Source organism: Rhodococcus sp. ACPA4, from assembly GCF_002300185.1.
GTDB classification, from domain to species: Bacteria; Actinomycetota; Actinomycetes; order Mycobacteriales; family Mycobacteriaceae; genus Rhodococcus_F; species Rhodococcus_F globerula.
Genome location: NZ_NSDY01000001.1, coordinates 3,460,715 through 3,517,242, shown reverse-complemented (window position 1 = coordinate 3,517,242; position 56,528 = coordinate 3,460,715). Strand labels below are relative to the sequence as shown.

Here is a 56,528-nt window from a genome sequence, read left to right as displayed (position 1 = left end):
ATGGCCTTGATCTCCACCTGCAAGGTCACCGTGGTGTTGTCGAGAGCTTCGTCGAAGGTCAGGACGCCGCGTCCGGAGTCCAATTCGATGTCTTTGATCTGGTCGAACGTGAGTTCCGCAACGGGTCCGAGCCCACGCCCGGAATCGTCGGCGGCGGTGCGATCGAGCGTCGCGTCGTGGAGCACGATCGCAACGCCGTCGGCGGTCAAGCGCACGTCGAGTTCGATCTCGTCGACGCCCATCTCCTCGGCGAGGCGAAATGACGCAATGCTGTTCTCGGGTGCGTGAGCCATGGCGCCGCGATGGCCTACCAAGGTGAATGATTCGGATCGCATGGTCAGGCCACCTTGCTTTCGTAGAGTTTGCGCACGGATTCCGTGTCTGCGCGCAGCTTGGTTGCCGTTGCCTTCAAAGTTGCGCCGGCGTCGGCATTTTCGGTGTACAGCTTCTGAATTGCGGTGCGCATTTCCGTGATGGTGCTCTGGACGTACCGTCGAACCGCGTCAGGCTGGCGGGCGAGCTCGAGTTGGTCGACGGCCAGTTTGTAGTTCGGATTGTCGGACATGACCTGACGCACCTTGGTGGAGTTTGCCGCGGAGATTGTCGAGGGCAGGTATCCCGTTCCGACGGTCCAGGTCGACGACGCTTCCTCACCGGACAGATACGCGAGTACCTGCGCGGCAGCTTCCTTGCGTTCCGGGCTGGCATTCTTCATGATTCCGAGTCCGGCACCACCGGTCGGCACGCCGTGTGTGGTCTGTTGGGGCAGGAAGCCGGCACCGACTTCGAACTGGGCGCCCTTGATCAGTCCGGTCAGCGATCCGGTGGAGTTGGTGATGGTTGCGACCTGGCCGTTGATGAAATCGTTGTTGATTTCCTGTGCGAGGTACGCGATCTTGTCGTCGTTGATCACGGCTCGGTCGAACTCTGCGGCGGCAATTGCAGCTGCGGAGTCCACGGTGACGTCGAGTCCGTCGGAGATCGATCCGCCGAAGTTCCAGAGCAGTCCCTGCATGTACCAGTCGTCGGCACCGGTGTATGCGCGCATCTTCAGAGAATTGCCATTGTAGTTCTGGCCGGTGATTTGTTTTCCCCACGAACGGAATTCATCCCAGGTGGCGGGGGCGCGATCCGGCAAACCTGCGGACGAGAAGATCTCTTTGTTGTAGTAGAACAGTGGTGTCGATCGGCCGAACGGGATCCAGTAGGACTCGCCGCGGACAACGCCCTCGGTGAACAAGCGCTCGTTGAACGTGCTCGGACCGAAGTTGCTGTCGAAGTATCCGCCGAGCGGTTCGAGTGTGTCGTTGAGGAAGAACTTGTTCCACGACACGTCGGAGAAGACGCCGATGTCGGGGATCTGCCTGGCCTGGAGTCCGGCGGCGATCTTCTCGGTGACGCCGTCATACCCGTTGAACTGCTGAACTTCTGCGTAGATATCGGATTGCGAGCGGTTGAATCCGTCGACCACTCCGGTGAAGACCTCGTGGTTGTTGCCCGACCACGGACTCCAGATGACGACGTTGGTCCTCCCGGAAAATTCGCTGGGGGCCTTGACGTCCGGTGCTGAGAACGAAGCCGTGCCGCCGGCGTTTCCGCACGCTGCGAGTACGGGGAGTGCGATCGCGGTCATACCGGCAGCAGTGAGAAAGCTGCGGCGAGAGATGTTCACAGGCTTCTGCGCGGAGCCAGATCGGGCAAATAACGACATGATGGGTATCTCCTGGAGGATGCTGAACTGGCAGGGGAAGGTCGGAAAACTGATCAGCGTCGAACGGACGCTCCGGCAAGCCCGGCAACGATGAACCGCTGGGCAAAGAGAAAGAGCAACAGCATGGGGAGGACAACCATGGTGGTTCCGGCCATGATCGCGCCCCAGTTGTCAACACCCTCACTCTCTTTGAGTGCCATCAAACCGATGGGAAGAGTGCGCATCTGAACGGAATTGGTGACGAGAAGAGGCCAGATGAAGTCGTTCCACTCGTCGATGACAGCGATCAGCGCAACGGTGACAACCGCCGGAACTGACATCGGTAATGCAAAGTAGAACAGCTTGCGGATGTGTCCGGCGCCGTCGAGTTCTGCAGCCTCCATGACTTCCTTCGGGAGACTCAGAAAGTGCTGGCGTAGAAGGAATGTTCCGAATGCGCTCGCGAGTCCAGGCAGGATTATTCCCGCGTAGGTGTTGATCATTCCGAGATTGCCGATGGTGATGTAGTTGAGCAACAGTGTCACGTGCCCCGGCACCATCAAGGCTCCCAGGACCGCGAGGAAGATCCACTTCTTGCCGGGAAAGGGAAGGAAGGCAAAGGCATAGGCGCTGAACACTGCCAAGGTGACCTTCGCAGTGGCACCGACGATCGTGACGATCAGTGAGTTGACGAAGAAGTCGCCGAACGGAACGGCATTCCACGCGTGGCTGAAGTTCTCCCACGCCAGACGGCTGGGGACGAATTGCAGTGGCCACTGGTAGATCTCGCTCTCCGGCTTGAACGCCGACGAGATCATCCAGTAGAACGGGATGGCAAAGACGAGGCCGACAACAACCAGTCCGATCCAGGACAGGCGAAATCTAATGCGCGTCTTGTTCGGGGTTGTCGTTCTGCTGGGTGCGGACATCAGTAGTGCACTTTCTTCTCGACGAATCGCATTTGGAACACTGTGACGCCCATCAGGACGACAAACATCACCATGGATCCGGCGGCGGCAGTGCCGGCACTGAAGGCCTTGAATCCTTCTTGGTAGATGAACCAGCTGAGAGTGGTTGTGGCGCCTGCGGGTCCGCCGCTGGTCATCATCGCGATGACGTCGAAGGACTGAAAGGCGCTGATGACCTGGGTGATCAGGAGGAAGAACGTTGTCGGTGAGAGTAGCGGCATGGTGATGTGGCGGAATGTCTGCCATGCCCCTGCCCCGTCGAGACGTGCCGCCTCGAGGACGTCTGCCGGCATCGACTGAAGCGCAGCTAGATAGACGATGGCTACAAAGCCGACACCTTTCCAGATCGAGACGATGATCAGCGCGGGCATCGCCCACGAACTCGAGGTTGTCCAGTGTGGTGAATCTGCTCCGAACAACCCGAACAGCGCTCGGGACAGTCCGTAGTTCGGATCGAAGATGAACAACCAAATCGCGGCCACCGCTGCGCCCGAGAGGATGTGCGGCGAAAATGCCAAAGCGGAAACCGCTGCGCGTCCTCGTGATTGGCGATTGAACAGGCACGCCAGGGCCAGTCCCACGCTCAGGCTGATGCCGACAATCGCAACAACCCATACCAAGGTCAGGCGTAACACCCGGAGAAACGCAGGATCGTGCAGCAACTTGGTGTAGTTGTCGACGCCGACGAACAGCGGCGTCGGCGCGATCATGTCCCATTCAGTGAGGCTGAGGTAGATGTTGCCGATAACGGGCCAATATGCGAAGACCGCTATCAGCAGCAGGTTCGGGAAGGTGAAGAGCACAAAGAGCTTGTAGCCCTTGCGTTCACGCCTTCGGGTAGGGCGACCCCGGGTTGATCCGCGACTCACAGGGGCGGAGACCGTCGGCGGTGCCGGGCGTTGAGTTGTCAACGACATGTCGAGACCATTTCTTCCGGGGGTGTCGCTTTCTTGATGCGAGACGGTGAAGATCACATCGACGGTGTTACGTCTTCGTTGATCGCAGTGATCGTTTCACTCGTGCGGATGGTCGTCAAATGGACAAAACGGGTAGATCTCGCGAGTGTGAAATGTCTACGTGACGTGTCAAATATGTTGTTAAACAGTGGATTTAGTCGATAGTGCGTCTGCGGTTCTGGCGGTGACCGAGCTGAAGTTTCAGTTTGTCATGCCTAAGCTTCTCGACTCGTTCATCGAGCATTCATATCAGGAAGAGTGATATAAATGACTCGTAATCACACCAGCTACAGCAAGGTCTTGGATGAGTCGACGATTGATCACCCACACCAGGCAAGAACGGCTGGACGGCATTCTCGAATGCTTGATGGCAGATGAATCGGCGTCCGCACAATCGCTGGCCGCTCACTTCGATATGTCGTTGATGACGGTCCACCGTGATCTCGACGAACTTCAACGCCGCGGAATAGTCCGAAAGTTCAGGGGCGGAGTCAGCATCGAACGAACCAGCAGTTACGAGATTGCAGCACCGCTGAGGCGTCGCATCGCCACCGAACAAAAGTTGGCGATCGGCGCTGCTGCTGCCACCGAGGTTGCTCCGGGGCAGGTGATAATGCTCGACGATTCCACCACCGCCTCCCACATGATCCGCCACTTGATCGAGATCGAAGAACTTCGGGTTGTGACGAACTATCTGCCCTCACTTCGTGAACTGTCCGAAGTGACCGGCATTTCGGTGACCGCTATCGGCGGCGACTTCGACTCCGGTCATGAATCGTTTGTCGGCGAGGGTGCAGCCAAGGCCGTGCGCGAACTGCGCGTCGACGCTCTGTACTTCTCGACGTCGAGTGCTGATCGCGACGGCATGTATCACCAGGAAGAGAAAGTCGTTCGGCTCAAATCGGAGATGATTCGGTGTGCCGGTCGGCGGGTTCTCCTGATGGACAGTTCCAAATTGGCGCACACCTCGCTACATCGAGTGTGTGGTTGGGACGTGATCGACGAGTTGATCACCGATGACGGTGCACCACTGGGGATTATCGAGGATATCCGTGCACAGGGTGTTGTGGTGCGCGTCGTTGGATCCGATCGTGTTGAGCTACAAGAGGAAGGAAAGTCCTGATGCTGCAAGCGGTCTTCTGGGACATGGACGGCACACTGGTGGACACCGAGCCGAGTTGGTTTGCGGCGGAGCGTGCCTTGATGTCGAGGTACGGGGTGGAGTGGTCTGACGAACAGGCAACAGCACTGGTGGGGAAGGCCTTGCCCGACTCTGCTGCGATCCTTCGCGCGGCGGGGGCGGATCTCACGATCCGCGAGATAGTCGATGAACTGGTGGCCGCCGTCGTGGCGGGTGTTCGGCAGTCCATCGAGTGGCGTCCGGGTGCCCGTGAGTTGTTGGCGCAGGTTCGCGACGCCGGAATACCCAGTGTGTTGGTGACGATGAGCGAGGCGCCGTTGGCGGAGGCTGTTGCGAGCGCGCTCCCACCGGGAACATTTCAGTTGATGGTTACCGGAGACATGGTCGAGCACGGTAAGCCGCACCCGGAGCCGTACTTGCGGGCCAGAACGGATCTCTCGGCGCTGACCGGCCCGATTTCCATGGATCGGGTTGTGGCGATCGAGGACTCGATTCCGGGATTGGCGTCGGCGATTGCCGCGGGCGCCGTCGCAGTGGGCGTGCCGAACATGGTGAGTCTGAGGGAAGATCCAGGCGTTGTCCTGTGGGCGACGTTGGCCGGAAAGTCAGTCACGGACCTCGAGGAGTTAGTCGCTGGGCGAGCAGCGTCGCTCGAATTGCAGTCGATCTGAAGACGTGAAGGTCCCGCCGCACACGAAACTGCGGCGGGACCTTCGAGAATCAGGGCTTACACGTGCACAGCGGTGTCATCGGTGGACAGGCGGGTGCCGGTGGTCGGGTCGAAGAGGTGCATGCTTTCGGCTACGGGAAGAACGTCGAATCGTGAGCCGATCGGCGGCGCACTATTTCCTTCCTCGCGAATCACCAACTCATGGCGCTTGCCGTTGATCATGGTGTGGCCGTAGACAAATGCGTCGGCGCCCAGTTCTTCGACAACGTCGACAACGACGGTAATTCCCTTGTCCACCCGCACAAACGACTCCGGCCGGATACCCACTGTGACGTGGGGAGTCAGTGAGGCATCGGCGACGGAACGTGGAACGCGGTACGCCGTCCCGCCGAGTGACATCTCACCGTCGTCGAGGTCGAGATCGATGAAGCTCATGGCGGGTGAGCCGATGAATCCGGCAACAAAGATGTTGGCGGGACTCGTGTACAGGCGGCGAGGCGTATCTACCTGCTGCAACACACCGTCTTTGAGTACCGCAACACGATCACCCATGGTCATCGCTTCGACCTGGTCGTGGGTGACGTACACGGTGGTGACACCGAGTCGGCGGGTCAGGGAGGCAATCTGCGTTCGAGTCTGCACTCGCAGTTTGGCGTCGAGATTGGACAGCGGCTCGTCCATAAGGAATACCTGGGGATTGCGAACAATGGCCCTACCCATGGCAACTCGTTGCCTTTGCCCACCCGAGAGTGCCTTCGGTTTGCGATCGAGGTACTGCTCGAGATCCAGCACTCGGGCGGCTTCGAGCACTCGAGCTTCCCGTTCCTGCTTCGGAACCCCGGCAATCTTGAGGGCAAAGCCCATGTTTGCTCCCACGCTCATGTGTGGATAGAGCGCGTAATTCTGGAAAACCATCGCGATATCGCGATGCTGCGGTTCCACATCGGTGACATCACGATCGCCGATCAGAATTCGGCCCGAATCAACGGGTTCGAGTCCGGCAAGCATCCGCAGAGACGTCGATTTCCCGCAGCCCGACGGCCCGACGAGTACAAGGAACTCTCCGTCTGCGATATCCAGCTCGAGTTGGTCGAGTGCGGGTCGATCGGTTCCCCCGTATGAACGAGTTGCGCGGTCGAAAGTAACGCTGGCCATGGTGATTCCCTTCACGGGCAGGAACGTGCCCGACGATCCGAGTGAATGAGTGAGCGAGAGTATCGCCTCTGCAACTGAACACGAGCCGGGTGAACGGAGTGTGGCGCACAGCAGAAATGCCGGGTATCGCACTTCCATTGAACTACAATGCAGCGCATGCTGATTCATCCGACACTTCGCGTACAGTCCTGGGGCTTCGTGATCGGATCGACGCTCTTTGCGCTTGGTTCAGCCCCCTACTTGTCGTCGCTTTTCGGAGCAACGCTCGTGAATCTTCTCTTCTTTGTCGGGTCGTGGTTCTTCACCGCAGCGGCGATTGTTCAATTGGCGCTCGCCGGTCCCGTCATCATCACTGATTCGGGTAGGCCTGCGGTACGCGTTGTGTGGTTGTCTGCAGCGGTGCAATTGCTCGGCACCATCATGTTCAATATCAGCACCGGATCAGCTATGCGCACGCTCAATGTTCGTGGAGAGATCAACCTCGTGTGGAATCCCGACGCCGAGGGGTCGATTGCGTTCTTGGCGTCAAGTTTTCTGGCGATACTCATGCTGTGGCGCTCGAATACGCGCTGGGCGTCTCGATCGGCGGAATGGCAAAGTGTGTGGCTCAACGCTCTCGGATCTATCGCATTTGGCGTGTCCGCAGTCGGTTCGTTCATTCTGAAAGACGGGAACACGCTTGATCCCAACGTGGCGAACATCGGCACCTTTGTCGGCGCACTGTTCTTCCTGTTCGCTTCTGCGGTATTCCTCGGAAGAAGTCGCCCCGGTGCGCTAGTGGCGGAACCGGCCTAGCAAGACTGTGATGCTCGGAAGAAGCCGCCTTGCGCGATCAGTTTTAGTCACTTAGACTAAAACTTATGAACACGGTGAAGAACGATCTCGAAACTGTCGAGGCGGCAACAACCTCGACCGAGCTGTTCGGAAGTGCCACCACTTATTCGGAATCGCGCCGGCGGGCGAAGCGTCAATTCCATTGCTTGGTTGCTGCGATCCATCCGGATCGGGCGCAGGCGAGTGATGTTGCGCGATACGCTGCCGCAACAACTCGGTTGAATGAGCTGTACCGCAGTTGGGTGGCGGAAGCCGAAGCAGTGCAATCATCCGCGACATATGTCGGGGACAACAACGAGTACGTGTTGGGTGATGTCCTCGCCCGAGGTTCGGTGGCAACTCTCTACCGTGCGCAGGACCGATCCGGGGCATCTGTTGTGGTGAAGATCCCTCGGAGTCGGCGAGCGAACCCGCTGATGGAGACTGAGAGGTCGGCGCTCACCGACATCCGCGGCGCGCCGTACCTCCCGACGCTGGTCGACCGCATTTCGGCGGCCGACCCAGCTTCGGGGGAAGTTCGCCGGATCAATGTGCTCGATGATCTGTCCACCGGCTTTGTCACCCTCGCCGATGTTCGCCGCGCTTACCCGAACGGCCTCGATCCACGAGACTGGGCCTGGATGCACCGACGCCTGTTGCGCGCACTTGCGGCAGCACACCAGGCGGATTGGGTCCATACAGCGATCGTCGAGGAAAATGTGCTGATACAGCCCGAATTACATGGCGTGGTGCTGGTGGGCTGGTCGTTTGCGACTCGTTCAGGAATGCGGCCGGCAGCAAAGATCAGTTCCTGCCGAAGTGCCTATCCGCCGGAACTTGGCGAAGCAGCTTCCCCGGGGTGGGACGTCTACATGGCGCATCAGTTGATGACGACTATGCTCGGCGACCGAATCCCCAGTCGTATGAAGACTTTTGCACTGGGGTGTATGCAAGACAATCCACGACTACGGCCCGACGCCACTGATCTCCTCGGCGAGTTCGACGAACTCCTAGAGCTTCTATACGGCGAACGCACCTTTCGGGCGTTTACCGTCCGCCCAATCTGAAAGGCAGTGATTCATCATGGGATACGGATATTGGGACGACAACACATACCTGGCGGGCAAGACATTCCGTGCCGCGCGCGGTGTCGACGATTTCGGGTACACCGACACGCTACGGTCGCGTCCGCGAAACAGTTGGAAAGCAGATCCGAGTCTCGATCCGTTCGGTGTAGACAAACGAGAATGCCGGGATTCGGATGGACACCCTGATTCTTTGCCTATTGCAGTGCTTTTCGACGTCACCGGTTCGATGGGTGCCGTTCCGCGCATCATGCAGGACAAGCTCGGGAAGCTGCACGGATTGCTGCAACGCAAAGGATATGCAGACGACCCGCAGATTCTGTTCGGTGGAATCGGAGACGCGGATTCCGATCGGGTTCCCCTGCAGGTAGGGCAATTCGAATCGGGTAACGCGATGGACGAGCAGTTGCGCACCATCTTCCTCGAAGGGAACGGTGGTGGCCAGAAATCGGAAAGCTACGAACTGGCAGCATATTTCATGGCTCGTCACACGAGCACCGACGCTTGGGAGAAGAGGGGCCGCAAAGGTTACCTGTTCATCATCGGCGACGAATTGAACAAGCCGCGACTGTCGGGTCGTCACATTCGCGACGTGATCGGCGACAAGGTTCGACGCGATATTTCCGTTCCCTCGGTGTATCGGGAACTGGAGCAAAAGTGGAACGTCTACTTCGTGTTGCCCAATCAGTCGTCGTACTACAACGATCCGGAGATCGCGGACCACTGGACGGATCTCCTGGGTGAACGCTTCCTCAAGCTCGACGATCCTGCCGCCGTGTGCGAACTCATCGCCCTGACCGTGGGGATCGGTGAAGACCGCATCGACTTGAGTGACGGATTGGCCGACCTTCGCGATGTGGGATCGACAGCCGAAGCCAAGACGGTGCACAAGGCACTGGCGAGAATCACGAGAAGGACGCCTGCACGGGTGGCTGCATTGCCGAAGGATCTCGGAACAGGCTCGGATGACGTCGATTTCGACTGAGTTAGGACACAGACTGAGGGAGGACACAATGGACGCTCGGAGTGACATTATTGTCGTCGACCTCGGCTTCGGCGACGCCGGAAAGGGTGCCACGGTCGACTGGCTCTGCTCACCGCAGGCGGATCTCGATGTTGCGGCAGTGGTTCGATTCAACGGAGGTGCGCAGGCCGCTCACAATGTCGTGAACGGAGAACGCCACCACACCTTCTCGCAATTCGGATCGGGGACGCTCAACGGTGTCCCCACGTTTCTCTCCCAATTCATGCTGGTCGAGCCGATCTCTTTGGCGAGGGAAGCGCGAGCGTTGGAAGCTGTTGGCGTGCAAGATCCATTCGACCTGTTGACCATCGACGGGCGGGCACTGTTGACCACGCCGATTCACGTTGCGGCCAATCGAGCTCGTGAGGATGCGCGAGGTGACAATCGACATGGCTCGTGTGGCAAGGGAATCGGTGAGACGGCGGCGTATGCGCTCGAGCGCCCTGATGCGCCGACTGTCGGGGACTGCCAACGGCCGGATGTGCTCGCTCGCAAGCTCGAGAACATGGCGGCGTACTACGGACCGTTGATCACCGACAGTCGTCATGGGTTTCCAGAGATAGTGGACATGGCCGACATGTACGCGGAATGTGCTGCAGTAGTGGATATTGTCGGCCTTGGGGCGCTGGAGTCCATCGGTGCACGTGGCCGATTGGTCTTCGAAGGCGCACAGGGTGTGCTCCTCGACGAGTGGCGTGGATTTCACCCGCACACCACGTGGTCGACGGTGGAACCGTCCAATGCCCGCGCAATGGTCTCCGAAATAGGCAGGGAGAGTTATGTGCTCGGCGTGACCCGCACGTACACCACGCGTCACGGTGCCGGGCCCCTTCCGACGGAGGACAGCGCGCTCGGGGCGGTCCTGCCGGAACCGCACAACGGCGTCGGCGAGTACCAGGGGTCATTTCGGGTAGGGCACCTCGACACACTGCTGCTGCGGTACGCGATCGAGGTCTGCGGCGGCGTCGACGGGTTGGCCCTCACGCACCTCGACGCGCTGGAGCGTGCGACAACGGCGGGAACCCCGATCCAGGGTGTGGACAGGTACGACGGGTGCGCGGGTACACCTGTCGGACTGATCCCCGTCGGAGAGTGGAAGGATCTCGAACACCAGGCGGCGTTGACGGAAGCGCTGTGGGCCATGTCGGCTGTGAGACGGGACGTTCCGGCAGAAGCCGAGCCGTTTATCGATTACCTGGGTAGCGAGGCCGGCGTTCCGGTAGTGCTTACTTCGGACGGACCGGACCGGGCCGACCGTCGGCTTCGCGCCGGCGTGCCTGCATGATGGACGGCGTGGAACAGTCACTTGTCTCGATCGACGTTATCGCTCTGCGTTTCGGCAATCCGGAACCGGGCCAGTTGCGTTTTGCCGTCGCGGAGCGGCAGGCAGAGCCGTACACCGGGCAGCGTGCGTTGCCCGGTGTACTGCTCGGTGCGGGTGAACGGCTCCAGGATGCGGCTCGGCGAGCGGTGACAACCAAGCTCGGGCTACCCGACGACGCAATTCTGGCGAGCGGACAGTTGGCGGTGTTCGACGAACCTCATCGAGACCCGCGTGGTCCGACACTGTCGGTAACCATGTGGGCCGTTATCACCTCCGAAGATGTGCCTATGGGTGACATCACTCCGGAATGGGTGAGCTGGGACAACCCGGGTGATCTTGCATTCGATCACAACCGAATAGTGGCGGATACCCGGCCGATCCTTGCGGACTCTCTGTTGTGGCGCGATGAGGTCTTCACTCGGGCACTGACCGGTGCGTCGTTTCCGGCGTCCTATGCGTTGGCCGTCGCCGAGGAACTTTCCGGCGCCCGTCCGGACCCTGGCAATCTCAACCGCACACTCAAATCCTTACCCGGACTGGAACGTACCGACGAGCGGGTGCGGGTCAGTACAACGGGTCGCCCGTCTGTTGTGTGGCAGTGGAGCGCAGACACCTAGAAGTTTCCGCGCATCGCCTGCTCACGCTCGATCGCCTCGAACAGTGCCTTGAAGTTGCCCAAGCCGAAACCGAGTGAGCCGTGGCGTTCGATGAGTTCGAAGAACACGGTGGGTCGGTCGCCGATCGGTTTGGTGAAAATCTGCAAGAGGTAGCCGTCCTCGTCTCGATCGACGAGGATGCCTCGTTTCTGTAGTTCGTCGATGGGGACCCGCACCTTCCCGATTCGGGCCCGCAGCTCGGGATCTTCGTAGTACGACGCCGGTGTCGACAGGAACTCGATTCCTTCGGCAACAAGTGCGTCGACGGCGGCCAGGATGTCGGCAGTGGCGAGTGCCAGATGTTGGGCGCCCGGGCCTTGGTAGAACTCCAGGTACTCGTCGATCTGTGATCGCTTCTTCGCGATGGCGGGTTCGTTGAGCGGAAACTTGACGCGGTGGTCGCCGCTGGAGACCACTTTGCTCATCAGCGCGGAGTAGTCGGTTGCGATGTCCCCACCGACGAACTCCGCCATGTTGGTGAAGCCCATGACGCGGCGGTAGAAGTCGACCCACTCGTCCATCTTCCCGAGTTCCACATTCCCGACCACGTGATCGAGAGCTTGGAAGATGTGCTCGGGAGCGCTGTGGCGGGCCACGAATGACGATGTGCGACTGACATATCCGGGCAGATACGGTCCGTGGTATCCGGACCTGTCGACAAGTGTGTGGCGCGTGTCGCCGTACGTCGCGATGGTGGCGAGGCGGACGCTGCCGTGATCATCGGCAATGTCGTGCGGTTCGGCAATGACCCGCGCGCCCTGCGTAATTGCGTGCGCTATGGCTTTGTCGACATCGGGGACGTTCAAGGTGATGTCGCGGATACCGTCGCCGTGTACGCGATGGTGCTCGATCAATTCGCTCGCCGGGTCCACAGCTCCCTTGACGATGAATCGCACTGCGCCGCTTTCGAGTACAAACGCGTGGTGGTCGCGGTTACCGGTGGATGGACCCGAGTAGGCCACCAATGTCATGCCGAAGGCGGACTGATAGAAGTGGGAAGTCTGGGTGGCGTTGCCGACGATCCACTCGAGTCCGTCCCATCCGTGGACCGGAAAGGGATCCGAAGCGTCGTCGTATTCGACCAGTCCCACCAGTTGGCGTAGTTGTTCGAGATCGAGTCCGGCCAGTCGTTCCTCGTCGGTGATGCTGTGTTCGATGGTCATCTCGTGTCCTCCCAGCGGTGTCGATGCATGTAGCTAAGTCCGGCGCGATGCAGCTAGTCAACGGGCGTGCTTTCTGCTAGCCGTTTCGACGGAATACCGCTAGATGGGTGTGGTTTTCCAGTCGCTGTGTATAGGTTGGAAGCCATGGTGGAATCGGTACGCAGTGCAGTGTCGATCGACGGTCTGGACCTGGCGCTGCTCGAAGCGATGCACACGCATCCGCGGGCGGGGGCACTCGAACTGTCGAGGGTGACCAGGGTAGCTCGGGCCACTGTGCAGGCCAGACTGCGCCGGCTCGAGGACGGCGGAATCATCGCCGGCTACGAGCCCCATATCGACCTGGCTGCAGCAGGTTTCGGCGTGCAGGCATTTGTGACCCTGGAGATTGCCCAAGGTGCGCTCGACACCGTCACGGTCAAACTCGAAGCCATACCCGGTGTGATCGAAGCGTTTGCGACCACGGGAGCCGGTGACGTTCTGTGTCGAGTCGCCGCAGCGTCGCATCAAGGTTTGCAGCAGACCCTGCTCGACCTCAATCGTTCGGGAGTGGCCACGCGCTCCACCAGCGTGATGGTTCTGTCGGTGGTTGTGCCGTTCCGGGCGTTGCCGTTGCTCGAGACCCTGGAGACTCGCAGCTCTGCCAAGGCGCCCGCGTATCGGGCGTGACTATTTACCTGGTCAGCGCAGGTGCTCGCGGCGGGCCATCGTGCTGCGCAACCCTTCGGCGGCTGCACGCAGGACGGTTACCTGGCTTTCGGGCTTGAACCGAGTGGTGGGGCCGGTGACGCTGATGGCTGCCACCAGTTTGTCGTTGCTTCCGAATACCGGCGCGGCCACACACGTGAGGCCCGGCGCTGATTCTTCGCGTTCGAAGGCCACTCCGGTTTCGAAGACCCGGTCCAGCTGATTGCTCAGGATGCCGGGTGCGACGATCGTGTGCGGGGTGCGTCGGGTCATCGGTGCCGCGAGCACTTCGCGGCGAAACTCCGGATCCGAGTACGCCAGCAAAGCCTTGCCGATTGCCGTGCAGTACAGCGGAATTCGTCCGCCGGTGCGCGAGGGGGAGTTGGCTTGGCGATGCCCACCGATCTTGGCGATGTACACGACGTCATGACCGTCGCGCACACCGAGATGCACAGTTTCATGGGTTCGCTCGTACAGGTCTTGCAGGAACGGCATCGCCATTTCCAGGAGGCTGCGCTCGAGCGAGGCGAGCATGCCGAGTTCGAACAGGCCGCCGCTCAGGCGGTAGCCACCCTCGACGCGGTCGAGTAGCCGGTTCGCGACCAGTTCACCGGCGAGGCGGTGCACTGTCGCCTTGTGCAATCCGGTCCGCGCGACAAGCGTCGCGAGGGGCACGGCGTGGTCGTCGGGGCGGAAGGCGCGCAAGATCGTCACGGCTTTACCGAGCACGGTGTCGAGGTTTGCGGCACCAGTCATTCGTCAATCGTATCGGTGAGTGAGACATCAGCCTGGCGTAGTGGGGTGCAAGCCTGGAAAGTAGGGGTCATGAGCCAGCCCTCGAATTCCAGTACAGCGAGCGAGACCGACATCGCCGCTGCCGCGGATCGCCTCGCGACCGCCGCCGCAACCGGCGTGCCCTGCGCACCCGTGCGGGATCTGATCGGAAGTGAAGACCTCGTTGCCGCATACGCCGTGCAGCGCCGCGTCGACGAAATCCGTCGCAATGCCGGTGCCGTCGTTGTGGGCCGCAAGATCGGCCTGACCTCGGTGGCAGTCCAGCAGCAACTCGGCGTTGATCAGCCCGACCTCGGTGTTCTGTACGCCGATATGGACTTCACCGGCAGCGAGTCGATCCCGATGGACCGCCTGATCCAGCCCAAGGTCGAGGCCGAGGTTGCTTTCGTACTCGGTGCTGACCTCGTCGACGGACCGCTGGACAACGCTCAGGTTCGCGACGCGATCGAATACTCCGTCGCGGCGATCGAGATCTGCGACAGCCGCATCGAGTCCTGGGACATCAAGTTCGGTGACACCGTGGCCGATAACGCGTCGTCCGGCGTGTACGTCCTCGGCACCGAGCGTCACACCCTCGCCGAGGTTGAACCTGCTGACGTTGTCATGTCGATGAGCGTCGACGGCACCGAGGTGTCCACCGGCGTCGGAACCGCCTGCTTGGGCGATCCCATCGAGGCAGTTGTCTGGCTCGCCCGCACGGCCCGCGAACTCGGTCAGCCGTTGACTGCAGGTCAGGTCATTCTCTCCGGCGCTCTCGGCCCCATGGCGCCGGTTGTAGCGGGAAATGTCGTCACCGTGAACGTATCCGGACTCGGTTCGGTCACCACAAGTTTTTCCACTAAAGGGGACATCGCATGAGCAAGGTCAAGGTCGCGATCATCGGATCGGGCAACATCGGCACCGATCTGATGATCAAGGTGCTGCGTAATTCCGACTACCTGGAGATGGGTGCCATGGTCGGCATCGATCCCGCGTCGGACGGTTTGGCTCGCGCGGCGCGCCTGAACGTGCCGATCACCGCCGAAGGCGTCGAGGGCCTCGTCGGTCTGCCGAACTTCGACGAGATCGAGATCGTCTTCGACGCAACGTCGGCAAAGGCGCACGTCGCCAACAACGCACGCCTGGCACCGCTCGGCAAGCGCATGATCGACCTGACACCTGCCGCGATCGGCCCGTACGTCGTGCCGGCCGTCAACGCGGACGAGCACCTGGACGCACCTAACGTCAACATGGTGACGTGTGGTGGCCAGGCCACGATCCCGATGGTTGCCGCTGTTTCTCGGGTCGTCCCGGTGGCGTACGCGGAGATCGTCGCGTCCATTGCCTCCAAGTCGGCCGGTCCCGGAACGCGCGCCAACATCGACGAGTTCACCGAGACCACATCCGAGGCGATCGTGGCAGTCGGCGGCGCTCGCCGCGGCAAGGCCATCATCATCCTCAATCCGGCTGAGCCGCCGCTGATCATGCGCGACACCGTCTTCTGCCTCGTCGACGCCCCGGACCCGGCTGTTCACGAGGAGATCCGTGCGTCGATCGAGAAGATGGTCGGCGACGTCTCCGCCTACGTCCCGGGCTACCGCCTCAAGCAGGAAGTCCAGATCACCGAGATCCCGGCCGACCAGCCGGTCGAGACGTTGCTCGTCGACGGCAATCGCCCCACCCACCAGGTGTCGGTATTCCTCGAGGTCGAGGGTGCTGCACACTACCTGCCCGCGTACGCCGGCAACCTCGACATCATGACGTCCGCCGGAATGCAGATCGCGGAGCGCATCGCCCAGCAGAAGGAAGCAACCAAGTGAGCAACCGCAAGATCTTCGTCCAGGACGTCACCCTTCGTGACGGCATGCACGCTGTCCGCCACCGCATTTCGCCCACCGACGTCAAGCGGATCGTCACCGCTCTCGACGCTGCCGGCGTCGACGCGATCGAAGTTGCACACGGCGACGGTCTCGCCGGCGGCTCGCTCAACTACGGTCCCGGCTCGAACACCGACTGGGAATGGATCGAAGCAGCGGCCGAGGTGCTCGAGCACGCTCGCCTCACCACGCTGCTGCTTCCGGGTGTCGGCACGATCAGTGAACTCAAGCATGCCTACGACCTGGGCGTTCGCTCGGTTCGCGTTGCCACACACTGCACCGAGGCCGACGTCTCCGCGCAGCACATCGAGACCGCCCGCGAGATCGGCATGGACGTCTCCGGCTTCCTGATGATGAGCCACATGGCGCCTGCCGAAGAACTGGCGAAGCAGGCCAAGTTGATGGAGTCGTACGGCGCGCACTGCGTCTACGTCACCGACTCGGGTGGACGTCTGGTGATGAACGACGTCGCCGACCGTGTTCGCGCGTACCGCGACATCCTCGACGAGGGCACCGAAATCGGTATCCACGCGCATGAGAACCTGTCGCTCTCGGTTGCCAATTCCGTTGTGGCAGTGCAGAACGGCGTCACCCGCGTCGATGCATCGCTCGCCGGTCACGGTGCCGGTGCCGGTAACTGCCCCCTCGAGGCATTCATCGCCGTCGCCAACATCGAGGAGTGGGAGCACGGCTGCGACCTGTTCGCTCTGCAGGATGCTGCCGACGACATCGTCCGTCCGCTGCAGGACCGGCCCGTTCGTGTCGACCGTGAAACCCTCACGCTCGGCTACGCAGGTGTCTACTCGAGCTTCCTGCGCCACGCGGAGACCGCGTCGGAGCGCTACGGCATCGATGTCCGCACGTTGCTGCTCGAAGCCGGCCAGCGTCGTCTGGTGGGCGGTCAGGAAGACATGATCGTCGACATCGCGCTCACCCTCGCTGCAGAACGTGACCGCGCATCCGCCTGACACTCACTAGCTGTCAAGCCAAAGGCGCTGCTGTCGATTCCGACGGCAGCGCCTTTGCGGTTTTCTGCCGTCCGGGTGCCCAGAATCCGAGGATGACTGCAGAGACCCAGATGATCACGGCCAAGGTCAGTGCAGCTTGGTTCATGCCTTCGATGAAGGCTTCACGGGCGAAGTCCGCCAGTTGATCGCCTTGTGAGCCCGCGCTTTCCGCGATGTGCAGGGCCGCGGCCAAGGAACCCGAGACCGGTTCCTTGGCCGGCTCGGGCAGCATATCCACAGCAGGTTGAACATGCCGAGCGTACGTCGTGGCCAGGATGCTACCCGCAAGCGCAACGCCTATCGCAGAACCGATTTCACGGGTGACGTCATTGATCGCCGACGCGACGCCCTGTTTGGCATCCGGTGTATTGGACACGATTGCAGCGGTAGCGGGTGTGGTGCACAGTCCCAACCCGATGGCCGCGACGATCAGGGGAATGCACACGTCGACGTAGCTCGATCCCAACTCCAACCGGGTCACGAGTGCGATTCCTGTGCCGAGAAGCGCAATTCCCACCGAGGTGAGAATTCGGAGTCCGACGAGCGGGATCAGCAGCGGCGACACGACGGACAGAGCCATGACGGGGACGGCCATCGGAAGAAGTGCGAGTGCTGATTGAAGTGGCGAGTAATCGAGCACGAGTTGCAGGTACTGCACAAGCATGAAGAACATTCCGAATGTGGCGAGGAACTGAAGTACGAGTGATGTTGCGCTACTACCGAATGCGCGGTTGGCAAACAGTCCGACATCGAGAAGTGGATGGGCCGAACGCAATTCCACGAAGCTGAATACAACTCCCGTGGCGATTCCGCCGATCAGAAGCGCAAGAACCACAGGGTTCAGCCACCCGCGGACGGGTGCTTCGATCATGCCGAGGACAAAAAGGCCGATCGCCGTGGCAATCAGTGCAGTGCCCAGAAAATCGAGTGGAGTTGTCTCCTCGTCCTTCGAGGACGCGATGGTGAACGAGGCCACCAGGATTAGTCCCGATACGACGGCGAGGCTGATGAATATCGAATGCCACGACCACTTTTCGATCAGGAAACCGGATATGACAAGTCCGGCGATGGCGCCCGAGCCGGCCACGCCGGACCACACGCCGACGGCTCGACTGCGTTGGGTAGCCGGAAAACCGGCCGTGAGCAGTGAGAGTGTCGCAGGCATGACAAATGCGGCACCCACTCCCGAGACGACGCGGGAGGCGATGATCCACGACGGTTCGTCGATGAAGACGGGGATCGCGCTGCCTGCTGCAAAGACGACCAACCCGAACATCAGCAGTTCGCGTCGGCCGTAGCGGTCACCGAGTGCTCCGGCGGCCAGCAGCAGGCAGGCGAGCACGAGTGTGTAGCCGTCGACGATCCAGGTGAGCTGAGTTTGGGTGGCGCCGGTGTCCCGGGCGATGTCGGGGAGTGCGGTGTTGAGTGCAGCCATGGCTGCGACCACCAATGCCACCGCGCAGCACGAGACGGTCAGCATCCAGATCTGCCGCGGCGTCCAGGTGCTCTGTTCGATCTCCGTCTTACTGGTCACGAAGCCTCCCATAGAAACGAGACCATCAGTATCGTTGGGAGAATGCTAGTTCCACAACCCCAGGTTGGGTATAACTGTGGTTGTGACAACGGTTCGCTCTGATCGGCAGGCAGCAGACGAGGATCCGCGCAAACTGCGATCCCGGACTCGATTGCTCGATGCTGCAACAACACTTCTTGCCGAAGGCGGAGTCGACGCGGTGACGATCGACGCCGTCACCAAGCTCGCGAATGTTGCTCGCGCGACGTTGTATCGGCACTTCGACAGCGGCACCGAGCTGGTGGCTGCTGCCTTTGCGCGGCTACTGCCGTCCGTACCGGCACTATCGGGAGAGGGCGATCTGCGAGCGCAGCTGCTCGAGCTTCTCACCAATCAAGCCAAGGCCATCGAGAGCGCCCCCGTGCAGGTCACAGCAATGTGCTGGCTCGGCTTGGGGCCGGATCTGACGGGCTACTCGAGCGCGGCCGCGTTGACCGAGCGCCAACCGGAGATGCGGTCGCTGCGGCAGATGATCATCGAGCAGTACCGGGACGCGTTCGACCGGGTCTTGCGTACGCCCGAGGCCATCGAGGAATTGGGGGAGTACGACTACGACGTTGCGCTCGCGCAGTTGGTCGGTCCGTTGGTGCTCACGAAGTTGGCAACCCTCACCCCGTTGGGGGAATCGGCGTGTGCGCAGATAGTCGACGATTTCCTCGCTGCAAGGCGAGCGTGAGATAGCTGCGGTGCGAGATCTTTAGGGTTCGAGATTTCGTCGTAGTACGTACTGTTCGAGGCGGTCGATGCCACGCACGCGACGCGGCCGGAGGTGGCGGAGCTTGAAATTGGCATCGTCGCTCACTGCGGCGGCCAATTCCGAATCGATCAGTACCGTTCCGGGGCGCGCGGAACTGGTGAGCCTGGCAGCTTTGTTGACCACCGACCCGTACAGATCGCCGAAACGCACGAGCGTCGGACCCATGGCAAGACCCACGCGCAGTTGTGGATCGTCGTGGTCGGCGAGCACGGCGCTTTGAATCTGCAAGGCGATTTCGGCAGCGTGGCGGGGGCTTTCCACAGCGAACATCACCTCGTCACCGACAGTTTTGACGACCCACCCGAAGTTTCGGCCGATGATTTCGGTTGACGCGGATTCGAAGCGTTCGAGCAAATCGTTCAGCTCGGTGGGATCCAATCCCCGAGTCAGTGAGGTGTATCCGACTATGTCGGCAAAACCGACGATCAAGATTCGGCTGGAGAATTCTTCTCCGGGATTTCCGACGTTCCGTCCCGTCGACGAAGCGATGTGCCTCTTCCACACGTAGGTCTGGAGCGATTCGACAGCGGGGATGATCTCGGCGCCGAGTCGCAGAATTTGCTTCCGGATCGCCTCGGGATCGTCATCCGCGGACTCCGTCAATTGATCGACGATGTGAGTGCCGATGATCGACACCTGCCATTCGGCGAGACGCGACATCGATTGGCCCAGCGCGCGTGCCGCAGCGACTTCGCTACTGCGCGAGATGATTCCACGATCGACCATGGTGATGATGCCCTGCAACGCATCGGCGTCCTGTTGGGTGAACATGACGGCGTCCGGGTCGTCGTCGACGGCAAATCCCATCGCGACCCACAGGCGATCTGCGCGCTCGCGGGAAACACCCGCGAATTCGGCGATCTGAGACTGCGTGTAACAACGAGGACCGCCGAGGAGGAACTCTTCGACGTCGGACTGAATGCGGCTGAAGGTAGGGGCGTCGAACCCACTTCGCGACAGTGACGCGGATGGTTCGGTGCCCTCGTCGATCGGTGCTGACTCCGAACTGCTCACTGTGCTCCTTGCGTCCCATGTTGCGGTGTTGTCGACACTATCTTTCACGTGCTGCCTGCCGAACAGTACTGAATTCGGCGAACCTGAGCGGCGCTGCGCGGGAACACGTCGGTGCCCTGTGCAAGAGTTGCCCCGAGAAAAGCTCTACCGACACTCTCGAAAGGATTTGCGCATGCCACCCCGTAGACGTTCCGGCGCTACCGCATCAACGCCGGATCACCTCACTGCGGAAAATTTGGCAGCTCTCGCCACGGCAGTCGCCGAAGGCAAACGCGCCACCGTATACCTGCGCGAGGCAACTCCCAGCCTCGGCATCGACGCAGGCACTTCCGCGAAGGTGGTGTCGGTGGACGGAAATACCGTGCTGATCCGCCCCAAGGGCGTGAACGACGAATTGCCCTTCGAGGCAGAGGAATTGCGAATCAACCGCGTCGCGTCGACGCCCCCCAAGCCGGCGCCCCGCCCTAAACCAGTTGTGGAGTCCGAACCGCTCATGGAACCACTCGTCGAAACTCGGCCGAAGCCCCGAACCGTACCGGCAGCAGCCGCTCCGGCCCCTGCGCCCGTTGCGGCTCCCGCGCCTCGTCCGGCGGTCAAGCGTGCCAAGAAACTACCGCCAGGAGTCAGCGTCACCATCCATGCCGGCGCCGACAACGACTGGAGCGTCACCGTCACTTTGGGAGCCAAGCGGCCGGGCAAAGCGGTCCCGGTGGCACCCGATGCAGTTGAGCGCGCAATCCGCGAACTGGGTGAACCGACGGCCATCGAAGCCGTCGAATCGATCATCGTGGAGGCGCGCGACGCAGCGGCCGCCAGAGTGGACGAGCTCAGCCGTCAACTCGAAGAAGCACGCAAGATGCTCGAAGCGCTGGGGACCAACGAGTAACTCTCCTGCGTAGGTGCCGAGTATCCGGGGTATGCGATTTGTGCAGCGGGGACTATCTCGGCGGGGAGTGTGTGATGTTGCAGAGAATCATTTCCGTTTTGGCGGCGGTCGTAATTGCACTGGGACTCGGGTTGGTGGTCACAGGGACGGCCGTTGCCGCGGCAACACCCCTCGGCGGGGGCAGCGGCATCATCATCAGCGACGAGACGATATGTACGTTGACAACGATCGGGCGTGACAACGGCGGTCGGCTGGTGGGGATCACTGCAGGTCACTGTGGCGGACCTGGTTCGACGGTTGTTCCGGAGGATGACGAGGGAGCCGGGGTCGTCGGCACCTTCGTCGAGTCCAATTCGGAGCTCGACTACGCCATCATCGAGTTCAATCCGGCAAAAGTGACGCCCGTGCGGACCGTTGACAGTGCCACCATCACGTCAATCGGCCAGCCGGCGAGCTTCCCGGCCATCGCCTGCAAAGAAGGTCGGACAACGGGGCAGACGTGCGGCGTCGTGTGGGGAAATCTGAGCGCCGACGCCCAAACCTGGACGCAGGTGTGTGTTGATCACGGCGATTCCGGAGCCCCTGTCACCGTCGGAACCACATTGGTGGCGATGGTGAACGCCTACCTGTACGTGCCGTGTCTGGGGCCGGAACTCGGCACCAACATGTCCTCGATCATCGCGGATATCAATTCTGATGGAGGCGTCGGTGCCGGGTTCCAGCCGATCTAGATCGGTGCGCTGTCTGGCATCAGCGCGCTATCTGTTCGGGTTCAGCCGCACACTGCTCCACCTGACGCTGATCCCACCAGCTTGGTGTACTTCGCCAGCACACCGCGTGTGTAGCGCGGCGGAAGTGGCTCCCAACCTTCTTTGCGGGCAAGCAGTTCCGAGTCGTCGACAAGCAGTTCCAACAGTCCGGTACTGACATCGAGCCGGATCTGATCGCCGTCACGAACAAACGCGATGGGACCGCCGTCCACCGCCTCGGGCGCGACGTGCCCGACGCACAGGCCGGTCGTTCCGCCGGAGAATCGTCCGTCGGTCAGCAGCAGGACGTCTTTGCCCAGGCCGGCGCCCTTGATAGCGCCCGTAATGGCCAGCATCTCGCGCATTCCGGGGCCGCCCTTGGGTCCTTCGTATCGGATCACCACAACATCACCGGCAGTGATCGTGCCGTCCTCGAGAGCGTCCATCGCGGCGCGTTCGCGTTCGAAAACTCGTGCAGTACCGGTGAATACGTCGGATTCGAAGCCGGCTGACTTGACGACTGCGCCGCCGGGAGCCAACGAGCCCTTGAGGATCGTGATGCCGCCGGTCGGGTGAATGGGCTTGTTCATCGCCCGTAGAACCTTGCCGTCCGGATCGGGCGGGGTGATGTGCGCCAGATTCTCCGCCACGGTCTTGCCGGTAACGGTCAGGCAATCGCCGTGCATGAGACCGGCGTCGAGCAACGCCTTCATGATGACAGGAACTCCGCCGATGCGGTCGACGTCGGTCATGACGTGTTTTCCGAAAGGCTTCACGTCGGCGAGGTGCGGAACCTTGGCTCCGACGCGAGCAAAATCGTCGAGTGTCAGAGGGACATACGCTTCGTGAGCGATCGCGAGGAGATGGAGCACCGCATTGGTGGAACCACCAAATGCCATGACAACCGCTATCGCGTTCTCGAATGCTTCCTTGGTGAGGATGTCGCGGGTGGTGATTCCCCGACGAAGGAGTTCGACGACGGCTTTGCCGCTCTCGCGCGCGAATCCGTCGCGTCGACGGTCGGGCGCAGGCGGCGACGCGCTGCCGGGAAGGGACATACCCATGGCCTCCGCGGCACTTGCCATGGTGTTTGCGGTGTACATACCGCCGCATGCACCCTCTCCGGGGCAGATGGCGCGCTCGATGGTGTCGACGTCTTCGCGGCTCATCAGCCCGCGGGCACACGCTCCCACGGCTTCGAAGGCGTCGATGACGGTGACTTCGCGTTCAGTGCCGTCGGACAGCTTTGCGACGCCGGGCAACGTGGAACCGGCGTAGAGGAACACGCTGGCGAGGTCGAGGCGAGCAGCCGCCATCAACATGCCGGGCAGTGATTTGTCGCAGCCGGCAAGGAGGACGGAACCGTCGAGGCGCTCGGCCTGCATGACGGTTTCCACGCTGTCCGCGATGACTTCACGGGAGACAAGGGAGAAGTGCATACCCTCGTGACCCATCGAAATGCCGTCGGACACCGAGATGGTGCCGAATTCGAGGGGGAACCCACCGCCCTCCCGGATACCTTCCTTGACGGCTTTGGCAAGGCGGTCGAGGGACAGGTTGCACGGGGTGATCTCGTTCCAGGAGGACGCGACGCCGATCTGGGACTTGACCCAGTCGTCGTCACCCATTCCTACTGCTCGCAACATGCCTCGCGCTGCGGTCTTTTCCAGTCCGTCGGTGACGTCACGACTTCTGGGCTTGATGTCGGGTTCGGTCATTTGCCAAGCATAGGCTCCACCTGTGCGCCTATCTGGTAGCCGGCACTACCGAAAAGGCGCACAGGCGAAGCCTGGATGAACATTCCGAAGCTCTCTTGAACATCTGTTCAGATGCAGATTCACTCCTAGCGTGCACACGAATGCCTTTGATCGAATAACCAGACGTGGCCTCCTGCAGAGCTCGGCAGCACTTGCCGGTGCGGTGGGCCTCGGTGTCGCCTCGGCGAACCGTGCGAGTGCCGCGGTGCCTGCCGGCTTCAACCACGGCGTTGCGTCCGGTGACCCACTGCCGGACGCCGTCATCATCTGGACGCGCATCACGCCGACGGCCGACGCGACCCCGGGTTCGGGGATCGGGCCGGCAGTGACGCTGAACTGGCACGTCGCGACCGATGAGGGGTTCGCGACTGTCGTGGCGTCGGGAAGTGTTGTGGCTTCGGCAGATTCGGATCACACTGCCAAAGTTGATGTGACGGGACTCGATTCCTCCACTACGTACTGGTACCGATTCACCACCGGTTCGGTAGTTTCGCCCGTCGGCCGCACACGCACCGCTCCGTCGAATTCGGCAGATCTCGAACGGATGCGCTTCGGTGTTGTCTCCTGCTCCAACTGGGAGGCCGGGTATTTCGGTGCCTACCGCCATCTCGGGTTCAGGGAGGATCTCGATGCGATCATCCACCTGGGCGATTACATCTACGAATACGGTCAGGGGGAATACGGCGCGAGAAACGGATCGGTACGGCTGCACGAACCGGCACACGAGATCATTTCCCTGGCCGACTACCGAATCCGGCACGCGCAGTACAAGACCGACCCGGACCTTGCTGCTCTGCATCTGAAACTGCCGTTCATCACCACGTGGGACGATCACGAATCGGCGGACAATGCGTTCCGGGACGGCGCCGAAAACCACACTCCCGGTGTCGAAGGCGATTGGGCGGATCGAAAGGCCAACTCGGTCAAGGCCTATTTCGAGTGGATGCCGGTTCGGCCCTCTGGCAGTGGTTCGAGCGTTCAACTGTACCGGCGGTTCCGCTTCGGGAACCTGGCCGAAATCTCGATGCTGGATTTGCGCACGTACCGCGACGAGCAGCCCACATTGCGTCAGGTCGACGACCCGAATCGCACCATTACCGGACGTGCGCAAATGGATTGGCTCACCAGCGGCATCGTCAGCTCCCCGGCGCAATGGAAGATCGTCGGTAATCCCGTCATGATCACGCCGTGCGTGTTTCCGCCGCTCGAACCGGCTACTACCGCGGCGCTGACCGAACTGGTGGGAATCCCGCAGGCCGGGTACCCGTACAACACCGATCAGTGGGACGGCTACACCGCCGACCGCACACGACTGTTCGACGCCATCACGTCGAACAACGTTGACAACACAGTCTTTATCACCGGTGACATTCACACGTCGTGGGCGTGTGACCTGCCCACTAACGCCGCCAACTATCCGGGTGGACCGACCGTCGGAGCAGAGTTCGTCGTTCCGTCGGTAACCTCTCCCAACATCGACGACATGTTGAAAGTGCCGCCGCGCACCGCATCCGTTGCGGCAGAAGAAGCGTTCAAGGCGGTCAATCGCCACGTTCGGTACGTCGAATTGGATTCGCACGGATACGGCGTATTCGACATCGCCCGCGACGGTACCCAGATGGATTGGTACTTCGTCGACAACGTCACCGATCCACAGAGCAACGCCCACTACGCAACCAGCTACCGCCTGCCTGCCGGTGCGGGTGCCAGGGTAGCTCCGTCCTTCAGTCCGCTCGACCCGAACTCGTACCGACCAGGAGTCAACCAGTGAGCCTCGAACTCTCCCGCCGCAACGTCTTGATCGGCGGAAGTGTGCTTGCCGGAACAGCTTTGCTCGGTGCACCCGCGCACGCGGGTGTGCCTATCGGTGGCGGTCTGCCCGATGTCGACGTCTACGTCGTCGTTGTCGACGGTATGCGCCCGGACGAACTGCGAGCAGATCTCACTCCGATGCTGACCGGACTGGCCGCGGGCGGTGTCCACTACCCGAATGCCAGCGCGATCAACATCGCGGAGACGCTTCCCAACCACACGGCGATGATGACGGGTGTGTACCCCGTGCGTTCGGGTGTGCCGGCCAATTCCGTCTACGACCCGGCGATCGACAAGATGCGCGACCTCGATCAGGCCTCGGATCTGCAGACGTCGACGGTCCTCGACCGCGTGCGCACCGAACTCGGATTGACCACTGCGAGTGTGCTGTCCAAGCAATACCTGCACGGGCTGTTCGGTGATCGCGCATCCGTCGTCTGGGATCCGCAACCGCTGCTTCCCGGCACCGAGCACGCCCCGGACAACTTCACGATCGACGCGTTGATCCGGATCGTCGGCGAGAACTCACCGCGCTTGTCGTTCACCAACCTCGGTGACGTGGACCGTGTTGGTCACCTTGATCTTTCGGGACCGTCGATTCGGATCGCGCGTACCGCCGCACTGCAGAACACCGACAATCAGGTTCGACGCTTTGTCGATTTCCTTCACAGCACCGGACGGTGGAATCGGAGCGTCCTCATCGTGCTGGCCGATCACTCGATGGACTGGTCGGAGCCGACGCGCCTTATCGGGCTGGATCGTCCGCTCAACGCAGATCCGTTGTTGGCCGGGAAGATCCGCATCGCGCAGAACGGTGGCGCGGATCTGATCTACTTCGTAGGACCGGATCAGGAACGGGCCGAGGCTGTTCGACGTATTCAGGAAATTGTCTCCGCCGTCGACGGCGTCGAATCGAGCCATCTGCCGGCGGAATTCAATCTCGGTGACAATGCCGGTGATGTTGTTGCGTTCTGCGCACAGGGGTGGCGGTTCAGTGATCCGACACCGCTGTCCAACCCGATCCCTGGCAATCACGGCCACTCCGTGACACTGCCGATTCCGTTCTTCCTCAGTGGTGGGCATCCTGGCCTCGACGGCGGCCGCCGCGTCGACACCCCCGTGCGCACGATCGACGTGGCGCCGACAGTGGCGGCACTCCTGGGCCTTCCGGCACCGACTGGCGGGTGGGACGGTGCCGCTCGCACGGCGGGTGTCGCGGTAGGTGTCTAGCGGCGGTCAGTAGCATGACGAGGTGACGATCAACCGCAGTCGCAAAGCCCGATACGCGCGCAAACGCAAGCGCCGGATGGACAGCACGACACACGACCTCAGCACCGAGCAGTGGGCCGCGCTCAGATCCTCGTGGGGTGGGTGCGCCTACTGCGGCGCGCCAGACGTACCGCTGCAACGTGATTGTGTTCTCGCGATCTCGCGGGGAGGCCGATACACGCTCGACAACATTGCGCCGGCCTGCGCGTCGTGCAACGCCAGCAAATGCAACAGCGAAGTCACACTCTGGTTGCGTCGCAAAGGGTACGACGAGAAGTCGTTCTTACTCCGTCACGCCGAGATCGGTATCGATCTGAGAGGGCGTTTCTCGGAGGCAGATCTCCTTTAGCGCGTCTCCTTCAGCGCGGATCACGGCCGGTCAGTGCCATCAACTTGTCCTGCAGAGGCGAGTCCTCGGGAATCTCGACCGGGGCGGCAAACAAACCGCTTTCGGCCAGCATGTCGCGTTGACCGTCGAGGTCGGACCAGACGGCTTCGACGAGCGTCGGGTCCAATCGGTCGTCCGCACCAACGGCCCGCCCCAGGTCCCACGCGTGAATCGTGACGTCAGAGGTCTGCTGACGCAGATACGGCTCCATGTCCACCGTGCCGTAGGACAGATGAACCTGCGTATCGAGATTTGTCGACTTCCAGGCGTTGATCGCGGCTTCGGAGTACTTCTGCCATTCGGTCCACAGATCGTCGCCCACCGGAACGATGTCCGGCGTCGCTTCGCCCACGGTGAGCCCGGACAGCAGCGGCGGCACCCACTGTTGTTCCTCGATCACATGACGAACCAGGTGTTCCACCTGCCAGTCGGAATCGGGAGTGGGCGCAGTCCAGTCCTCGACCTGAGCGAGTCGTGAACCGAATTCACGGTGGGCAGTGAGCACAAGTTCGAGCCAGTCGAATTCCACACTCGAGGGTAACCCGATTTCGGCAGGCTCAATCGGGGTTCTCGAATTTGCTGTCGGTGGTGATGGCTAGTCTCCTCGAGTATGAGCGAAGTTGTGTCACCGGCCGCGGCGCGTCGCATTGCGCTTGCAGCTCAGGGGTTTGGCAAAGCGCATCCTGCAGCCGTGACACGACGCAATCTGATCGGGGTGATGGACCGCTTGCAGGTGCTCCAAATCGATTCGGTCAACGTATTCGAGCGCAGTCACTATCTGCCGATCTATGCGCGAATGGGTGCGTACGACAAGTCCAGACTCGATCAGCTCGCCTTTGCACCAGGATCGGGATACCTCGAATACTGGGGCCACGAAGCGACATTCCTACCCATCGACATGTGGCCGCTTTTTCGTTGGCGAATGGATCAGTTTCGGGCCAAGGCCCTCGCAGACAAGAACGGATGGGCGTCCGATCGGCTCGACTTTCTCGAGTGGTTGCGCAGCGAATTGCGGGACAACGGGCCGATGGCGGCGAGCGAGGTCGAGCACGACGCGAACACGCGGCGCGGACCCTGGTGGGGGTGGTCCGACGTGAAGGTCGGCCTGGAGACCCTGTTCCGATGGGGCGAGGTGGTATCGGCAGGTCGAACGGGGTTCGAACGTCGCTACGCACTCGCCGAGAACATGCTGCCGCCGGCGATACTCGACGCCAGGGTGGAGCGGCCGGACGCGATCCGTGAGCTTGTGCTGCGCGGAGTGCGGGCACACGGACTGGGCACTCTCGACGATATCGCCGACTACTTTCGACTCCCCAGCGCCGAGACACGAGTTGCACTGCGAGAGCTCGAAGACGCCGGCAGCGTGCGCCCCGCCTCCGTCGAAGGTTGGGAGCGTCGAGGAAAGCCGCGAGAGGTATGGATCGATCCTCAGGCCAAACGGCCAAGGACAATTCGGGCCGACGCTCTGTTGTCTCCCTTCGATCCGGTCGTATGGGCGCGTGATCGAGCGTTGCGGCTCTTCGACTTTCACTACCGGATCGAGATCTACACTCCCGCCCACAAGCGGGTCCACGGTTACTATGTCCTGCCGGTGCTGATCGACGACAAGATCTGTGCGCGAGTCGATCTCAAGAATGACCGTCAGAACCGTCAACTGATCGTGCGCTCCGCCTGGGCAGAACCCGACGCCGACGCAGATACTGCACCGCGCCTGGCGGCGCTGCTCCGACGAACCGCACTCTGGCAGGGCTGCGAGACCGTCGTGGTGGAGAACAAGGGAACGATGGCGGCGGAGTTGGCGGACGCGATGAGAGCTGTGCCCGACGCAGCTTTAACGCACTGAGTGCGCCTCCCCTGATATCGGGGGAGACGCACTCAGTGATTGCTACGTGTTCAGCGAAGAGCGGCCAGCGCGTCGATGCGCTTGACGGCGTCTTCCATGATGCTGTCGATCAGTTCCTTGCAGCTGGGCAGATCGTTGATCATGCCGACAACCTGACCCGACGCCAGGACGCCGGCTTCGGTGTTACCTTCCACCAGACCGGCTTTGAGCAACATCGGGGTATTGGCGGCCATGATGATCTGCATGATGGTGCGGTCGCCGGATCGCTTCATCGCGATTCCGTCCTTGGCGAGGGTTGACCACTTCATGCCGGTCATTGCCTTGAACTTCATGGCGTTCTTGGCGGCAGCGATCAAACCGGTTGCGTAGCTGGAACCTTCGAGACTGTTGACCAGGTCGGTGTTGAGCACGCGGTGCGGCATGCCGTCGACCTTGCGTGAAACCGTCGTATCCGTCAGTCCGCGCTTGAGGTATTCCTGCTTGACGGAATCCGGTACCGAGGAATCGCTCGTGAGCAGGAAACGCGTGCCCATCGCCACGCCGGCAGCGCCGTACGCGAGTGCAGCCGTCAGGCCGCGGCCGTCGAAGAAACCACCACCGGCGATAACCGGAATGTCGACGGCGTCGAGGACCGAGGGGAGCAGAAGGGTTGTTGCCACACCGCCGGTGTGACCGCCACCCTCGCCGCCCTGGACGACGACGGCGTCCGCGCCCCAGGACGCAACCTTCACGGCATGCTTTGCAGCACCGATGGACGGAACGACAACGATGCCGTTGTCCTTGAGCTTGGAGATCAGATCCTTCTTGGGAGCCAAGGCAAATGACGCAACCTTGACACCTTCGCGGATGAGCAGATCGATACGCTGCTTCGCGTCGGTGGCGTCGGCGCGCATGTTGACGCCGAAGGGCTTGTTCGTGAGCTGCTTCGTCTTCTTGATCGCGTGCTCGAGCTCGTCGTACGTCATCGTGGCCGAAGCCAGGATGCCCAGACCACCGGCGTTAGCCGTCGCCGACGTGAGAGCGGGACCGGAAACCCAGCCCATGCCTGTCTGCACGATCGGGTAGTCCACGCCGACCAGTTCGGTCAGCGCAGTCTTGAGGGTGGGGGTCATGCCGAGACCTCACGGTCCCGCAGGTTGCGCGGGTCGAGCGTCTCGCGAATGAGGTGGAGCTCTTCTACTGTGGGTTCGCGGGTGACGCCTGCCTCGGCGAGTCCGGCAACCTCGAACGAGGTGTTCTCGGCAACCTCTTCGGCCGTGACGCCGGGGTGAAGGCTCAACGCGCGGAAGGTGTTTCCCGGTCCGCCGAAGTCGAAGACACCGAGATTGGTGACAACGCGGGGGATGTTGAGGTACTTGTATGCCGGGTTCTCGGGATCGATCTGGTCGTAGCCGACGCCGCACACCACGTCGACCTTGTCGACGAACACTCGCTTGGAGTGCTTGGGGACGAAGTAGCTCGTGGCGTGGTTGATCGTGTTACCCGGAGCGCCGCGCACACCGAACATCTGACGCGACGGCTGCTGAAGCGGGCCGAACGCGGAGAGGTTCTGGTTACCGTGGCGATCGAGCTGGTTTGCGCCCATGACCACGTGGCGACGACCGGAAGCGACCACGTCGAACACCTTGCGGAACGGCATCCATCCTTCGATGGGGCCCTTCGTTCCCACTGCTGGGGTGTCCTCGAGGATGAGGGCTTCGCCGTCGGTGATCAGGAGATCAGGTTCGGTGGTCAGGCGGGCAAGGCGAGCGCCGATGGTCGATGACGTCGACATCGGGCTGGCCATGATTTCACCTGCGCCGGAGAAGATTTCGGCGCAAGCCAGGACTACGTACTCTGCGCGGGTGACGGTGGATTCGCTCATGACGCCTGCTCCTCTGCAAACTTCTTTACTGCGGCCTGGTAATCCTCTTCGCTGCCGGAGAGGAAGGTGTCGACAAATGCCTGCCACGACTCGGGGGTCTTTGCGGCTTCGGCGTAGTGACGCTGGAACTTCTCGTCGCGGCCGTAGCTCTCGCCGGCAAGGGTGAAGTGCGCGCCGTTCGGGGCCTCGACGACACCGTCGACCATCATGCGGTTGATCAGAAGATTCTGCAGCGGAACGGATTTGACCAGTTCCTCGGTTTCGACGATGCGTTCCACCGAGACGTAACGCTTCTCCGCTGCCATGCAGTACAGGTCGTCGAAGTACGGGTCGACGCCGTTGTATGCGGCATTGCCGTGCTTGTCGCCGAGGTTGAGGTGAACGAACGACGCGTCGAGGTTGAGCGCGGGCATCGCGATCAGGGTCTCGGAGCGGCCGTCGGCCTCGGGGTACGGGGAGGTGACGGTCTTGAGTTCGTCGCCCCAGAAGTTACGGACATCGGATCCCAGGCCTGCGCGGATCGGCAGGAAGGGGAGACGGGCAGCTGCAGCTTCGAGGCCGCACTTGACCATTCCCTCGTCCATTTCGCGGGACTCGATCTCACCGTTGGTGCGTGCCTTGGCAAACCACGGGTCGTAGAACGGAGCCGAGTCCAGGGACACGAAGCCGTAGTACGCCTTCTTGACCTTGCCGGCCGAGCACAGCAGGCCGAGATCCGGTCCACCGTACGTGACGACGGTCAGGTCCTTGATGTCCGAACGCAGGATCGCGCGCACGAAAGCCATCGGCTTGCGGCGAGATCCCCAGCCGCCCAATCCGATGGTCATTCCGGAGCGAAGCTCGCCGACAACCTCGTCGAGCGACATTGTCTTGTCACGCTTGCTAGCCATGATGTCTCAGCCTTCCTTCTGGGTTGCGTTCTCACGCGGCTTGCCGGTTGCGACGAACTCGTCGCGATGCTCGTCGGACACACCGAGCAGGTTGAGCTCGAAGGTGTATCCCTGCTCGAGGCGGTAGCTGCTCTTGACGTCGACGGGGTCGATGCCGTTGATGGCTTCCTTCGCGCACCGGATGATGCGGGTGTCCTTGGCGGCGATCTTGGCGGCGATCTCGCGGGCGCAATCGTCGAGCTTCTCGCGCGGGACGACGTCGTAGACGCTGCCGAACTGCTTGAGTGTGTGGGCGTCGACGCTCTGCGCCGTGTAGTACAGCGTGCGCATCATGTGCTGCGGTACCAGGCGAGCGAGGTGGGTGGCTGCGCCGAGTGCACCGCGGTCGACCTCAGGGAGGGAGAAGATCGCGTCGTCGGACGCGACGATGACGTCAGCGTTGCCGACCAGGCCGATGCCGCCGCCGACGCAGAAGCCGTTGACTGCCACGACAACCGGAACGGCGCAGTCGTAGACCGCGGCAAAAGCAGCAGCGCAACCGCGGTTGGCAGCAACCAGAGCGTCGTAGCCGTCGGTGGCCTGCATCTCCTTGATGTCGACGCCGGCGTTGAAACCACGGCCTTCGGCTCGCAGGATCACGACGTGGGTATTGAGGTCCTTACCTGCGGCAAGGATCGCGTCGGCGAGATCGAACCAACCCTGCGAGGGGATTGCATTGACCGGTGCGTAGTCGATGGTGACCGTGGTGATGCCGGTCCCGTCGGAGGAGGTGCTGATGCCCATAGCGGGTTTCCTTACGTCTGTGTACCAAACCAAGCGATTGCTTGGTAAGTTAGCACACAAGCGGAGCCGACAAGCCCGAGCAGAGTGCAATAGGAGATAAAAATGAGTGGATTGGTCGATGGACGCGTAGTCATCATCACCGGGGCAGGTCGCGGTATCGGACGCGCGCACGCACTGGCATTCGCGGCAGAGGGCGCCAAGGTTGTCGTCAACGACATCGGCGCAGGCGCGGACGGCTCCGCAACCGGCGAGAGCCCGGCCGAGCAGGTAGTCGCCGAAATCATCGCAGCCGGCGGCGAGGCCGTCGTCAACGGTGACGACGTCGCAGACTGGGCGGGTGCGGAAAACCTCATCAAGACCGCCATCGACAACTTCGGTCGCCTCGACGTGCTCGTCAACAACGCCGGCTTCCTGCGTGATCGCATGCTCGTCGGCATGAGCGAAGCCGAATGGGACGCCGTCACCCGCGTCCACCTCAAGGGTCACTTCGCGCCCCTGCGCCACGCGGCTGCCTACTGGCGCGCCGAGGCCAAGGCAGGCAACCCGATCGACGCACGCATCATCAACACCAGCTCGGGCGCCGGACTGCAGGGCTCCATCGGCCAGGGCAACTACGCCGCAGCCAAGGCCGGCATCGCCGAGATGACCATCCAGGCAGCAGCAGAGTTCAAGAATTACGGCGTCAGCGTCAACGCAATCGCGCCGTCCGCGCGTACCCGCATGACGGTCGGTGCCGGCGGCGCCATGGCCGAGATGATGGCAGCTCCGGAAGAGGGCTTCGACGCCATGGCTCCGGAGAACGTCTCACCGCTCGTCGTGTGGCTCGGTAGCGCCGAGTCCAAGGACGTCACGGGACGCGTCTTCGAGATCGAGGGCGGCAAGATCACCGTCGCAGAAGGATGGCGTCACGGCCCGAGCGAAGACAAGGGTGATCGCTGGGACCCGAAGGAAATCGGACCCGTCGTGGCATCGCTGTTGGAGAAGGCCGAGACCCCGACGCCGGTGTACGGAGCTTAGGGCCTTCGGCCCCGTGCGCCTTTTTGGTAGTGCGAACTACCAAAAAGGCGCACAGGGGCTTTGCCCCTACCAGATCTTTACGCGCTTTTCGGGCTCCAAATACAGTGCATCACCGGGCTTGACGTCGAACTCCTCGTGAAAGACATCGAGGTTGCGGACGACGCCGTTGCAGCGGAACTCCGGCGGTGAATGCGGGTCGACGGCGAGTCGACGCAGTGCCTCGGCCTCGCGCGCCTTGGTCCGCCACACCTGAGCCCAGCCGAAGAACACGCGCTGCAAACCGGTGAGGCCGTCGATGACGGGCGGTTCGGTGCCTTCGGTCGCGATCTTGTATGCCGCGATCGCGATGGACAGCCCACCCAGATCACCGATGTTCTCGCCGATCGTGAACTCGCCGTTGACATGATGACCCGGCAGTTCCTTGGGTTCGAATTCGTTGTACTGCTCGATCAAAGCTTTTGTGCGCTTGCCGAATTCGGTGCGATCGTCGTCGGTCCACCAGTCGACCATGTTGCCGTCGCCGTCGTACTTGGCGCCCTGATCGTCGAAACCGTGCCCGATCTCGTGACCGATAACAGCACCGATTCCGCCGTAGTTGGCGGCGTCGTCAGCGGCGGCGTCGAAGAACGGCGGCTGCAAAATTGCTGCGGGGAACACGATTTCGTTCATACCCGGGTTGTAGTACGCGTTAACCGTCTGAGGGGTCATGAACCACTCGTCGCGGTCGACGGGGCCGCCCAGCTTTGCGAGATCGCGGTCGTATTCCGCGGCGTATCCGCGGCGGTAGTTGCCGACGACGTCCGTAGCCGAGATCTCGAGACCCGAGTAGTCACGCCACTTGTCGGGGTAGCCGATCTTGGGAGTGAACTTGTCCAGCTTGGCCAGTGCGGCCTTGCGGGTATCCGGACTCATCCACTCGAGTTCGGAGATGTTGCGGCGGTAGGCTTCCTGCAGATTGCCGACCAACTCCAGCATGCGAACCTTGGCCTCGGCCGGGAAATGACGCTCCACGTACAGCTTGCCGACGGCCTCGCCGAGCAGGTCTTGGACCAGGCCGACGCCACGCTTCCAGCGCTCACGGTTCTCCTCGGTGCCCGAGAGCGCGGTGCCGTAGAACGCGAAGTTCTCGTCCACCAACGAGGAATGCAGGTACGGAGCGCGCGCATGGATGACTTTCCAGGCAGCCCATGCCTTCCAGTCGTCGAGTTCTTCCGACGCCCACAGTGCGGTGAAGGTGTGCAGGAATCCGGGCTGGCGAACCACGATTTCCGAGAACTTCTCGGACGTCGTTCCCAAGCCGGACAGCCAAGCAGCCCAATCCAATCCGGGGTTCTGCTCGGTGAGCTCCTCGAATTCGACGAGGTTGTAGCTCAACTCGGCGTCACGACGCTTCACGACGTCCCAGTGCCCGGCCGCGATCTTCTTCTCGAGGTCGAATACCCGCTGCGCCTCGTAGCCGAGTCCGGCGAGGTTGAACATCTTCTCGACGTGGGCGACGAACTTGTCGCGAATTTCGGCGTAGTTGTCTTCGCGGTAGTACGACTCGTCGGGAAGGCTGATACCCGACTGACTGAAGTGAATGAGGTAGCGCTCGGAGTTCTTGGCGTCGGTGTCGACGTAGTGCGCGATGGCGCCGCCGACACCCGTGCGCTGATGGCGTCCGATCACGGTAGCCAGCGAAGAACGATCGGCCGCGTCCGCAATTGCGTCGAGTTCGTCGTCGATCGGGGTGAGACCGGCAGCCTCGATAGCGTCGGCATCCATGAAACTCGAGTACAGATCGCCGATGCGTTGGGCATCGGTACCGGACTCCGGTGACGACGCGGAAGCCTCGGTGATGATGGTCTGCACATCTTCCTCGGCCTTGTCGTACAGCGTGCGGAAAGCGCCGTCGACTGCGCGGTCTGCGGGAATCTCGTATTCGGCGAGCCATTTCCCGTTGACATGGACGAACAGGTCGTCCTGCGCGCGGGTCTCGCTGTCTAGGTGGGTGAGGTCGATGCCTGAGCGATGAGCCGTGGTCATTTCTCCATCCTTACACGATCACCACAATCCGCTCAGTCGTTATCGTGAGCCGTTCAGTGCTCGGGCGATCTGCGTCACCACAAGTTCGGGTGTGAGCGTCAATTGATGCCAACTGAACCGCCCGCTTCCGGTGATCGGGTTCAGGCGTCGATACCCAGATTGATGACGGCGAGGTATGACCCGTCCGACTGCTTTTCGACGGTCATCATGCCGGTGTCGGAGAAGATGTTGTCGTTGGAATTGTTGGTGTTGTTCTCACGGCCCGTGTGCTCGCTGTACGGGCTGACGGAATACACCTCGTCGAGAAGGGTCTCCTCGAAGAAGGTCTGCGTGGTGAGGACAGTCTTCTTGTCGATGTGAACCTTGACATGGATGTGCGTGGTGCGGCCCATGTACCAGCCCGGGAAAATGGTGGTGAACTGCGCGATGCCGTTTGCGTCCGTGGTCTGGGCGCCACGCAGGTAGGTGCCGTCGTCGGTGGTGGTGGCTTCGCTGTCACCGACGCTGTACGAGCCGTCGGAAGTTTCGCCGGAGCCGCCCATAGAACCCATGTCGCCGCCCATACCGCCGCCGGGTGCGCCCGACGGCGGCTGACCCATTCCGCCTGCCGGGGGTTCGCCCATGCCACCGGACGGAGGCGTTCCATCGCCGCCGCCACCGTTTGCGCTCAGTGAACCGGACTCGAAGCCGGAGTACACGCCGCCTGCGTCGCAGTGCCAGATTTCGACGACGGCGTTGCTGACGGCGCCGATGGTGCCGTCGGCGTTGCAGATGCTGTTGTCCTGCACCCGCAGTGCGACCTGGAGGGTGGTGCCTGGTCGATCTTCGCGGATATCACTGCGGATGGAGTCGACGTCGAACCAGTACGGGCCCTGAGTTTCTTCCTCGCTCATGACGCACTGTGGTGCCTTGGCGAGCAGCGCGGTGACAGCGTCGCCGGAGGTAGCCGAGGCAGCAGCGGCGCCGGTGCCGGCGGTGGTCGTGGAGGCCGCAGCGGTGGACGTCGTGGTCGAGCTGCCGCTGTTGCCGGAACATGCGGCGATGAGTCCGCCGAGGCTGATGGTGCCGCCGAGCGCCAGTGCTCGTCTGCGACTCACTCGTTGCCGACTGGCTTCGATGTCTTTGTTCACGCGTCTACCTCCATTGATCTGGGCTGTTGAATCAATGGTGGCCGAGCGGTCTGGCGCGGGGCTGGTTATCAGCTGTGAACTTGCTGGGAGATCATCTGGACGCTCGAGGTGGCGCGGATGTAGACCTGACCGGTGTTGTCCACGATGCGCGATTCGATGAGTGCGAGCCTACGTCCGGCGCGGATCACGTTGGCTTCGCCGCGCATGACGGGACCACCGATGGCGGGTGAGCGCAGGAAGTCGATCTTGTGATCGAGGACGCGGTAATCCTGTTCGGCGGTAGTCAGGGTTTGCGCGGCGAGCCCGGTGATGGCGTCGGTGGCGGAGATGAGTACACCGCCCTGTACTGCGCCGAGCGGGTTGGCCATCCATTCGACCGGCGCAAGTTCGCCGACGACAGCGCCTGGCGTTACCTCGGTCAGCGTGAGGTCGAGGAGTCCGGCGAGCGGTCCACGCTTGATAGTTCCGGCCAGGATTCCTTCGACGACGTCGGATCCGCTCAGTCCACTCAGGTCACTGACTTCTTCGGGAACCGGCACATCGAGGGCAGGGCCGGCGATGTAGTCGTCGGGTGCAACGACGGGTGGCCGCGAGACAATCATGGCGCGCCCGGCCATCACTGCCAGAAGTGTGCTGTCGTCACCGCGTAGTTGTCCCGACGCCAGTCCAACTCCGTCGTCGAGGTGCACGAGTGCACCGGTGGCTCCGACTGTTCCCGTCGACGGGATATCGGCGGCCGCACTGACCGTGACCTGTGCGAGCACCGACTGGTGACCCGAAGTGAGCCCCGAGTACACAGCCCCACCCATGGCGCCGTCGATCATGACGCCGAGCGATCCGAGCACTGTGCGTCCGCGGTGGTCGTGGAAGCGGTCCCCGATTGTCTGCGCGAAGCTGAGATCGCCAGGAGTGATCGCTACTGCGCGTACATCCATCAAGGTGTTGAGGGGATCAAGTTTGACGGTGGGCGCGGAGTTGTCGATGCTCATGTACCGAGTATCGCCCGTACCGGAGATGGGACCGGTCGCCGGGTCTCAGCCACCGATACGTGCGTGCATTTCCCAGACCAGCACTTCGGCACCGGTTTCGGAGGTGACGAGTTGTCCGCCGGAGTCGCTCATGCGTACGGCATCACCTTCGTAGAGGGTGCCGGTGCCCTCCATATCTGCGGTCCCTTCGGCCACGAAAACGTGGAGGAACGGGGCGTTCGGCAGGGTCACGCTTGTGCCGGGGAGAATTCGCGCCACGTGCAGTGCCGCGTACTTGTTGTTGATGCGGATAGCCGAATGATCTTTGTAGCGATCCATTCCGGAGGCGACGGGTATGAGTCCGCCGCGTAGGAGTTCGTCGTCGATTTCGAGTTGTTCGTATCCGGGAGTCAGTCCACCCTCGTCGGGCGCAACCCACATCTGGATGAAGTGCACCGGATCGGAGTGCTCTTGGCCGCCCAGACGCCACGAGTCGTTCTTCTCGCTGTGCATGATCCCGGTGCCTGCGCTCATCCGTTGCGCGAGTCCGGGATAGATGACACCGGAGTGCCCGATGGAGTCTTGGTGAACGAGCGAACCGCGCAGCACCCAGGTAACGATTTCCATGTCCTTGTGCGGATGGGTGTCGAATCCGGTACCCGCGAGCACGGTGTCGTCGTTGTTGACGAGGAGCAGGCCGTGGTGAGTGTTGTCGGGGTCGTAGTGCTGCCCGAACGAGAAGGAATGCTTCGAATCAAGCCAGGAGATGCGGGATTTCAGGCGATCACCGCTGCGGTGGACGTCGATGTGCGGGGTTGTGAGCGCCGACATGGCGTTCCTCCTTTGGGGCCGAATGCTTTCAGCGTACGAGATGGGGCCGCAGTCCGGCGTGCATCTCCCAGATCAGAACTTCTGCGGGTTCCGCGGCGGTGACTCGATGTCCGCCGGTTTCCTTGAGTCGCAACGAATCTCCGGTCGAGAGAGTGTCGACGCCCTCGACTGTGACGGAGCCCTGCGGGATGTAGGCGTGAACATACGGGGCGTCCGGCAGGGTTATCGTCTGACCGATGTCGAGGCGTGCAACGTGCAGCGCCGCAAACTTGTTGTGAAGCGTGATCGCGCTGTGATCGCGATGCGCGGGCATTCCCGACGCCAAGGTGATCAAGCCACCGGCGTCGAGTTCGGTATTGACGTCGAGTTCCTGATAGCTCGGAGTGATCCCGGATTCGTCTGGCGGAATCCACATTTGGACGACGTGGACCGGTTCTGTATGGCGGGTACCGTCGGCGCGCCGGGTGTCGTTACGCTCGGAATGCAGAATCCCGGTTCCGGCGCTCATTCGTTGCGCGAGGCCGCGATGAATTTCGCCGGTGTGCCCAGCTGAATCCTGGTGGACCAGGGAACCGCTGAGCACCCACGTCACGATCTCGGTATCGAGGTGTTGATGGGTGTCGAAACCGGAGCCGGCTTCGACGATGTCGTCGTTGTTGACCAGAAGTAGTCCGTGCGCGTAAGCGGCGTGGTCGAAGTTACCGGCGAAGGGGAAGCTGTGACGGGACGTGAGCCAGCCGTAGTTCAGGTGCGCACGTTCATGCGCACGCTGAACTACTACCGATTTCATGTCAGCTCAGAGTTTCGTGGGCTGCCGGGATGGAACCGAGGCGTCCGGCCTGGAAGTCCTCGAATGCCTGCATGACCTCGGACTTCGTGTTCATGACAAACGGTCCGGCCATGGCGATGGGCTCGCGGATCGGCTTGCCGCCGAGGATGAAGACCTCGAGCGATTCGGTCCGGGAATCCTGATGATCGGATGCGGCGATGGTGATGGAGTCGCCGCGTCCGTACACGGCGGTCTGGCCTGCGCGGATCGGCCGACGCTCTGCGCCGACGGTTCCCTCACCGGCAAGAACATAGGCGATGGCGTTGAACTCGGGGTTCCACGGCAACGTGACGCTGGCGCCAGGTGCGATGGTCGTGTGGGACAACGCGATGGGCGTGTACGTCGATCCCGGTCCGGCGTGGCCGGCGATCTCGCCTGCGATGACGCGTACCAATGCGCCGCCGTCGTGCGACGAGAGCAGAGCGACCTTGTTTCCGGTGATGTCCTGGTACCGCGGCGCTGCCATCTTGTTGTCTCGGGGGAGGTTCACCCACAGTTGGACGCCGTGGAAGAGGCCGCCGCTGACAACGAGGTGCTCCGGGGGAGTCTCGATGTGGAGGATGCCGCCACCTGCGGTCATCCACTGGGTGTCACCGCCGCCGATAATGCCGCCGCCGCCGTTGGAGTCCTGGTGCTCCATGATGCCGTCGATCATGTAGGTGACGGTTTCGAAGCCGCGGTGCGGGTGCCAGGGCGTGCCCTTGGGTTCTCCGGGGGCGTAGTTGACCTCACCCATCTGGTCCATGTGGATGAACGGGTCGAGTGCTGAGAGATCGATGCCCGCGAATGCGCGGTGTACGGGGAAGCCTTCGCCTTCGTAGCCGACGGGAGCGGTGGTGATGCTCTTGACGGGACGGCTGACTGCGGACGCTGCAGGCTCGTCGAGCCGGGGCAGGGCCAAAATATTCTCGACTGTCACAGCAGGCATGTCGTAACTCCTTGCACTCAGGTAGTTGATTGTTCAACTATCTCATGCTGACTCAACAATGTCGAGCCTGCGATATTCCCGAGGCTCGACATTGCGGCGATCAGCGCAACAAGCTTCCCAGTTTTTGTGCGGCGGCGATAACCTCCGCGCCGAGTGCGTCTTGGTCATCGGCGTGGAAAGCGGAGATTCCGATACTGGTGATGGCGTCGCCGCGGCGTCCGGGAACTGCCGCCGATATGCCGTGGACGGAAGGGGTGATCTCGCCGATCGTCGACGCGTAACCGCGCGCACGGGCAATACGCACTTCGTCTCGTTCACCGTCGACGGGTGGGAGTGAGGCCAGCATGGACAGGCCGGCGGAGCCGCGGTCGATCGGATCGACCTGGCCGGGACGGAAGGCGACGTGCATTCGGGCGCTGCGTGGCTCGACGACCATCAGTGCGCGAACTTCGGTCTCGCTCTCGCGGACCACGAGGTGGGCCGTCGCTTCGGTGGCGTCGGCAAGTTCTTCGAGGATCGGGCGGGCGAGGGTTCGTAAATCCTGCTCCACCGGTTCGGCGAGGGTGACCAGTCCTGCGCCGAGTGTGACGCGTTTGAAAGTGTCCTTGCGGCACAAGTGATGTGCCTCGAGAGTCCGGATGAGTCGGTGCGCGACCGTGCGGTGAACTCCGATGCCGTCGGCGATGTCTGTGACCGACAACCCGTGCGGATAGGAGGTGAGGAGCTCCAGAATCTCGAGTCCGTGATGGAGAGTTTTCGACATGCCGGAGTCCACTTGAACTGGACTTATTCGGGGTCGATGGTCATCACTGAGTTCGCGCATCGAGTTCGCTCCTTGACGTTTGTGAGGTGGGCCACCTACGCTTTGTTCATATCGCACGGCCTGTGCGATTATCGCACACATTCGACAGGTGGGCAACCCTTCAGGGGAGTCCAGCGCAGTGTTTTCCGGAGAGAACATCCTCATGACTGACTACCGCGGAGTGGCGGCCGGCGACGTTGCCGCAATCCACCAGTTGTATGCATTGCAGAGTCATCTCATCGACTCCGGGCATCAACGGGATTGGGCGGCAACATTTACGACTGACGGTGAGTTCCATTCGCCCAGCTATCCGGAACCGGTAGTCGGTTCTTCGGATCTCGAAGCTTTTGCCGGCCGGTTCTACTCCGGAGCCGAAGCGGCGGACGAGGTTCATCGGCACGTGATCACCAACTTGTTGGTGGAAACGGCAGTCGAAGCCGAGTTGACGGTGCGCGGCTATCTGCAGATCGTCGCGACCAAGCGCGGTGGGGACACGCGATTGGTTCGGATGACAACGATCACGGATCGAGTGATTCGAGTCGGTGACGAGTGGAAGATCGCCCGCCGCATCGTGTCCCGCGACGACGCGCCACGCAATCCCTAACCGTCTTTCACGTTTGTGCACAACAGAATTCAGTAGGAGACCAAATATCATGACCGTTAACGCCGATCAGACGAACCCGGGCCGCACCGTTGCCACGCAAATGTCGGCGGTGTACCCGGAGTTGGCAGGCAAGGTTGCCGTAGTGACCGGCGCTGCCCAGGGAATGGGTGCGACGTTCGCGGAAGGTCTGGCGTCACGCGGAGTCAACGTAGTCGGTGCAGACATCAACGAAGAGCAGATGCTGGAAACTGCCCAGACAATCAATGCTGCACTGAGCGCAAACTCCTTGGCGGACAAGCCCGGCCGTGTGATCGGTGCCCGCGTCGACGTCACCAAGCCCGACGATCACGAGACGCTGGCCAAGCTGGCACTCGCGGAGTTCGGACAGGTCGACTTCTGGATCAACAACGCCGGTATCTTCCCGTTTGCGCTGGCCGAGGAGATCACACCCGAGCAGATCGGTGCGACGTTGAGCGTCAACGTCGAAGGCGTCCTGTACGGCGCTCAGGCCGCCGCTCGCCACATGAAGCCCGGTGGTGCCATCGTGAACATGTCCTCGGTGTCCGCTCTGCGCGTCCGTAAGGGCCGTGGTGCGTATTGCACGTCGAAGGCAGCCGTCGCGCACCTCACCGAATCTCTCGCAGTCGAATTCGGCGACAAGGGACTTCGTGTCAACTCCATAGCGCCCGGGTACATCGACACCGCCATGACCAAATGGGTCCAGGAAGATCCGGCCGCACTGGCCAAGGCTCTCGACGCTGTTCCGCTGCACCGGTTGGGTTCCCCGGAAGAGGTATTCGGCCCGGTGCTGTTCCTGCTCTCGGACAGCGCGCGTTACGTCACCGGTCACAGCATTGCCGTCGACGGCGGTTCGCGACATGTCTGATCGCACGAATTATCCTGGTGTCGTTCTGGTTACGGGTGGTGCCGGAGGCATGGGAGCACACCACTCGCGCACGCTGGCGGCTCGTGGTTCCCACGTGTGCATCGCGGATGTGGCGGATTCCTCCGCTCTGGTCGAGGAGATCATCTCAGGTGGAGGTTCGGCGTCCGCGCATTCGCTCGATGTCACCGACCCCTCCGCGTGGGCGCGAGTTGTCGACGAAATCCGCTCTGCGCACGGTGAACTGGGCGGGCTGATCAATAATGCCGGTATCTCTCGGCGGCTCGAATTCATGGACACCCCTGATGACATCTGGGAACTGACCATGAAGATCAACCTCTTCGGGCCGTTTTACGGCATGAAGGCGGTGGCTCCGTTGATGCAGGAGAGCGGAGGCGGATCCATCGTCAACATCTCGTCCATCGCCGGTCAGGTCGGATACTTCTCACCGGCCTACTCCTCGAGCAAATGGGGCCTGACCGGGCTGTCGAAATCAGCGGCAGGCAACTTTGCGCAGTGGGGAATTCGTGTCAACTCGGTGCACCCGGGTCTGGTCGGTACGGACTTGCTCGGTGGAGCAAGCGATTTTGTTGCCGCGTCACTGAAGTCGGTTCCCTTCGGGCGCATGGCAACTCTGGACGAGATCACCGAGGCCGTTCTGTTCCTGCTGTCCGACAAGTCGACCTACACGAGTGGAACCGAAATCACTGTGGACGGCGGACTGGTCTCGAACGGCTTGTACCACCGCATCATTGCGGAGACTGGAGAACTTTCGTGAGTGATCACTGGGATGTTGTTGTCATCGGCGGCGGCGGAGCGGGACTCGCAGCTGCGGTATCGGCAGCCGAAGAGGGCGCTTCCGTGCTGCTGTTCGAATCCGAGACCGAACTTGGCGGCTCCACAGCACTTTCCGCCGGCATCTTCACGGCTGCCGGCACCAGCGTGCAGTCCGGCCTGGGTATCGACGACACCGCGGAGAAGTTCTTCCAGCACTACATGGATCTCAACCAGTGGGTGCTTGCACCCGGATTGATTCGTGCGTTCTGCGAGAACGCCGCACCGACGCTCGAGTGGCTCATCGGCCTCGGCGTCGAGATCCCGGCCGCGATCTCGGGTAACGCCCATCAGCCGGGGCTGGCACAGGCCGGAGTCGAAGATGTCTGGCGTGGCCACGTTCCGAAAGACCAGGGATACGGTCTGATTCAGGTACTGGACAAGGCTCGGCGCAAGCACGGCATCGAAGTTATCTTCGGCACGCGGGTGCAGAAGCTGATCGAGGAAGACGGTCGGGTTGTCGGCGTAGTTGCCGACGACATCGAGGTTCCTGCAGGTGCCGTCGTCGTTGCTTCCGGTGGTTTTGCTCAGGATCCGGCTCTGGTCGATCGCTATTTCCCCGACGCCAACAAAGCTGAAGAATCGTTGTTCGTCGTTGCCGCCGACGGCAGCCGCGGCGACCACCTGCGGTTCGCTCAGGATCTCGGCGCGTCGGTTGCCGGTGACGGCTGGGGCCTCATCATGCCGACCGTCTACTTCCAGCGGTTCCATCACTGGCAGTCCGGGTTTCCGCCGAAGTCCCGCGTCAACGTCAATCAGAACGGTCGGCGTTTTATGGACGAGGACGCGTCGTACGCGGTCTCGACGGGCATCATCGACCAGCAGGGCGGCTACGGCTGGATGATCTTCGACGAGGACGCCCGAGTGAATCAGACTCCCGGTTATGCAGACTGGAACCCCGAGCGCGTCGCCGAAGAAGCTGCTGCCGGTCGCACACTTCGAGCCGACACGGTCGAGGAACTCGCCGAACTGATCGGCGTTCCGGCGCAGACATTGACGGCAACGGTAGATCGTTGGAACGAGCAATTGCCCAACGGATACGACGACGACTTCTTGCGTCACCGCACGTTGCGAAACAAAGGTGCGGTCGGCAATCCGGACCGGATCGGCACCGCACCGTTCTACGCGGCAAAGATCCTTCCCGCCGAACTGGTGTGTACACACGCCGGTCTGGAAATCAACAGCAGTGCAGCAGTTCTCGGAAAAACCGGTGTTCCGATCGAGGGACTTTACGCCGCCGGCGAGGCCGGTGCCGGCATTCTGGGACTGCGCTACGTGGGCGGTGGCAACGCGGTTGCAAACGCTCTGACCATGGGTCGTATTGCGGGACGCAATGCGGCGAGTTTCACGAAGACCGACGCCGCGGGCGTACCGGTCAATTCCATTGCGCACGCCTGACGTCTATCGTTTGCGCTGCACGACTTCAGTCAGTAGGGACCAACATGTCAGAGAATGAGACCATGGCGCGCGCCGAGGGCGGCGTCGAAGACAGTGGCACTCCAGCCGAACGCCAGTCCACCGTCAAGGTGATTCGCGCGGCCATCGTCGGTACCGTCGTCGAGTACTACGACTTCGGTATCTACGGATACATGGCAACCACCATCGCCGCGCTGTTCTTCGTGTCCTCCGATCCGAATGCGGCGCTGCTCGGTACTTTCGCGGCGTTTGCCGTGGCCTTCTTCCTCCGTGTTCCCGGCGGAATCTTCTTCGGTCATATCGGCGACCGGTACGGCCGTAAGAACGCGCTGTCGTGGACCATCTTGCTGATGGTTATCGCCACCGCCGGTATGGGTCTGCTACCGACCTATGCCACGTTGGGCATGTGGGCGACATCGATCCTGGTGTTGGCTCGTTGCCTTCAAGGCTTCGCAGCCGGCGGTGAGCTCGGCGGTGCCAACGCATTTGTCTCCGAGTCCGCTCCGGCGCGGTGGCGTGCGACCCAGACGTCGATGGTCAACACCGGAACCTACCTGGGCTCTCTCGCGGCTTCGCTGATCGCACTCGGCCTCACGTCGGTGTTCTCCGAAGAACAGGTCCTCGAATGGGCATGGCGTCTGCCGTTCCTGCTCAGCCTGCTGATCGGTGGTATCGGTATCTGGATCCGTAGCCAGATGGAAGACACCCCGCAGTTCGAGGAGCTCCAGGAAAAGGGTGAGACCGAGTCCCTCCCGATCAAGGAACTGCTGCGCAGTTCAGGTGGCAGCGTCGTCAAGATCATCCTTCTCGGAGCGCTCATCACCGGCGGCTACTACATCGCTTCGGTGTACGCCGCGACGTACCTCCAGACTGCCGGCGGACACTCCAAGCAGGTTGCATTCCTGTCCACGTCGCTCGCCCTGGTGCTCGGCGTGATCACACTCCCCATCGCGGGTTACATGGCCGACAAGTACGGACGTCGTCCGGTGCTGTTTGCCGGTAGTGCCGCGTCGGTGGTCCTGGGCGTCCCGATGTTCATGCTGATGGCGAGTTCGGGCACGTGGGCTGCAGTGGCCGGTCAGTCGGTTCTGTTCATCTGCGTCTCCGTAGTCAACGGTGCGTCGTACGTGACGTACGTCGAGATGCTCAAGGCGTCAGTGCGATACAGCGGCCTCGCCTTGGGTAACAACGTCACCAACATGCTTCTCGGTGGTACCGCACCGTTCATCGCGACGTACCTGATCAGCGTGACCGACAACAATCTGGCGCCGGCCGGCTACTTCGTGTTCTGCGCCCTGATCACATTTGTCACGGTGTTCTTCGTGAAGGAAACCAAGGGCGTCGCGCTGCAGATCGACTGAGCCCTGCTGTGCGCCTTTGTTAACCGCGGGCGGTTGACAAAGGCGCACAGTGCGTTACAGTTTTACACTCACCACGCGGGTTTCCAGGAAATCGTGGACCCCGGCTTCGCCACCCTCCCGGCCGAAGCCACTGCTCTTCACTCCGCCGAAGGGAAGTTCGACTTCGAGGGCATTGTGGGTATTGACCCACACCTGACCGGCATCGATCTGTTCGGCGACCTCGACTGCGGCGGCTTGTTCTCCCCAGACAGATGCACCGAGTCCGAACTCCTGACTGTTCAGGAGGGAGACAACGTCGTCGACGTTGGTGTAGGCCACGACGGGGAATGCCAAACCGAACTGCTCGAACTTGACGATGTCGCTGGAGTCGTCCACACCGCGCACCAAAGCGGGTTCCATGAAATACCCGGGCAGAGTGGTGATTCGATTTCCGCCGGTGATGTCTGCGCCGTCAGCTCTGGCCTTGTCGAGCAGGCCCTGCACGTACTCGAGTTGCGCAGAATTGTGCAGGGGACCGACCGTGGTGCCGGCTGCGGCCCCGTCGCCCACCACCATTGTCGACATGACCGCTTCGAACGTGGCGCAGAAGGCGTCGACCTTGTCGGCGGGCACGTACGCGCGCTTGGGGGCGATGCACATCTGCCCGCTGTTGAAGAAGGCGGAGTGCGCCAAAAATCCTGCGGCGTAATTGATATCTGCGCTGTCGAGGAGGATCGCGGGATCGTTGCCACCAAGCTCGAGGGTGACCGGCGTGATCGTTTCGGCGGCCTGCTTCATGATCGCCTTGCCAACCCCCGTTGAACCGGTGAACGAGACCTTGCGCACGGCAGCGTGTTCGATCAACGCCTTGCCGGTATCCGGTCCGCCGTAGACGATGTCGAGTACGCCCTCGGGAAGAATGCTTTGCAGGATGCGGACAACCTCACCGACTACCAGCGACACCGACTCGGCAGGTTTGACCAGGACTGTGTTTCCTGCGGCCAGTGCGGGCGCAATCTTGGCCATCATGAGGAAGATCGGGAAGTTCCACGGCACGATAGCCGCAACGACGCCCAACGGGCGGTGCTGAATTCGAGCGTCGCGTATCGGCGATGCCGGAGCTTGCGATTCGTCCGCCCAGTCGAGGCGGGCGAAGTGTGCGAGGCAGCGGGCCGAGATCCAGACTTCGCCGCTCGAATCGGTGAGCGACTTACCCTGCTCCGCGGTGAGTAGGGCGGAGATCGCCGGGGACTGCCGCATCAATTCGTAGGAACAAGCAGCGAGTAGACCCTGCCGGGTGCTCCGCGACGTTCGCCAGGACTGGAAGGCGGACTGGGCGGCAACAGCTTTCGCGTCGAGCTCGGCCGGCGTGGTGACGGCGGTGCGCCCCACTTCTTCGAGAGTCGCCGGATTGATCGAGATCAGTTCGTTGTCGGTGCTCATAGTGGTTCTCCTGACTAGGCGCTGGTCGCCATCGCGGCCATGGCCGGCGCGATGTACGAACGGAAGATCATGGCGCTGAATCCGCCGTCGATCGGGATGTCTGCTCCGCTGATCCAGGCCGCGTCTGAGGAGGCGAGGAAGATGATGGCGTCGGCGATCTCGCCTGGCTGGGCATGACGGCCTGCCCACGTAACAGCGCCGGAGATGGCAGCGTCGCCCATTGTGGCCGTGAAGTCCTTCAGGAGCGGCGTGCCGACTGTGCCGGGGGATACAGAGTTGGAACGTAATCCGATGTGCTTGCCGTCGACGGCCAGGTTGCCCGCATTGATGATGGCGGCTTCCTTGGAGAGGTTGTAGCAGACCTCCTCGATACCGGGGAAGTCTGCGAGAGATTCGAGGGCGTCGTCCCAATTATCGATGGCGAGAAAGGCATTGAGCGGGGCAAAGTTCTGCTGCCACAGAAAACCTGCCTGTGACGCGGTCGTGACTACCGCCGGGTCGACGGCAAATTTCGGCAGGAGAAGGCGAGTGAGATCGCGCGGGGCGAGCGCGTTGATCGACATGACGGTTCGCCACGGCAGTGTTGCCGCGACGCCGGCGTTGTTGATCAGCACATCGACGGGGCCGTCGATCTGCGCGGCGATGTCAGCGACGCCCGACTGGGTGGAGAGGTCGCCGACAATCATCTGGGCGATCGAGTTGTCGGTCGAGGCAACTCGGTCGACACCGATCACGCGGGCGCCGAGAGCGGCAAGTTTGGTGGCGGCCTCGGCTCCGATTCCGGACGAACATCCGGTGAGGACAACGGTTTTGCCGGTGAAACTGATCATGATTGATGCTCCTGACGTAAGGGGTGGCTACCAGGTGACGGGAAGTGAGAAGACTCCGTTGATCCCGGACCACACTTTGAACTGCAGTTCTTCGGGCGGAGCGGCCAGTTTCAGCGTCGGCACCCGGCGGGCCAGGGTTTCGAAGATGATCTGTAGTTCGAGACGAGCCAGGGCCTGACCGATGCACTGATGAACGCCGTAGCCGAAAGCGAAGTGGTCACGTGCTTTTCGATGGATGTCGAGTGCGTCTGCACCGGGGAAGTGGGCGTCGTCGCGGTTGGCCGACAGGTTGAGCGGGATGATGGCTTCGCCGGCGGGAATGGTGACGCCACCGATTTCGATGTCCTCGGTCGAGGATCGGAGGATGACAAGATGGACGACGGTCAGGTAGCGCAGCAGTTCTTCGACGGCATTGCGAACCAGCGCCGGGTTCTCCTGCATCTGCGCCCACTGCTCAGGGTGCTGCAGCAAGGTGTACATGCCAAGGGCGGTCATGTTGGTGGTGGTGTCATGCCCGGCGATGATGAGGAGGAATCCGGAGTTCTCGACGTCCATCATCGTGATGGTGCCTGCCCGTTCGGCGGCCACCAGCTGACCGATGATGTCGTCACCCGGATCATCAAGTGCTGCTCGTTCGTTCGCGATCTTGCGGATATATCCGCGTAGATCGTTCATGGCTGCAATGGCTCGGCCCATCGCGTCGGGGTTCGTGAGGTCATTGGCCATCAGGGCCTCGTCGGCGGCCTTGTTGAAGAACGCGCGGTCCTCGGCGTGCACGCCCAGGATCCAGCTCAGAACAGTGCTCGGGATGGGGAGTGCAACGGCCTTCACGAAGTCGGTCTGGCCTTCGGGAGTGGCCAGCATCGCGTCGATGGTGGTGTCGACGAGTTCCTGCAGCGCCGGCCGGATCTTCTTCATCGCAGTGAGCGTGAAGTTCTTGGCCAGTAGGTTGCGGAAGATCTCGTGCTCGGCGCCGTCCATCCGCAAGAAAAGTCGCTGGTCTTCGGGTTCGGGTGGTGCGCCGAATCGGGGATATCCGGGATTGCGGCTGTCGGCGCTGACTCGCGGATCGGACAGGATCGAGCGTACGTCGTCGTAACGGGTTACGAGCCAGGCATATTCGCCGCCGAAGATCTCGACTCGCGTGACGGGGGCGTTCTCACGCAACCACTGGTACTCGGCCGGCGGGTCGATCGGAGGGCGAGGCCAGGGGAAGGGCGCGCTCGGGTGTTCGGTGACGGACGGGACGGTACTCGTCATGGTGAATCCTTTGTCTGGGTGTGATTTGTGCGCCACTTGAAAGGCGGTGGGGGGATGAAATCACCAGGTGCGCTGCAAGATTGCAGGTCTGTGATTGCGAATGATGGAGAGGCAACAGGATTTGACGTGGGTGCGATAACGCCGGTCCCGGTGAGTGGGACTGAGCCTGTCCGGTCCTTGAATGCGCTGGACTCGGCACTATTGACACGTGTCAAAAATTTCCATACGATGTGGTTCGGCTCACAAAATGATCGACGTGAAGGTGGATTGTGGAATCGGCTGTGCGAGACGGTGTTGATGCCGGAAGGTCGGATAAAGGTGAACTTCGGCGGGAGTCGATTCTGCGTGCCTTGGAAAACCTTTTGGAGACAACAACTCTCCATGAACTGAATGTCCGCGATATTTCCAAGGCTGCCGGGGTAACCCGTTCGGCCTTCTACTTCTATTTCGACAACAAAGCTGCGGCAGTCAGCGAACTCAGCAAAGCGGTGGACGAAGAGGTTGCAGCAGCGTCGGCAATCTATTCGGGCGGGACTGATGATCCCACGCGGCAAGTCGGGCAGATGATCGGTGCGGTTCGTGATACCTGGATGCGCCACCCACATTTGTTCCGGGCAATGCGCGACGCCAGATCATCGGACCCCGGGGTGGACGACCTGTGGAACCGCGGGTTGGAAGGGTTTGTCGAACCCGTTGCCGCAGTGATCGACTCGGAGCGATCCTCCGGCCGGGCGCCCACTGGTGCCGACAGTCGAATGCTTGCGCTTGTTCTGTTGGAAAGCATTGCCCGCATGGGTGATCGCTACTGGATCGGTGATCAAAAGGCTGCTGATGTGGCTGCGGCGACGCAGGCACTGTGCGCGGTCTGGATGGGGTCGATTTATGGACGTGTATAGCAAGTCAACTGGCATCGACGCTGGAGAAGCGCTGTCCCGATACGCGCCGGAAGTATCAGAAGTGCTGTACCGCATGATCTTCAGCAGTACCGGTGTGCTCGACGCGCAGGTGCGCTCGACCTGCGCCGAGGCTTTGTCCCTGCGTGCCTTGCCGTTGCCGCCGTCGACTGACTTCGCCCAGGAATCGGTAGCGCACGATTTTGCCGAGCAGTTCAGCATCGACGTGTCGAATGTCGACAGCAGTCTGCGCGGCGCGTTGTTGAACGAACTGGGATCGCAGGCCAAGGAATTCGTGTTTGCGGTGTATGTGGCGGACTGGTTTCCGCGGCTACTGCATGCATTGGATCTGCTGTTCAGGCCGTCGACAATGCAATGGCCGACACCGCAGGACTGGCGCGAAACAGAACTGTCGGTGGACAGTGCAGAATTCTCGCGCAGCGTGGCGCGGTTGCGGGTTCTCGATCCGGTCACCACCGAACTTGTGCGGCTGCGCCAAGCTCGCCAACACAATTGCAGATTGTGCAAGTCCCTGCGAATGAGTTCTGCGCTCGAGGCCGGTGCCGACGAAGCCCTCTTCGACGAGGTCGACAACTACCAGGACAGCGGGTTGTCGGATCGCCACAAGGCGGCTTTGGCGCTGGCTGACGCGATGGTGTGGCAACCCGGCTACATCCCGGCTCACGTGATCAGTGAAGTGCACGAACATTTCTCGCCGGCTGAGGCCGTGGAACTGGTTCTGGATATGACCAGAAACGCAAGCTCGAAAGTGGCTGTCGCGTTCGGTTCGGACGCCCCACACGTGGATGAAGGCGTGGAAATCTACGAGGTGGACGAGGACGGGCAGGTCACGTTCGGGTTGGGCTTCCGCGCCTAGATCCGACGACCCTTCGTGCATACCTACATTCGACTGATTCCGGCGCAGAGAAGTTCGACCAGGCGCCGATAAACGCGGTCGGGATCCGTGCCGGCTGGGTGGCCTTCTTGGGACTCCAACACGCAGAAGCCGTGCAGTGCGCTTCGCAACGACCACGCTGCCTGCTCCGAGTCGTCTTCACCGAGGCCGTATCCGGCAATGACGCGGTTGATGACGTCGACAACTTCTCCGACCGCAGCGACGAGGTCAGCGTGTGGAGCGGTGGGGTAGCGGTCGGTGATTGCGTACAGCCCGGGGTGGATGCGAACAAATTCTCGCCACGCGTCGGCGAGTGCCACGACGGCGTCGTCGCGGGAGAGGCCGACTGCGGCGTCGCGGAGGTGCTGGGCGAGCAGTTTCCGGGCGAGGAGGCTGAGCTGGTGTTGGACGTCGTCGACGCCGTCAACGTGCTTGTAGAGAGCTGATTGCCGCACGTCGAGGGTGTCGGCGAGTTGGCTGAGAACCAGTGCGTCCGGGCCATTGCTGTCCACAAGTTCGGCTGCGGCGGAGATGACGCGTTCGCGGGTGACCGGGGTTCTCATGGCTCCATCTTCCCTTGTGGGGCAGATCTCACTGTCGGTGATACATTATCACTATGAGTGATGATGTATCTTCGGGACTCGCCTCGGCGCGGACCGGCGACGAGCAACGCCGTCGAGATCTGCGAGTGGTTGTCTCTGGTGCATGCATTCTCGGCCTCACGTCGATCCTGTACGACCTGTCCGGGGTGTCGCCCGCGACCGGCGCGTTCTTCCGGTGCGTCTACGCCTTGATTCCGCTCGGGATCCTCGTCTGGGTTCAACGACGCCGCCAACCGGGAAAGACCTCGACGAGGCCGTGGATAGTCAAGGCTGTTCTTGCTGGAGTGTTCCTGGGCGTCGACCTCGTTCTGTGGCATGAGGCGATTCACTCGATTGGCGCCGGTTTGTCGACGGTGCTCTTGAATCTGCAGGTGCTCTTTGTGGCTGTCCTGGGCTACATAGTGCTACGCCAGCGCATTACGAAGGAACTGGTGACGAGCCTGCCACTTCTCCTGGTGGGTGTTGCGTTGGTTGCGGGAATGAGTACGACGCTCACCGGGGCCAACCCTGCTGTCGGTGTGACGTTCGCGGTGATCGCTGCCGGCGCGTATGCCGTGTATATCTTCCTGATGGGATTGGCGACGCGAGCTGCGGGCCGGACTGCATTGCCGGTGCTGGTTTCCACGATCGCTACCGGACTTACATCCGGCCTGATCGGAATTGTCACCGGAACTCTTGATCTTGCACCAGCTTTACCTGCTCAAGGGTGGCTCATCCTGCTGGCCTTGGTATCTCAAGTGGTGGGGTGGCTATTGGTGGCAAGTGCTAGCCAGCGGTTGCCAGCTGGTTCCGTTGCCGCCAGCTTGGTGCTGCAATCGGCGTCGGCGTTATTGTTCGGTGCCTTTCTGCTTTCTCAGATCCCCAGCGTCGTGCAGATTGTCGGTGCGGCGCTGATTCTTGCCGGAGTGGTTGTCGCGACGCGGCAGCCTGCAGCGAAAACGCCGACAGCCGTTGTCGGTGAACGAATGGAGACACGAGCATGACCGTGACGGCCGACCGCATCTACATCAACGGCGACATCAAGACCATGGACGGATCGGGCTCAGTTGCGCCGACGGCTATGGCAAGCAAGGACGGCAGATTTGTGGCCGTCGGATCCGATGCCGAGATCACGGTGCTGGCCGGACCTGACGTGGAGATCGTGGATCTGGATGGAGCGGTGGTAGTTCCCGGATTCATCGAGACCCATCTGCATCCGATGATGTGGGGACTGATGCTCGGTGACGTCGAGGCCACGACGGGTGCGTGCCCCACAATCGACGCGGTTGTTGCTGCGTTGGCCGCGCGTGCGGAGACGACGCCGCCTGGTGAGGCTATCCAGGCGTGGGGATTCGACGACAGTCTTGTGGCCGAGGATCGGGGATTGACGACGGCAGATCTCGACCGCGCGTCGACGCAGCATCCGATTTTGGTGCGTCACCTGTCTGCTCACGGGATCTACGTCAACTCGCTTGCACTCGAAATGGCTGGGATCACGCAGGCTACCGTCGATCCCGAGGGTGGCGTCATCGTCCGCGATGCCGACGGCACACCTACCGGTGAGCTGTGCGAGATTCCGGCAATGTCGTTGGTGCACAATCTGGCTCCTGCAATGGACCCGGGTGCCTCCAAGCTGGCGCTACTGCGAGCGCAAGATGTGATGGCATCCGTAGGCGTGACCAGCTTCCACGACATGTACGTCACCTCGGAGATGTACGACGCCTACCGCGAGCTTGACGACGAGGGCGAACTGCGCCTACGTGCGCGGCTGTACCTGGGTCATGGTGTGCACGATCAGTTGGGCGAACTAGCTGATTCGACCAGCCATGTAGCGGTTGGCGGCGTGAAACTGATTTCGGACGGTTCCATTCAGCTGCACACTGCGGCGCTGAGCGAGCCGTATCACGATTTGGGTGGATGTCATTGTGGTGGAATGGCAATCCCGTCGGGTGCGCTCGATGCTCTGGTGAGCGAGCATCACGGCGCGGGACGGCAGGTAGCGATTCACACCAACGGTGATCAGGCTATCGACCATGCGCTCGACGCCATTGCCCTCGCCAAGGCCGCGTACCCTGACATCGACATTGCGCACCGGCTCGAGCACGTGCAGACGCTTCGCGAGGATCAAATTCGGCGAATGGTCGAAGTAGGTGTTGTTGCATCGATTTTCGTCAATCACGTCTACTACTGGGGTGATCGTCACCGCGATCGTTTTCTCGGTCCCGGCCGAGGCGAACGAATCAGCCCGGTAGCGTCGGTGGTGGCTGCCGGACTTCCCTACGGTTTGCATTGTGATTGCCCGGTCACTCCGGTGAATCCGCTCTTCACCATGAATACCGCTGTCCATCGGCTGACACGCGAAGGTCATGTTCTCGGTGCGCAGCAATGTGTGAGTACGCGCGATGCGTTGTCCGGCTACACACATGCCGCCGCACGCATCACCGGCGAAGAGGTGGACAAGGGCAGAATCGCAGTAGGTCTGCTGGCGGATTTTGTTGTCCTTGACGGAGATCCGCTTGTAGATGACACTGTCGATCTGGCGGCACTTCGGGTACTGCGGACTGTTGTGGGCGGAGAAACGATCTTCACGGTGTGACGGTCAGGAGCAGACTCTGATGGCGCCTCACGAACAGGCTCGGTACCCATTCGGGAGGCGCACCGTCTGTCAGGCTCACGTGTTGGCTCTTCTCGAGCAGCATTGTGAGTGCGATCTTTGCTTCCAGTCGAGCAAGAGCGGCGCCGACGCAGAAGTGGGCTCCCTTGCCGAAAGCCAAATGCGAGCGAAGATTTGGCCGTCCGATGTTCAGGATGTCCGGATCCGGGAAGGCGGCCGGATCGCGATTGGCGGAGCCCCACAAGAGGATGAGATGGCTTCCCGCAGAAAGTGGGACGCCGCCTAGCGTCGTATCGCGGGTGACATGGCGATGGTGTCCGCGGAACGGGGACTCGAGTCGTAGGGATTCTTCGAGGAACGGTGGAATTAATTCGTGATTCTCTCGAAGTTCTTGCTGTAGTAGAGGATTGTCGGCCAGTATCCGAGCGGAATTAGCGATCAAACCTGCGGTGGACTCGCCTCCAGCGCCGACAAGTTGGACGAGAATCAATACTGCGACGGTTGTATCGATATCGCCGTTGGTGTTGGCGCGCACCAGATCGCCGAGTAGGTTCTCGCCTGGTGCGGCCTGGGCGGCTTCCAGTTTGTTGTACAGGTACCCGGCGAGTTTGGTGGCTGCGTTCACGACTTCGGGCAGGCGTTCAGCGCTCACCAACCCGCTGAGCAACTCAGTGCTGTCGTAAGACCACGTCAGTAGTTGCGGCACATCCGCTTCGGGTAGTCCGATCAGATGGGCGACCATCTGCAGTGGTAGTCGATCGGCGAGCGCAGAAACCCACTCGATGTGCCGTCCATCGAAGTGGTTGTTCCACAACCGTTCTGCGTAGTCGGCGATGGCAGGTTCCATGGTGCGGATTCGTTTGGCGACCAGTGTGGGTAGAACCAGTTTGCGATGTCTTTGATGGCTGGGATCGTCAGCGGTGGCAAGGACGTGAATCGCTTGCCCATTGCCGTCCATGTCGAACGTGACCGGTGGACCTTCTGCCGGGTGGACCAGAACACCGGTGAGATGGGACGAGAAGTCTTCGGTCCGGGTGAGTGCCTCGGTGACAAGTTTCCAACTCGAGACGAGGTAGAAGTTGGTACCGGGAACCCGGTACGCCGGGCACTTTTGTCGTAGTGACGCATACAGCGGGTACGGATTTTCGATGTTTGTGATGGCAAATGGGTTGATGTCGGTCGAGGCGGTCATCGGCCTAAGAATTCTCCGCTCGCACAGGCATTGTCAACACCGAAAAATAGGAGTTGACCAGGGAGTTTCATAAATTCTCACCCGATTCGTCGTTCTCGCATTCGATGCTGGTCACAGCAGTGGAATGGGTCCGAAGATGAGAATCTTTGGCTATCTTTGTCTCATGGTGAGACATATTGAACCGAAAGGCGCAGACTGGCTGGCCGGCGGTAATCGTCATGAGTTGGCGGTGGAACGCATCTATGCGGCCGCCGCCGAACTCATTCTCGAGCGCGGATTCCAACGAATCAGCGTCGACGAGGTGGCTGAGCGCGCGGGGTGCTCGCGGGCAACGCTGTACCGCTACGTCGGCGGGAAGAAGGCGATCCAAGACGGAGTGATCTCCCGTGCGGTTGAAGCGGTAGCGCTCGAGGTGTCAGCTGCCGTCGAACCATTGGAAGGGGATCGGCGGGTAGTCGAAGCCGTGCTTGCTTCGGTGCGTGCGATCCGGGCGAACGCTGCAGTCAGTGCAGGATTCGCGTCTGCCCGGGGCAAGGGAATGGACGAGTACCTCATGTCGTCGCCGCTGCTGGGTGAGTCGGCGAAGCATCTTGCGGGGCTGGGCGCCGGCGACGAAACCTCACAGTGGGTGGTCAGGATAG

56 protein-coding genes (2 of these 56 running past the window's edge) are annotated in these 56,528 nt (G+C 61.7%); 29 read left to right on the top strand and 27 right to left on the bottom strand.

The features are described from left to right. The 4 genes in view from CJ178_RS15910 to CJ178_RS15895 are tightly spaced (at most 53 nt apart) and all read right to left on the bottom strand, a layout consistent with a single transcriptional unit that may run on beyond the window. A protein-coding gene (locus CJ178_RS15910) for a glycerophosphodiester phosphodiesterase (protein ID WP_045064914.1) crosses the window boundary here: on the bottom strand, positions 1-335 show its 5' end (the start). The gene continues 394 nt to the left of window position 1, outside the view; 335 of the gene's 729 nt are visible here — the first part of the coding sequence; its start codon is at positions 333-335; its stop codon lies beyond the left edge, outside the window. 2 nt (positions 336-337) lie between these two features. Beyond that, positions 338-1,711: an ABC transporter substrate-binding protein gene (locus tag CJ178_RS15905; RefSeq protein ID WP_095887107.1), complete on the bottom strand. Its 1,374-nt coding sequence runs from the start codon at positions 1,709-1,711 to the stop codon at positions 338-340. Positions 1,712-1,764: 53 nt separating this feature from the next. After that, complete coding sequence (locus CJ178_RS15900) at positions 1,765-2,619, bottom strand: carbohydrate ABC transporter permease (RefSeq protein WP_033236635.1); 855 nt, start codon at positions 2,617-2,619, stop codon at positions 1,765-1,767. Further along, on the bottom strand, positions 2,619-3,575 hold the full coding sequence (locus CJ178_RS15895) for a carbohydrate ABC transporter permease (RefSeq protein ID WP_051730728.1): 957 nt from the start codon (positions 3,573-3,575) through the stop codon (positions 2,619-2,621). Before CJ178_RS15895 ends, CJ178_RS15900 begins: the two co-directional genes overlap by 1 nt. A gap of 343 nt (positions 3,576-3,918) precedes the next feature. On the opposite strand from CJ178_RS15895, the gene CJ178_RS15890 reads away from it, so the two are divergent. After that, a complete protein-coding gene (locus CJ178_RS15890) occupies positions 3,919-4,737 on the top strand; it encodes a DeoR/GlpR family DNA-binding transcription regulator (protein WP_045064910.1) in 819 nt (272 codons plus the stop codon). Continuing rightward, positions 4,737-5,426, top strand: coding sequence for an HAD family hydrolase (locus CJ178_RS15885; protein ID WP_033236636.1), 690 nt, complete (start codon positions 4,737-4,739; stop codon positions 5,424-5,426). The genes CJ178_RS15890 and CJ178_RS15885 overlap by 1 nt, the downstream gene beginning before the upstream one ends. 56 nt (positions 5,427-5,482) lie before the next feature. Here CJ178_RS15885 and CJ178_RS15880 read toward each other — a convergent pair whose 3' ends face one another. Further along, a complete protein-coding gene (locus CJ178_RS15880; RefSeq protein ID WP_033236689.1) occupies positions 5,483-6,580 on the bottom strand; it encodes an ABC transporter ATP-binding protein in 1,098 nt (365 codons plus the stop codon). Positions 6,581-6,736: 156 nt separating this feature from the next. Between CJ178_RS15880 and CJ178_RS15875 the strand changes: the two genes are divergently transcribed. From CJ178_RS15875 to CJ178_RS15855, 5 genes are all read left to right on the top strand, one after another. Beyond that, on the top strand, positions 6,737-7,375 hold the full coding sequence (locus CJ178_RS15875) for a hypothetical protein (RefSeq protein WP_033236690.1): 639 nt from the start codon (positions 6,737-6,739) through the stop codon (positions 7,373-7,375). A 65-nt stretch (positions 7,376-7,440) separates the two neighbouring features. Beyond that, a complete protein-coding gene (locus CJ178_RS15870) occupies positions 7,441-8,460 on the top strand; it encodes a serine/threonine-protein kinase (RefSeq protein ID WP_095887106.1) in 1,020 nt (339 codons plus the stop codon). A gap of 16 nt (positions 8,461-8,476) precedes the next feature. Beyond that, positions 8,477-9,463, top strand: coding sequence for a hypothetical protein (locus CJ178_RS15865; RefSeq protein WP_095887105.1), 987 nt, complete (start codon positions 8,477-8,479; stop codon positions 9,461-9,463). 28 nt (positions 9,464-9,491) lie between these two features. Further along, on the top strand, positions 9,492-10,787 hold the full coding sequence (locus CJ178_RS15860; protein ID WP_095887104.1) for an adenylosuccinate synthetase: 1,296 nt from the start codon (positions 9,492-9,494) through the stop codon (positions 10,785-10,787). After that, positions 10,784-11,443, top strand: a complete 660-nt coding sequence (locus CJ178_RS15855; protein ID WP_095887103.1) for an NUDIX hydrolase — start codon at positions 10,784-10,786, stop codon at positions 11,441-11,443. Before CJ178_RS15860 ends, CJ178_RS15855 begins: the two co-directional genes overlap by 4 nt. Here the strand turns inward: CJ178_RS15855 and hppD are convergent. Then, entirely contained in the window at positions 11,440-12,645 is a 1,206-nt protein-coding gene (hppD, locus tag CJ178_RS15850) for a 4-hydroxyphenylpyruvate dioxygenase (RefSeq protein WP_095887102.1), read from the bottom strand. The genes CJ178_RS15855 and hppD overlap by 4 nt on opposite strands. A 144-nt stretch (positions 12,646-12,789) precedes the next feature. Between hppD and CJ178_RS15845 the strand changes: the two genes are divergently transcribed. Continuing rightward, positions 12,790-13,311, top strand: a complete 522-nt coding sequence (locus CJ178_RS15845) for an Lrp/AsnC family transcriptional regulator (RefSeq protein WP_033236642.1) — start codon at positions 12,790-12,792, stop codon at positions 13,309-13,311. A 12-nt stretch (positions 13,312-13,323) separates the two neighbouring features. Here CJ178_RS15845 and CJ178_RS15840 read toward each other — a convergent pair whose 3' ends face one another. Next, the gene (locus CJ178_RS15840; protein WP_033236643.1) at positions 13,324-14,085 is read right to left on the bottom strand and encodes an IclR family transcriptional regulator; all 762 of its coding nucleotides are present in this window, start codon (positions 14,083-14,085) and stop codon (positions 13,324-13,326) included. Between the two features lie 69 nt (positions 14,086-14,154). Between CJ178_RS15840 and CJ178_RS15835 the strand changes: the two genes are divergently transcribed. From CJ178_RS15835 to dmpG, 3 genes are read left to right on the top strand one after another with little or no spacing between them, the layout of a single operon-like run. Continuing rightward, positions 14,155-14,982, top strand: coding sequence for a 2-keto-4-pentenoate hydratase (locus tag CJ178_RS15835; protein WP_033236644.1), 828 nt, complete (start codon positions 14,155-14,157; stop codon positions 14,980-14,982). Further along, positions 14,979-15,923 (top strand): acetaldehyde dehydrogenase (acetylating), encoded by a 945-nt coding sequence (locus tag CJ178_RS15830; protein ID WP_033236645.1) that lies wholly within the window; start codon positions 14,979-14,981, stop codon positions 15,921-15,923. The genes CJ178_RS15835 and CJ178_RS15830 overlap by 4 nt, the downstream gene beginning before the upstream one ends. Further along, a complete protein-coding gene (dmpG, locus tag CJ178_RS15825; RefSeq protein ID WP_033236646.1) occupies positions 15,920-16,948 on the top strand; it encodes a 4-hydroxy-2-oxovalerate aldolase in 1,029 nt (342 codons plus the stop codon). The genes CJ178_RS15830 and dmpG overlap by 4 nt, the downstream gene beginning before the upstream one ends. A gap of 13 nt (positions 16,949-16,961) precedes the next feature. Here the strand turns inward: dmpG and CJ178_RS15820 are convergent, their stop codons facing one another. Beyond that, positions 16,962-18,533: an MFS transporter gene (locus CJ178_RS15820; RefSeq protein ID WP_033236647.1), complete on the bottom strand. Its 1,572-nt coding sequence runs from the start codon at positions 18,531-18,533 to the stop codon at positions 16,962-16,964. Between the two features lie 70 nt (positions 18,534-18,603). On the opposite strand from CJ178_RS15820, the gene CJ178_RS15815 reads away from it, so the two are divergent. Continuing rightward, positions 18,604-19,236, top strand: coding sequence for a TetR/AcrR family transcriptional regulator (locus CJ178_RS15815; RefSeq protein WP_033236691.1), 633 nt, complete (start codon positions 18,604-18,606; stop codon positions 19,234-19,236). A 21-nt stretch (positions 19,237-19,257) separates the two neighbouring features. Here the strand turns inward: CJ178_RS15815 and CJ178_RS15810 are convergent, their stop codons facing one another. Continuing rightward, the gene (locus tag CJ178_RS15810) at positions 19,258-20,307 is read right to left on the bottom strand and encodes an adenylate/guanylate cyclase domain-containing protein (protein ID WP_371851348.1); all 1,050 of its coding nucleotides are present in this window, start codon (positions 20,305-20,307) and stop codon (positions 19,258-19,260) included. A gap of 196 nt (positions 20,308-20,503) precedes the next feature. Between CJ178_RS15810 and CJ178_RS15805 the strand changes: the two genes are divergently transcribed. Then, positions 20,504-21,217, top strand: coding sequence for a DUF6319 family protein (locus CJ178_RS15805; RefSeq protein WP_033236649.1), 714 nt, complete (start codon positions 20,504-20,506; stop codon positions 21,215-21,217). A 74-nt stretch (positions 21,218-21,291) separates the two neighbouring features. Further along, positions 21,292-21,948 (top strand): serine protease, encoded by a 657-nt coding sequence (locus CJ178_RS15800; RefSeq protein ID WP_045064893.1) that lies wholly within the window; start codon positions 21,292-21,294, stop codon positions 21,946-21,948. Between the two features lie 41 nt (positions 21,949-21,989). Here the strand turns inward: CJ178_RS15800 and ilvD are convergent, their stop codons facing one another. After that, entirely contained in the window at positions 21,990-23,684 is a 1,695-nt protein-coding gene (gene ilvD / locus CJ178_RS15795) for a dihydroxy-acid dehydratase (protein ID WP_095887101.1), read from the bottom strand. 130 nt (positions 23,685-23,814) lie between these two features. Between ilvD and CJ178_RS15790 the strand changes: the two genes are divergently transcribed. From CJ178_RS15790 to CJ178_RS15780, 3 genes are read left to right on the top strand one after another with little or no spacing between them, the layout of a single operon-like run. Continuing rightward, positions 23,815-25,494, top strand: coding sequence for an alkaline phosphatase D family protein (locus tag CJ178_RS15790; RefSeq protein WP_095887100.1), 1,680 nt, complete (start codon positions 23,815-23,817; stop codon positions 25,492-25,494). Next, positions 25,491-26,765, top strand: coding sequence for an alkaline phosphatase family protein (locus tag CJ178_RS15785; RefSeq protein ID WP_095887099.1), 1,275 nt, complete (start codon positions 25,491-25,493; stop codon positions 26,763-26,765). Before CJ178_RS15790 ends, CJ178_RS15785 begins: the two co-directional genes overlap by 4 nt. A gap of 22 nt (positions 26,766-26,787) precedes the next feature. Then, complete coding sequence (locus CJ178_RS15780; RefSeq protein WP_257013204.1) at positions 26,788-27,153, top strand: HNH endonuclease; 366 nt, start codon at positions 26,788-26,790, stop codon at positions 27,151-27,153. Between the two features lie 10 nt (positions 27,154-27,163). Here the strand turns inward: CJ178_RS15780 and CJ178_RS15775 are convergent, their stop codons facing one another. Then, a complete protein-coding gene (locus CJ178_RS15775; RefSeq protein ID WP_095887098.1) occupies positions 27,164-27,721 on the bottom strand; it encodes a TIGR03086 family metal-binding protein in 558 nt (185 codons plus the stop codon). A gap of 81 nt (positions 27,722-27,802) precedes the next feature. On the opposite strand from CJ178_RS15775, the gene CJ178_RS15770 reads away from it, so the two are divergent. Further along, positions 27,803-29,035, top strand: coding sequence for a winged helix-turn-helix domain-containing protein (locus CJ178_RS15770; RefSeq protein ID WP_095887097.1), 1,233 nt, complete (start codon positions 27,803-27,805; stop codon positions 29,033-29,035). A 50-nt stretch (positions 29,036-29,085) separates the two neighbouring features. Here CJ178_RS15770 and CJ178_RS15765 read toward each other — a convergent pair whose 3' ends face one another. From CJ178_RS15765 to echA20, 4 genes are read right to left on the bottom strand one after another with little or no spacing between them, the layout of a single operon-like run. Then, positions 29,086-30,147 carry an NAD(P)H-dependent flavin oxidoreductase gene (locus tag CJ178_RS15765; protein ID WP_033236657.1) on the bottom strand — a complete coding sequence of 354 codons (1,062 nt, stop codon included), beginning with the start codon at positions 30,145-30,147 and terminating at the stop codon, positions 29,086-29,088. Further along, on the bottom strand, positions 30,144-30,899 hold the full coding sequence (locus CJ178_RS15760) for a CoA-transferase subunit beta (protein WP_033236658.1): 756 nt from the start codon (positions 30,897-30,899) through the stop codon (positions 30,144-30,146). The genes CJ178_RS15765 and CJ178_RS15760 overlap by 4 nt, the downstream gene beginning before the upstream one ends. Then, the gene (gene ipdA / locus CJ178_RS15755; RefSeq protein WP_033236659.1) at positions 30,896-31,789 is read right to left on the bottom strand and encodes a cholesterol ring-cleaving hydrolase subunit IpdA; all 894 of its coding nucleotides are present in this window, start codon (positions 31,787-31,789) and stop codon (positions 30,896-30,898) included. The genes CJ178_RS15760 and ipdA overlap by 4 nt, the downstream gene beginning before the upstream one ends. Before the next feature lie 6 nt (positions 31,790-31,795). Beyond that, on the bottom strand, positions 31,796-32,572 hold the full coding sequence (gene echA20, locus CJ178_RS15750) for a (7aS)-7a-methyl-1,5-dioxo-2,3,5,6,7,7a-hexahydro-1H-indene-carboxyl-CoA hydrolase (protein WP_033236660.1): 777 nt from the start codon (positions 32,570-32,572) through the stop codon (positions 31,796-31,798). A 102-nt stretch (positions 32,573-32,674) separates the two neighbouring features. Here echA20 and CJ178_RS15745 point away from each other — a divergent pair, with 102 nt between their 5' ends. Further along, the gene (locus tag CJ178_RS15745) at positions 32,675-33,589 is read left to right on the top strand and encodes an SDR family oxidoreductase (protein WP_033236661.1); all 915 of its coding nucleotides are present in this window, start codon (positions 32,675-32,677) and stop codon (positions 33,587-33,589) included. Positions 33,590-33,655: 66 nt separating this feature from the next. Here the strand turns inward: CJ178_RS15745 and CJ178_RS15740 are convergent, their stop codons facing one another. From CJ178_RS15740 to CJ178_RS15710, 7 genes are all read right to left on the bottom strand, one after another. Then, a complete protein-coding gene (locus tag CJ178_RS15740) occupies positions 33,656-35,614 on the bottom strand; it encodes a M13 family metallopeptidase (protein WP_045064883.1) in 1,959 nt (652 codons plus the stop codon). A gap of 140 nt (positions 35,615-35,754) precedes the next feature. Beyond that, on the bottom strand, positions 35,755-36,744 hold the full coding sequence (locus tag CJ178_RS15735; RefSeq protein WP_095887096.1) for a protocatechuate dioxygenase: 990 nt from the start codon (positions 36,742-36,744) through the stop codon (positions 35,755-35,757). 68 nt (positions 36,745-36,812) lie between these two features. Further along, positions 36,813-37,733 carry a PaaI family thioesterase gene (locus tag CJ178_RS15730; RefSeq protein ID WP_045064878.1) on the bottom strand — a complete coding sequence of 307 codons (921 nt, stop codon included), beginning with the start codon at positions 37,731-37,733 and terminating at the stop codon, positions 36,813-36,815. Between the two features lie 45 nt (positions 37,734-37,778). Then, positions 37,779-38,543 (bottom strand): pirin family protein, encoded by a 765-nt coding sequence (locus CJ178_RS15725; RefSeq protein ID WP_045064876.1) that lies wholly within the window; start codon positions 38,541-38,543, stop codon positions 37,779-37,781. 28 nt (positions 38,544-38,571) lie between these two features. After that, a complete protein-coding gene (locus tag CJ178_RS15720) occupies positions 38,572-39,333 on the bottom strand; it encodes a pirin family protein (RefSeq protein ID WP_045064874.1) in 762 nt (253 codons plus the stop codon). Between the two features lies 1 nt (position 39,334). Continuing rightward, complete coding sequence (locus tag CJ178_RS15715) at positions 39,335-40,300, bottom strand: pirin family protein (protein ID WP_095887095.1); 966 nt, start codon at positions 40,298-40,300, stop codon at positions 39,335-39,337. A 100-nt stretch (positions 40,301-40,400) separates the two neighbouring features. Next, the gene (locus CJ178_RS15710; protein ID WP_045064872.1) at positions 40,401-41,123 is read right to left on the bottom strand and encodes an IclR family transcriptional regulator; all 723 of its coding nucleotides are present in this window, start codon (positions 41,121-41,123) and stop codon (positions 40,401-40,403) included. Positions 41,124-41,265: 142 nt separating this feature from the next. On the opposite strand from CJ178_RS15710, the gene CJ178_RS15705 reads away from it, so the two are divergent. Genes CJ178_RS15705 through CJ178_RS15685 form a run of 5 tightly spaced genes read left to right on the top strand, consistent with a single transcriptional unit; the run spans position 41,266 to position 46,200 of the window. Next, entirely contained in the window at positions 41,266-41,706 is a 441-nt protein-coding gene (locus tag CJ178_RS15705) for a nuclear transport factor 2 family protein (RefSeq protein ID WP_095888002.1), read from the top strand. Positions 41,707-41,755: 49 nt separating this feature from the next. After that, positions 41,756-42,592, top strand: coding sequence for an SDR family NAD(P)-dependent oxidoreductase (locus tag CJ178_RS15700; protein ID WP_033236669.1), 837 nt, complete (start codon positions 41,756-41,758; stop codon positions 42,590-42,592). Then, the gene (locus CJ178_RS15695; RefSeq protein ID WP_033236670.1) at positions 42,585-43,367 is read left to right on the top strand and encodes an SDR family NAD(P)-dependent oxidoreductase; all 783 of its coding nucleotides are present in this window, start codon (positions 42,585-42,587) and stop codon (positions 43,365-43,367) included. Before CJ178_RS15700 ends, CJ178_RS15695 begins: the two co-directional genes overlap by 8 nt. Then, positions 43,364-44,821, top strand: coding sequence for an FAD-dependent oxidoreductase (locus tag CJ178_RS15690; RefSeq protein WP_095887094.1), 1,458 nt, complete (start codon positions 43,364-43,366; stop codon positions 44,819-44,821). The genes CJ178_RS15695 and CJ178_RS15690 overlap by 4 nt, the downstream gene beginning before the upstream one ends. A gap of 44 nt (positions 44,822-44,865) precedes the next feature. After that, positions 44,866-46,200 (top strand): MFS transporter, encoded by a 1,335-nt coding sequence (locus tag CJ178_RS15685; protein WP_033236672.1) that lies wholly within the window; start codon positions 44,866-44,868, stop codon positions 46,198-46,200. Positions 46,201-46,254: 54 nt separating this feature from the next. Here the strand turns inward: CJ178_RS15685 and CJ178_RS15680 are convergent, their stop codons facing one another. From CJ178_RS15680 to CJ178_RS15670, 3 genes are read right to left on the bottom strand one after another with little or no spacing between them, the layout of a single operon-like run. Beyond that, positions 46,255-47,622: an aldehyde dehydrogenase family protein gene (locus tag CJ178_RS15680; RefSeq protein ID WP_092803732.1), complete on the bottom strand. Its 1,368-nt coding sequence runs from the start codon at positions 47,620-47,622 to the stop codon at positions 46,255-46,257. A gap of 14 nt (positions 47,623-47,636) precedes the next feature. Further along, positions 47,637-48,452: an SDR family oxidoreductase gene (locus CJ178_RS15675; protein ID WP_095887093.1), complete on the bottom strand. Its 816-nt coding sequence runs from the start codon at positions 48,450-48,452 to the stop codon at positions 47,637-47,639. A 27-nt stretch (positions 48,453-48,479) separates the two neighbouring features. Continuing rightward, positions 48,480-49,712 (bottom strand): cytochrome P450, encoded by a 1,233-nt coding sequence (locus tag CJ178_RS15670; RefSeq protein WP_045064860.1) that lies wholly within the window; start codon positions 49,710-49,712, stop codon positions 48,480-48,482. A gap of 269 nt (positions 49,713-49,981) precedes the next feature. Between CJ178_RS15670 and CJ178_RS15665 the strand changes: the two genes are divergently transcribed. After that, a complete protein-coding gene (locus CJ178_RS15665) occupies positions 49,982-50,608 on the top strand; it encodes a TetR/AcrR family transcriptional regulator (protein WP_257013202.1) in 627 nt (208 codons plus the stop codon). Further along, entirely contained in the window at positions 50,595-51,482 is an 888-nt protein-coding gene (locus tag CJ178_RS15660; RefSeq protein ID WP_095887091.1) for a carboxymuconolactone decarboxylase family protein, read from the top strand. The genes CJ178_RS15665 and CJ178_RS15660 overlap by 14 nt, the downstream gene beginning before the upstream one ends. A gap of 23 nt (positions 51,483-51,505) precedes the next feature. Here the strand turns inward: CJ178_RS15660 and CJ178_RS15655 are convergent, their stop codons facing one another. Beyond that, positions 51,506-52,063 carry a TetR/AcrR family transcriptional regulator gene (locus tag CJ178_RS15655; RefSeq protein ID WP_095887090.1) on the bottom strand — a complete coding sequence of 186 codons (558 nt, stop codon included), beginning with the start codon at positions 52,061-52,063 and terminating at the stop codon, positions 51,506-51,508. 53 nt (positions 52,064-52,116) lie between these two features. Here CJ178_RS15655 and CJ178_RS15650 point away from each other — a divergent pair, with 53 nt between their 5' ends. Both CJ178_RS15650 and CJ178_RS15645 read left to right on the top strand, forming a co-directional pair. After that, positions 52,117-53,085: a DMT family transporter gene (locus CJ178_RS15650; protein WP_095887089.1), complete on the top strand. Its 969-nt coding sequence runs from the start codon at positions 52,117-52,119 to the stop codon at positions 53,083-53,085. Next, a complete protein-coding gene (locus CJ178_RS15645) occupies positions 53,082-54,677 on the top strand; it encodes an amidohydrolase (RefSeq protein WP_095887088.1) in 1,596 nt (531 codons plus the stop codon). The genes CJ178_RS15650 and CJ178_RS15645 overlap by 4 nt, the downstream gene beginning before the upstream one ends. Here CJ178_RS15645 and CJ178_RS15640 read toward each other — a convergent pair. Further along, complete coding sequence (locus tag CJ178_RS15640; RefSeq protein WP_095887087.1) at positions 54,667-55,887, bottom strand: cytochrome P450; 1,221 nt, start codon at positions 55,885-55,887, stop codon at positions 54,667-54,669. The two genes, CJ178_RS15645 and CJ178_RS15640, sit on opposite strands and share 11 nt — an antisense overlap. Positions 55,888-56,050: 163 nt before the next feature. Between CJ178_RS15640 and CJ178_RS15635 the strand changes: the two genes are divergently transcribed. Then, positions 56,051-56,528, top strand: the 5' portion of a protein-coding gene (locus CJ178_RS15635) for a TetR/AcrR family transcriptional regulator (protein ID WP_095888001.1). The gene runs 77 nt beyond the window's last position; 478 of the gene's 555 nt are visible here — the first part of the coding sequence; it begins with the start codon at positions 56,051-56,053; the stop codon falls past the right edge of the window.

Coding starts and splice junctions, on each gene's coding strand:
- CJ178_RS15660 (WP_095887091.1), top strand. CDS start 50,595: ATGGACGTGTATAGCAAGTCAACTGGCATCGACGCTGGAGAAGCGCTG.
- CJ178_RS15685 (WP_033236672.1), top strand. CDS start 44,866: ATGTCAGAGAATGAGACCATGGCGCGCGCCGAGGGCGGCGTCGAAGAC.
- CJ178_RS15845 (WP_033236642.1), top strand. CDS start 12,790: ATGGTGGAATCGGTACGCAGTGCAGTGTCGATCGACGGTCTGGACCTG.
- CJ178_RS15855 (WP_095887103.1), top strand. CDS start 10,784: ATGATGGACGGCGTGGAACAGTCACTTGTCTCGATCGACGTTATCGCT.
- ilvD (WP_095887101.1), bottom strand. CDS start 23,684: ATGACCGAACCCGACATCAAGCCCAGAAGTCGTGACGTCACCGACGGA.
- CJ178_RS15760 (WP_033236658.1), bottom strand. CDS start 30,899: ATGAGCGAATCCACCGTCACCCGCGCAGAGTACGTAGTCCTGGCTTGC.
- CJ178_RS15880 (WP_033236689.1), bottom strand. CDS start 6,580: ATGGCCAGCGTTACTTTCGACCGCGCAACTCGTTCATACGGGGGAACC.
- CJ178_RS15655 (WP_095887090.1), bottom strand. CDS start 52,063: ATGAGAACCCCGGTCACCCGCGAACGCGTCATCTCCGCCGCAGCCGAA.
- CJ178_RS15820 (WP_033236647.1), bottom strand. CDS start 18,533: ATGGGAGGCTTCGTGACCAGTAAGACGGAGATCGAACAGAGCACCTGG.
- CJ178_RS15830 (WP_033236645.1), top strand. CDS start 14,979: ATGAGCAAGGTCAAGGTCGCGATCATCGGATCGGGCAACATCGGCACC.
- CJ178_RS15890 (WP_045064910.1), top strand. CDS start 3,919: ATGAGTCGACGATTGATCACCCACACCAGGCAAGAACGGCTGGACGGC.
- CJ178_RS15730 (WP_045064878.1), bottom strand. CDS start 37,733: ATGAGCATCGACAACTCCGCGCCCACCGTCAAACTTGATCCCCTCAAC.
- CJ178_RS15900 (WP_033236635.1), bottom strand. CDS start 2,619: ATGTCCGCACCCAGCAGAACGACAACCCCGAACAAGACGCGCATTAGA.
- CJ178_RS15695 (WP_033236670.1), top strand. CDS start 42,585: ATGTCTGATCGCACGAATTATCCTGGTGTCGTTCTGGTTACGGGTGGT.
- CJ178_RS15670 (WP_045064860.1), bottom strand. CDS start 49,712: ATGACGAGTACCGTCCCGTCCGTCACCGAACACCCGAGCGCGCCCTTC.
- CJ178_RS15640 (WP_095887087.1), bottom strand. CDS start 55,887: ATGACCGCCTCGACCGACATCAACCCATTTGCCATCACAAACATCGAA.
- CJ178_RS15895 (WP_051730728.1), bottom strand. CDS start 3,575: ATGTCGTTGACAACTCAACGCCCGGCACCGCCGACGGTCTCCGCCCCT.
- CJ178_RS15645 (WP_095887088.1), top strand. CDS start 53,082: ATGACCGTGACGGCCGACCGCATCTACATCAACGGCGACATCAAGACC.
- hppD (WP_095887102.1), bottom strand. CDS start 12,645: ATGACCATCGAACACAGCATCACCGACGAGGAACGACTGGCCGGACTC.
- CJ178_RS15650 (WP_095887089.1), top strand. CDS start 52,117: ATGAGTGATGATGTATCTTCGGGACTCGCCTCGGCGCGGACCGGCGAC.
- CJ178_RS15720 (WP_045064874.1), bottom strand. CDS start 39,333: ATGAAATCGGTAGTAGTTCAGCGTGCGCATGAACGTGCGCACCTGAAC.
- CJ178_RS15805 (WP_033236649.1), top strand. CDS start 20,504: ATGCCACCCCGTAGACGTTCCGGCGCTACCGCATCAACGCCGGATCAC.
- CJ178_RS15885 (WP_033236636.1), top strand. CDS start 4,737: ATGCTGCAAGCGGTCTTCTGGGACATGGACGGCACACTGGTGGACACC.
- CJ178_RS15875 (WP_033236690.1), top strand. CDS start 6,737: ATGCTGATTCATCCGACACTTCGCGTACAGTCCTGGGGCTTCGTGATC.
- CJ178_RS15710 (WP_045064872.1), bottom strand. CDS start 41,123: ATGCGCGAACTCAGTGATGACCATCGACCCCGAATAAGTCCAGTTCAA.
- CJ178_RS15905 (WP_095887107.1), bottom strand. CDS start 1,711: ATGTCGTTATTTGCCCGATCTGGCTCCGCGCAGAAGCCTGTGAACATC.
- CJ178_RS15745 (WP_033236661.1), top strand. CDS start 32,675: ATGAGTGGATTGGTCGATGGACGCGTAGTCATCATCACCGGGGCAGGT.
- CJ178_RS15770 (WP_095887097.1), top strand. CDS start 27,803: ATGAGCGAAGTTGTGTCACCGGCCGCGGCGCGTCGCATTGCGCTTGCA.
- CJ178_RS15860 (WP_095887104.1), top strand. CDS start 9,492: ATGGACGCTCGGAGTGACATTATTGTCGTCGACCTCGGCTTCGGCGAC.
- CJ178_RS15700 (WP_033236669.1), top strand. CDS start 41,756: ATGACCGTTAACGCCGATCAGACGAACCCGGGCCGCACCGTTGCCACG.
- CJ178_RS15725 (WP_045064876.1), bottom strand. CDS start 38,543: ATGTCGGCGCTCACAACCCCGCACATCGACGTCCACCGCAGCGGTGAT.
- CJ178_RS15840 (WP_033236643.1), bottom strand. CDS start 14,085: ATGACTGGTGCCGCAAACCTCGACACCGTGCTCGGTAAAGCCGTGACG.
- ipdA (WP_033236659.1), bottom strand. CDS start 31,789: ATGGCTAGCAAGCGTGACAAGACAATGTCGCTCGACGAGGTTGTCGGC.
- CJ178_RS15835 (WP_033236644.1), top strand. CDS start 14,155: ATGAGCCAGCCCTCGAATTCCAGTACAGCGAGCGAGACCGACATCGCC.
- CJ178_RS15740 (WP_045064883.1), bottom strand. CDS start 35,614: ATGACCACGGCTCATCGCTCAGGCATCGACCTCACCCACCTAGACAGC.
- CJ178_RS15870 (WP_095887106.1), top strand. CDS start 7,441: ATGAACACGGTGAAGAACGATCTCGAAACTGTCGAGGCGGCAACAACC.
- CJ178_RS15675 (WP_095887093.1), bottom strand. CDS start 48,452: ATGATCAGTTTCACCGGCAAAACCGTTGTCCTCACCGGATGTTCGTCC.
- echA20 (WP_033236660.1), bottom strand. CDS start 32,572: ATGGGCATCAGCACCTCCTCCGACGGGACCGGCATCACCACGGTCACC.
- CJ178_RS15715 (WP_095887095.1), bottom strand. CDS start 40,300: ATGCCTGCTGTGACAGTCGAGAATATTTTGGCCCTGCCCCGGCTCGAC.
- CJ178_RS15705 (WP_095888002.1), top strand. CDS start 41,266: ATGACTGACTACCGCGGAGTGGCGGCCGGCGACGTTGCCGCAATCCAC.
- CJ178_RS15765 (WP_033236657.1), bottom strand. CDS start 30,147: ATGACCCCCACCCTCAAGACTGCGCTGACCGAACTGGTCGGCGTGGAC.
- CJ178_RS15865 (WP_095887105.1), top strand. CDS start 8,477: ATGGGATACGGATATTGGGACGACAACACATACCTGGCGGGCAAGACA.
- CJ178_RS15800 (WP_045064893.1), top strand. CDS start 21,292: ATGTTGCAGAGAATCATTTCCGTTTTGGCGGCGGTCGTAATTGCACTG.
- CJ178_RS15680 (WP_092803732.1), bottom strand. CDS start 47,622: ATGAGCACCGACAACGAACTGATCTCGATCAATCCGGCGACTCTCGAA.